The organism is Blautia sp. OM07-19 (assembly GCF_003481595.1).
Lineage (GTDB): Bacteria > Bacillota > Clostridia > Lachnospirales > Lachnospiraceae > Blautia_A > Blautia_A intestinihominis.
In genome coordinates this window covers 1-57,671 of record NZ_QULA01000003.1, presented here as the reverse complement: position 1 = coordinate 57,671, position 57,671 = coordinate 1, and the positions used below count along the sequence as shown (strand labels likewise).

Annotated in this window: 50 protein-coding genes (1 of these 50 running past the window's edge); 41 read left to right on the top strand and 9 right to left on the bottom strand. The window is 44.7% G+C overall.

Annotation, left to right across the window (positions count from 1 at the left end):
* A protein-coding gene (locus DXC01_RS03830) for a glycoside hydrolase family 95 protein (protein WP_118698308.1) crosses the window boundary here: on the top strand, window positions 1–1,674 show its 3' portion. Its footprint begins 576 nt before the window's first position; 1,674 of the gene's 2,250 nt are visible here — the last part of the coding sequence; the start codon falls outside the window, past its left edge; it ends in the stop codon at window positions 1,672–1,674.
* Here DXC01_RS03830 and DXC01_RS03825 read toward each other — a convergent pair.
* Window positions 1,662–2,495: a helix-turn-helix transcriptional regulator gene (locus DXC01_RS03825; RefSeq protein WP_118698307.1), complete on the bottom strand. Its 834-nt coding sequence runs from the start codon at window positions 2,493–2,495 to the stop codon at window positions 1,662–1,664. The two genes, DXC01_RS03830 and DXC01_RS03825, sit on opposite strands and share 13 nt — an antisense overlap.
* Window positions 2,496–2,687: 192 nt before the next feature.
* Here DXC01_RS03825 and gnpA point away from each other — a divergent pair, with 192 nt between their 5' ends.
* On the top strand, window positions 2,688–4,850 hold the full coding sequence (gnpA, locus tag DXC01_RS03820; RefSeq protein ID WP_118698306.1) for a 1,3-beta-galactosyl-N-acetylhexosamine phosphorylase: 2,163 nt from the start codon (window positions 2,688–2,690) through the stop codon (window positions 4,848–4,850).
* A 96-nt stretch (window positions 4,851–4,946) separates the two neighbouring features.
* Here the strand turns inward: gnpA and DXC01_RS03815 are convergent, their stop codons facing one another.
* Both DXC01_RS03815 and DXC01_RS03810 read right to left on the bottom strand, forming a co-directional pair.
* Entirely contained in the window at window positions 4,947–6,125 is a 1,179-nt protein-coding gene (locus DXC01_RS03815) for a response regulator transcription factor (RefSeq protein WP_118698305.1), read from the bottom strand.
* Between the two features lie 24 nt (window positions 6,126–6,149).
* Entirely contained in the window at window positions 6,150–7,934 is a 1,785-nt protein-coding gene (locus DXC01_RS03810; protein WP_118698304.1) for a sensor histidine kinase, read from the bottom strand.
* Between the two features lie 234 nt (window positions 7,935–8,168).
* Between DXC01_RS03810 and DXC01_RS03805 the strand changes: the two genes are divergently transcribed.
* From DXC01_RS03805 to DXC01_RS03790, 4 genes are all read left to right on the top strand, one after another.
* A complete protein-coding gene (locus DXC01_RS03805) occupies window positions 8,169–9,515 on the top strand; it encodes a carbohydrate ABC transporter substrate-binding protein (RefSeq protein ID WP_022215649.1) in 1,347 nt (448 codons plus the stop codon).
* A 122-nt stretch (window positions 9,516–9,637) separates the two neighbouring features.
* Window positions 9,638–10,519, top strand: a complete 882-nt coding sequence (locus DXC01_RS03800; protein WP_022215648.1) for a carbohydrate ABC transporter permease — start codon at window positions 9,638–9,640, stop codon at window positions 10,517–10,519.
* Window positions 10,520–10,530: 11 nt separating this feature from the next.
* Entirely contained in the window at window positions 10,531–11,358 is an 828-nt protein-coding gene (locus DXC01_RS03795; protein ID WP_022215647.1) for a carbohydrate ABC transporter permease, read from the top strand.
* Between the two features lie 31 nt (window positions 11,359–11,389).
* The gene (locus DXC01_RS03790) at window positions 11,390–12,724 is read left to right on the top strand and encodes an alpha-L-fucosidase (RefSeq protein ID WP_118698303.1); all 1,335 of its coding nucleotides are present in this window, start codon (window positions 11,390–11,392) and stop codon (window positions 12,722–12,724) included.
* A 420-nt stretch (window positions 12,725–13,144) separates the two neighbouring features.
* On the opposite strand, the gene DXC01_RS03785 is transcribed toward DXC01_RS03790, so the two are convergent.
* On the bottom strand, window positions 13,145–13,939 hold the full coding sequence (locus tag DXC01_RS03785) for an ABC transporter permease (RefSeq protein WP_118698302.1): 795 nt from the start codon (window positions 13,937–13,939) through the stop codon (window positions 13,145–13,147).
* Window positions 13,932–14,699, bottom strand: a complete 768-nt coding sequence (locus DXC01_RS03780) for an ABC transporter ATP-binding protein (RefSeq protein ID WP_118698301.1) — start codon at window positions 14,697–14,699, stop codon at window positions 13,932–13,934. Before DXC01_RS03780 ends, DXC01_RS03785 begins: the two co-directional genes overlap by 8 nt.
* A gap of 134 nt (window positions 14,700–14,833) precedes the next feature.
* Between DXC01_RS03780 and DXC01_RS03775 the strand changes: the two genes are divergently transcribed.
* From DXC01_RS03775 to DXC01_RS03745, 7 genes are all read left to right on the top strand, one after another.
* Window positions 14,834–15,493, top strand: coding sequence for an epoxyqueuosine reductase QueH (locus tag DXC01_RS03775; RefSeq protein ID WP_118698300.1), 660 nt, complete (start codon window positions 14,834–14,836; stop codon window positions 15,491–15,493).
* A gap of 100 nt (window positions 15,494–15,593) precedes the next feature.
* Window positions 15,594–16,973, top strand: a complete 1,380-nt coding sequence (argH, locus tag DXC01_RS03770; protein ID WP_118698299.1) for an argininosuccinate lyase — start codon at window positions 15,594–15,596, stop codon at window positions 16,971–16,973.
* A gap of 106 nt (window positions 16,974–17,079) precedes the next feature.
* A complete protein-coding gene (asd, locus tag DXC01_RS03765; RefSeq protein WP_022215641.1) occupies window positions 17,080–18,165 on the top strand; it encodes an aspartate-semialdehyde dehydrogenase in 1,086 nt (361 codons plus the stop codon).
* Between the two features lie 161 nt (window positions 18,166–18,326).
* Window positions 18,327–19,358 (top strand): selenide, water dikinase SelD, encoded by a 1,032-nt coding sequence (gene selD, locus DXC01_RS03760; protein ID WP_022215640.1) that lies wholly within the window; start codon window positions 18,327–18,329, stop codon window positions 19,356–19,358.
* A 163-nt stretch (window positions 19,359–19,521) separates the two neighbouring features.
* Entirely contained in the window at window positions 19,522–20,280 is a 759-nt protein-coding gene (locus tag DXC01_RS03755; RefSeq protein ID WP_022215639.1) for a formate/nitrite transporter family protein, read from the top strand.
* 1 nt (window position 20,281) lies between these two features.
* Window positions 20,282–22,324, top strand: a complete 2,043-nt coding sequence (locus tag DXC01_RS03750) for a DNA topoisomerase (RefSeq protein ID WP_118698298.1) — start codon at window positions 20,282–20,284, stop codon at window positions 22,322–22,324.
* Entirely contained in the window at window positions 22,325–22,993 is a 669-nt protein-coding gene (locus DXC01_RS03745; protein ID WP_118251388.1) for a UDP-N-acetylglucosamine pyrophosphorylase, read from the top strand. It begins immediately after the preceding gene.
* 3 nt (window positions 22,994–22,996) lie between these two features.
* On the opposite strand, the gene DXC01_RS03740 is transcribed toward DXC01_RS03745, so the two are convergent.
* On the bottom strand, window positions 22,997–23,749 hold the full coding sequence (locus tag DXC01_RS03740; RefSeq protein ID WP_022215637.1) for a TraX family protein: 753 nt from the start codon (window positions 23,747–23,749) through the stop codon (window positions 22,997–22,999).
* Between the two features lie 159 nt (window positions 23,750–23,908).
* Between DXC01_RS03740 and DXC01_RS03735 the strand changes: the two genes are divergently transcribed.
* From DXC01_RS03735 to DXC01_RS03705, 7 genes are all read left to right on the top strand, one after another.
* Window positions 23,909–24,673 carry an alpha/beta hydrolase gene (locus DXC01_RS03735; protein ID WP_118698297.1) on the top strand — a complete coding sequence of 255 codons (765 nt, stop codon included), beginning with the start codon at window positions 23,909–23,911 and terminating at the stop codon, window positions 24,671–24,673.
* 4 nt (window positions 24,674–24,677) lie between these two features.
* Window positions 24,678–25,436: an esterase family protein gene (locus tag DXC01_RS03730; RefSeq protein ID WP_118698296.1), complete on the top strand. Its 759-nt coding sequence runs from the start codon at window positions 24,678–24,680 to the stop codon at window positions 25,434–25,436.
* Window positions 25,437–25,463: 27 nt separating this feature from the next.
* Window positions 25,464–26,660, top strand: coding sequence for an ATP-grasp domain-containing protein (locus DXC01_RS03725; protein WP_118698295.1), 1,197 nt, complete (start codon window positions 25,464–25,466; stop codon window positions 26,658–26,660).
* Window positions 26,661–26,779: 119 nt separating this feature from the next.
* Entirely contained in the window at window positions 26,780–27,472 is a 693-nt protein-coding gene (locus tag DXC01_RS03720; RefSeq protein ID WP_005422272.1) for an iron-sulfur cluster assembly scaffold protein, read from the top strand.
* Between the two features lie 33 nt (window positions 27,473–27,505).
* On the top strand, window positions 27,506–28,516 hold the full coding sequence (locus tag DXC01_RS03715; RefSeq protein ID WP_118251392.1) for a GGGtGRT protein: 1,011 nt from the start codon (window positions 27,506–27,508) through the stop codon (window positions 28,514–28,516).
* A 244-nt stretch (window positions 28,517–28,760) separates the two neighbouring features.
* Complete coding sequence (locus DXC01_RS03710) at window positions 28,761–29,234, top strand: hypothetical protein (RefSeq protein ID WP_118251393.1); 474 nt, start codon at window positions 28,761–28,763, stop codon at window positions 29,232–29,234.
* 50 nt (window positions 29,235–29,284) lie between these two features.
* Window positions 29,285–30,379 (top strand): acyltransferase family protein, encoded by a 1,095-nt coding sequence (locus DXC01_RS03705; protein WP_158583614.1) that lies wholly within the window; start codon window positions 29,285–29,287, stop codon window positions 30,377–30,379.
* 60 nt (window positions 30,380–30,439) lie between these two features.
* Here the strand turns inward: DXC01_RS03705 and DXC01_RS03700 are convergent, their stop codons facing one another.
* Both DXC01_RS03700 and DXC01_RS03695 read right to left on the bottom strand, forming a co-directional pair.
* Window positions 30,440–31,921 carry a nucleotide sugar dehydrogenase gene (locus tag DXC01_RS03700; RefSeq protein WP_118251395.1) on the bottom strand — a complete coding sequence of 494 codons (1,482 nt, stop codon included), beginning with the start codon at window positions 31,919–31,921 and terminating at the stop codon, window positions 30,440–30,442.
* A 150-nt stretch (window positions 31,922–32,071) separates the two neighbouring features.
* Complete coding sequence (locus DXC01_RS03695) at window positions 32,072–33,550, bottom strand: glycosyltransferase family 2 protein (RefSeq protein ID WP_118698293.1); 1,479 nt, start codon at window positions 33,548–33,550, stop codon at window positions 32,072–32,074.
* A gap of 201 nt (window positions 33,551–33,751) precedes the next feature.
* Between DXC01_RS03695 and DXC01_RS03690 the strand changes: the two genes are divergently transcribed.
* The 7 genes from DXC01_RS03690 to tagD all read left to right on the top strand — a co-directional run bounded on the left by DXC01_RS03690 (window position 33,752) and on the right by tagD (window position 42,318).
* The gene (locus tag DXC01_RS03690) at window positions 33,752–34,888 is read left to right on the top strand and encodes a glycosyltransferase family 2 protein (protein ID WP_118698292.1); all 1,137 of its coding nucleotides are present in this window, start codon (window positions 33,752–33,754) and stop codon (window positions 34,886–34,888) included.
* 28 nt (window positions 34,889–34,916) lie between these two features.
* A complete protein-coding gene (locus tag DXC01_RS03685) occupies window positions 34,917–37,106 on the top strand; it encodes a glycosyltransferase (RefSeq protein ID WP_118698291.1) in 2,190 nt (729 codons plus the stop codon).
* Window positions 37,107–37,134: 28 nt separating this feature from the next.
* Window positions 37,135–38,244 (top strand): glycosyltransferase, encoded by a 1,110-nt coding sequence (locus DXC01_RS03680; RefSeq protein ID WP_022215557.1) that lies wholly within the window; start codon window positions 37,135–37,137, stop codon window positions 38,242–38,244.
* A 13-nt stretch (window positions 38,245–38,257) separates the two neighbouring features.
* Window positions 38,258–39,217 carry a glycosyltransferase family 2 protein gene (locus tag DXC01_RS03675; protein WP_118698290.1) on the top strand — a complete coding sequence of 320 codons (960 nt, stop codon included), beginning with the start codon at window positions 38,258–38,260 and terminating at the stop codon, window positions 39,215–39,217.
* A gap of 12 nt (window positions 39,218–39,229) precedes the next feature.
* Complete coding sequence (gene glf, locus DXC01_RS03670; protein ID WP_118698289.1) at window positions 39,230–40,351, top strand: UDP-galactopyranose mutase; 1,122 nt, start codon at window positions 39,230–39,232, stop codon at window positions 40,349–40,351.
* Between the two features lie 131 nt (window positions 40,352–40,482).
* On the top strand, window positions 40,483–41,874 hold the full coding sequence (locus tag DXC01_RS03665) for an InlB B-repeat-containing protein (RefSeq protein WP_118698288.1): 1,392 nt from the start codon (window positions 40,483–40,485) through the stop codon (window positions 41,872–41,874).
* A gap of 36 nt (window positions 41,875–41,910) precedes the next feature.
* On the top strand, window positions 41,911–42,318 hold the full coding sequence (tagD, locus tag DXC01_RS03660; protein ID WP_022215553.1) for a glycerol-3-phosphate cytidylyltransferase: 408 nt from the start codon (window positions 41,911–41,913) through the stop codon (window positions 42,316–42,318).
* 13 nt (window positions 42,319–42,331) lie between these two features.
* Here the strand turns inward: tagD and DXC01_RS03655 are convergent, their stop codons facing one another.
* Entirely contained in the window at window positions 42,332–43,174 is an 843-nt protein-coding gene (locus DXC01_RS03655) for a polysaccharide deacetylase family protein (RefSeq protein WP_199704958.1), read from the bottom strand.
* A 523-nt stretch (window positions 43,175–43,697) separates the two neighbouring features.
* Between DXC01_RS03655 and eno the strand changes: the two genes are divergently transcribed.
* From eno to DXC01_RS03585, 14 genes are all read left to right on the top strand, one after another.
* The gene (eno, locus tag DXC01_RS03650) at window positions 43,698–45,023 is read left to right on the top strand and encodes a phosphopyruvate hydratase (RefSeq protein WP_022215551.1); all 1,326 of its coding nucleotides are present in this window, start codon (window positions 43,698–43,700) and stop codon (window positions 45,021–45,023) included.
* A 312-nt stretch (window positions 45,024–45,335) separates the two neighbouring features.
* Window positions 45,336–45,575, top strand: a complete 240-nt coding sequence (gene secG / locus DXC01_RS03645) for a preprotein translocase subunit SecG (protein ID WP_022215550.1) — start codon at window positions 45,336–45,338, stop codon at window positions 45,573–45,575.
* Window positions 45,576–45,648: 73 nt separating this feature from the next.
* Entirely contained in the window at window positions 45,649–47,682 is a 2,034-nt protein-coding gene (gene rnr, locus DXC01_RS03640; protein ID WP_022215549.1) for a ribonuclease R, read from the top strand.
* A gap of 13 nt (window positions 47,683–47,695) precedes the next feature.
* Entirely contained in the window at window positions 47,696–48,163 is a 468-nt protein-coding gene (gene smpB, locus DXC01_RS03635) for an SsrA-binding protein SmpB (RefSeq protein WP_022215548.1), read from the top strand.
* Between the two features lie 122 nt (window positions 48,164–48,285).
* The gene (locus tag DXC01_RS03630) at window positions 48,286–49,257 is read left to right on the top strand and encodes a hypothetical protein (RefSeq protein WP_022215547.1); all 972 of its coding nucleotides are present in this window, start codon (window positions 48,286–48,288) and stop codon (window positions 49,255–49,257) included.
* A gap of 41 nt (window positions 49,258–49,298) precedes the next feature.
* Window positions 49,299–49,994: a UMP kinase gene (gene pyrH, locus DXC01_RS03625; protein WP_022215546.1), complete on the top strand. Its 696-nt coding sequence runs from the start codon at window positions 49,299–49,301 to the stop codon at window positions 49,992–49,994.
* A 28-nt stretch (window positions 49,995–50,022) separates the two neighbouring features.
* Complete coding sequence (gene frr, locus DXC01_RS03620; RefSeq protein WP_022215545.1) at window positions 50,023–50,574, top strand: ribosome recycling factor; 552 nt, start codon at window positions 50,023–50,025, stop codon at window positions 50,572–50,574.
* Between the two features lie 85 nt (window positions 50,575–50,659).
* Window positions 50,660–51,367 (top strand): isoprenyl transferase, encoded by a 708-nt coding sequence (locus DXC01_RS03615; RefSeq protein ID WP_118698287.1) that lies wholly within the window; start codon window positions 50,660–50,662, stop codon window positions 51,365–51,367.
* 6 nt (window positions 51,368–51,373) lie between these two features.
* Complete coding sequence (locus tag DXC01_RS03610; RefSeq protein WP_022215543.1) at window positions 51,374–52,168, top strand: phosphatidate cytidylyltransferase; 795 nt, start codon at window positions 51,374–51,376, stop codon at window positions 52,166–52,168.
* 30 nt (window positions 52,169–52,198) lie between these two features.
* The gene (gene dxr / locus DXC01_RS03605) at window positions 52,199–53,341 is read left to right on the top strand and encodes a 1-deoxy-D-xylulose-5-phosphate reductoisomerase (protein ID WP_118251405.1); all 1,143 of its coding nucleotides are present in this window, start codon (window positions 52,199–52,201) and stop codon (window positions 53,339–53,341) included.
* A 1-nt stretch (window position 53,342) separates the two neighbouring features.
* Window positions 53,343–54,632 (top strand): RIP metalloprotease RseP, encoded by a 1,290-nt coding sequence (rseP, locus tag DXC01_RS03600; RefSeq protein WP_118698286.1) that lies wholly within the window; start codon window positions 53,343–53,345, stop codon window positions 54,630–54,632.
* A 55-nt stretch (window positions 54,633–54,687) separates the two neighbouring features.
* Window positions 54,688–55,608, top strand: coding sequence for a phosphodiester glycosidase family protein (locus DXC01_RS03595; protein ID WP_118698285.1), 921 nt, complete (start codon window positions 54,688–54,690; stop codon window positions 55,606–55,608).
* A gap of 74 nt (window positions 55,609–55,682) precedes the next feature.
* A complete protein-coding gene (locus DXC01_RS03590) occupies window positions 55,683–56,405 on the top strand; it encodes a hypothetical protein (protein WP_330427626.1) in 723 nt (240 codons plus the stop codon).
* Window positions 56,406–56,548: 143 nt separating this feature from the next.
* Entirely contained in the window at window positions 56,549–57,226 is a 678-nt protein-coding gene (locus DXC01_RS03585) for a recombinase family protein (RefSeq protein ID WP_118698284.1), read from the top strand.
* The last annotated feature ends 445 nt before the right edge of the window (window positions 57,227–57,671 follow it).

Sequence of the window (57,671 nt, the reverse complement as noted above, 5' to 3'; positions counted from 1 at the left end):
TATGCGGCACCGTCGTATTATTCCTGTGAGCATCCGATCGTCTATGAAGAGGGAAAAGGAACACGGTTTGCGATCGCTATTTCCGTGCAGGCACCGAACGGCTGCATCCGTCAAAAAGACAACACGCTTCTCGTGACTGCAGATAATGATGTGTATATTTATCTGTCCGGGATAACGGACTTTCAGGCACAGGATTCTTATTTATCCAGAAAGAAACAGATGCTGGAACAGATCTGTGACCTTTCATATCCACAATTAAAGGAAGTTCACAAGAAGGCATATGCAGCCTATTTTGACCGGATGGATTTTACACTGACTCCCGGTGTGCAGAATGATCTTATAACAAAAATGTTTCACTATGCCCGTTATCTTATGATCTCTTCCTCTAAGCCTGGCACACAGTGTGCAAACCTTCAGGGAATCTGGAACCATGACTTAAGAGCTCCGTGGAGCAGCAACTATACGGTAAACATCAATACAGAAATGAATTACTGGATGGCAGAGAAGGCGAACTTAAGCGACTGCCATGAGCCGCTGTTTGATCTGATCGAACGGACTGCCTCGCGTGGAAAAAAGACGGCAAAAGAAGTCTATCATCTGGATGGATGGGTGAGCCATCATAATGTGGATATCTGGGGACATTCCAGCCCGGTCGGATATTTCGGGCAGGATGAAAATCCCTGTACCTACTCTATGTGGCCGATGAGTTCCGGGTGGCTCTGCAGTCATCTGTGGGAGCATTACCGCTACACACTGGACAGAGAGTTTCTGAGAGAAAAAGCCTTTCCGCTTATCCGGGGAGCAGTGGAATTTTATCTGGGATATCTGGTGCCTTATGACGGATACCTCGTCACAGCACCATCTACGTCGCCGGAAAATACATTTACAACCTCGGATCACAGTGTCCATAGTGTGACCTCTGGTTCGACAATGGATTGCAGTATCCTGAAGGAATTGTTTGGAAATTATCTGAAAGCCTGCGCTATCCTTGATATCACAGACCTTACGGATGAAGTAAAAACTGCACTCAAAAAACTGCCGCCATTTAAGATCGGGAAAGAAGGACAGCTTCAGGAGTGGTATCTGGATTATCCGGAAGTGGATGTGCACCACAGACATGTTTCGCAGCTATACGGGCTTTATCCGGGAAATTTGATCCACAGAGAGGACGAAGAACTTCTGGTTGCCTGCCGCGTGGCACTGGACAGAAGAGGAGACGAGGGAACCGGCTGGTGCATGGCATGGAAGGCATGTCTCTGGGCGCGGCTCGGAGATGGAGAGAGTGCGTTGAAGCTTTTGAAAAATCAGCTTCGCGTTACAAAAGAAGAAACTTGCAGTCTGGTCGGCGGCGGGATCTACCCGAATATGCTCTGTGCACATCCGCCATTTCAGATCGACGGGAATTTCGGGTTTGCGGCTGCTGTCCTGGAAATGCTGGTACAGTATCAGGATGACAGGATCTTCTTTCTTCCGGCACTTCCGACGGAGTGGAAGGATGGAAAGATAAGCGGCCTTAGGGCACCGGGCGGCATTACCATTGACTTTGTCTGGAAAGACAGATGCATTATCGAATGCAGTCTGCGATCACAGACAGATACGGTACGCACACTTTTGTACAATGGAACCGAGAAGAAAGTAATGCTGAAAGCAGATGTCATCTGTTATATCGTCTGATTCTTTTTGCTGCGGCGGTACTCCCCGGCAGTCATGCCGCAGTATTTCCGGAAACTCTGTGCCAGATAACTCTGCGAGGAAAATCCGGCAAGATGAGCAATATCAGAAATTTCATGGTCTGTATTCTCCAGGAGATTTTTGCATACTTCAATCCGGCGGCGAGTCAGATAGCTGATCGGGGAGATCCCGTAGTAGCGAGTAAATTCGTGGCTCAGATAATATTTATTCAGATGGCTTAAGCTGGCAAGCTGTTCCAGATTGATGTCATCACTGTAGTGGGAATCCAGATAACGCTTGACGAGGGCACATTCTTTGCTTGGATGAAAGGATGGAAACAACTGGAAATCAGAGACGGCAAAGCGGCGGAGCTGGGCGATCAGAATGGCAAGCGTATGTTTGCAGATCTCTTCATAACCATCGTTTTTTTCATCCAGTTCCTGAAAAAGGGAATGAAAATAAAACAAAAGGTCGGCATGTTTCTGGCGGCAGTGAAAGATCTGGAATTCTTTCTGATCCTGGAAGGAAAAACTGATCCCGTCCACACCGACCGTATAATAAGAAAGCGGCGAGGCACTTAGGGAAGTTTCCGTATGCTGGATATGAGGGTTGACGATGATCAGGTCATCTTTTTTAATAGAAAAACGCTGGTTTTCGATCAGGAATTCCCCGCTTCCCTCACTGACGTAAAAGAGTTCCGTGAATGCATGGGTATGTGGGATACTGGACCAGTCTTCCTCATAGTGGGAAGAAGAGGCGTTCACCAGGGCAGCTTCCGTTGAAAAAGGAGTATCGTCCGAAAAAGAAAAAAACCGTGTGCTCATGTGTACCTCCCGGGTCCGAAATATTTTTCAACTGTCAGAATAGCACAAAAGATAAAATACCGCAAGATTTCTAAAAAGCATAGCAAGAACAACGTTGAAAAACAGAGAAAAAGGACGTATTCTGATAGTATCTGAAAGAGAACAGAAACAGATGATAAACCAAATACATAAATATAAAACGGAGGTACACCTATGAGCCAGAACAAAGGCAGAGTTACGATCCCGACAAACCTGGATGTGGTAAAGGAAACACTGGATATCGTAGAGGAATGGGGCGCAGATGCGATCCGTGACTGCGATGGAACAGAGTTCCCGGCAGAACTCAAAGACACAGGCGCAAAGATCTACGCTACTTATTATACAACAAGAAAAGACAATGCATGGGCAAAGGCAAACCCGGATGAGATCCAGCAGATGTACATCATGAGTTCTTTCCATACAGCAACGGAGGAGAAGCTTGAGATCCACCTTATGGATCACCTTTACCCGGACATGCTGAAAGTAAATACCCGTGACGACATCACCAGATGGTGGGAAGTCATTGACCGTACCACAGGCGAAGTCGTTCCGACAGATCAGTGGTCTTATGACGAAGAGAGAGGAAATGTCGTGATCACACCGGCGAAGCTTTTTCATGAATATACGGTCAGCTTTCTGGCATATATCATGTGGGACCCGGTTCATATGTACAATGCTGTTGTAAACGACTGGAAGGACGTAGAGCCGCAGATCACTTTTGATGTGCGCCAGCCGAAGACAAGGGCACATTCTCTGGAGCGTCTCCGTCGTTTCCTTGATACGCATCAATATGTGGATGTAGTACGTTTTACGACATTTTTCCATCAGTTTACCCTGATCTTTGATGAGCTTGCGAGAGAAAAATATGTAGACTGGTTCGGCTACTCCGCATCTGTCAGCCCGTATATCCTTGAGCAGTTTGAAAAAGAAGTAGGATATGCATTCCGTCCGGAATACATTATCGACCAGGGCTACATGAATAATACATACCGTATTCCGTCCAAAGAATTTAAGGACTTCCAGGCTTTCCAGAGAAGAGAAGTTGCGAAGCTTGCCAAAGAGATGGTAGACATTGTCCATGAATATGGCAAGGAAGCCATGATGTTCATGGGCGATCACTGGATCGGCATGGAGCCGTTTATGGACGAGTTTGCCTCCATCGGACTGGATGCTGTCGTTGGAAGTGTCGGAAACGGTGCGACCTTACGTCTGTTCAGCGATATCAAGAACGTAAAATATACAGAAGGACGTTTCCTTCCGTACTTTTTCCCGGATACCTTCCATGAGGGCGGCGATCCGGTCAAGGAAGCCAAAGTAAACTGGGTAACAGCAAGACGTGCGATCCTTCGAAGCCCGATCCAGAGGATCGGTTACGGCGGATACCTGAAACTTGCTCTGGAATTCCCGGATTTTGTACAGTATATCAAAGAGGTATGTCAGGAATTCCGTACACTCTATGACAATATCCAGGGCGTGACCCCATACTGTGTGAAGCGTGTAGCTGTCCTGAACTGCTGGGGAAAAATGCGTTCCTGGGGCAACCACATGGTACATCACGCAATTTATTACAAACAGAATTATTCTTACTTTGGGATCATCGAGGCTTTGAGCGGTGCACCGTTTAATGTTTCTTTCATCAGTTTTGATGATATCCTGGAAAATAAGGATCTGCTGAAAAACTTTGATGTTGTGATCAACGTAGGCGATGCAGATACCGCACAGAGCGGCGGCGAGTACTGGGTAAACGAAACGATCATCACTGCCGTAAAAGAATTTGTCTACAACGGCGGCGGCTTCATCGGAGTCGGCGAACCGGCAGCCCATCAGTGGCAGGGACATTATTTCCAGCTTGACGATGTGCTTGGAGTAGAAGAAGAAAACGGCTTTAACCTGAACAAAGACAAATACAACTGGGAAGAACACAGAGATCACTTTATCCTGGCAGACAGTGACGGAGATGTTGATTTCGGTGAAGGAAAGAAAAATATCTATGCACTTGACGGAACTGAGATCCTGATCCAGAAAGACCAGGAAGTGCAGATGGCAGTCAGGACCTTCGGAAAAGGCCGCGGTGTCTATATCAGCGGACTTCCGTACAGCTTCAAGAACAGCCGTGTCCTCTACCGTGCAGTCCTCTGGTCCGCATCCGCAGAGGAAGAGCTGAACTGCTGGTATTCCACAAACTACAATGTAGAAGTCCATGCCTATGTAAAGAACGGCAAATACTGTGTCGTAAACAACACCTACGAGCCGCAGGACACCGTTGTATACAAAGGCGACGGAAGCAGCTTCGAACTTCACATGGAAGCAAATGAGATCAAGTGGTACCAGATCTGAGAAGCGAAAATATCTAAGAAATAGAAGAATGATGTGATAAGAAAAAAGGTATGAGACCATAGAAGTTAAATCTGTGGTTTCATACCTTTTTGAGATTTACTGATGAAATCGTTTCCCGTATTCTGAAGGGGAAATTCCCATACATTTCTTGAACAGCCTGCTGAAATAGAGCTGGTCATCGATCCCTACCATCGTGGAGATCTCTTTGAGCGAAAGCCGGTTGTCTTTGATCATGGTAGCGGCTTTACGTATCCGGAGATTGTTCAGATAACTGGTGATGCTTGTTCCTACCTCTGATTTAAAAACGCGGCACAGATAGCTGGAACTTAAGCTGACATTTGCGGAAATGGAGGACAGTGTGAGCCGGTGCATATAATTTTCTTCGATATATGTGAGGGTTTTGGCAATATCGTCTGTATAATGCCCTTCATTTATGGTAAAGGTCTGATAAGTATTTCTGGCTTCTTCATAGTCCGGAAGATTTTCCTGATATGGCATATCCGGGGCGAAGGACTGGTACATGGTGAATCGGTTGTATAGTTTTTTTACGAGCTGAGCGACTTTCATCTGGCCTGCATCCAGTTCTTTCTGGGAAAAGACTACCAGTGCACTGTAGTCGTTCAGTACAAGAATATATGGCTGCAGTACGCCCTGTACTGCGTCCAGGATCATATCACACAGAAGTTTCCCCGAGATAGAAAAGGCTTCATTGGACAGAAATTTTTCAAAGGTTACGTAGCAGACGGCGCATGGTTCCTGCATAAAGTGCAGGTCTGCGTCGGCGTTTTGGGCTGTAAAGGAGGAAAGGGAAGTCTCTCCCTCAAAAAAGGAGAGGAGCAGGCGGGTTCTGTTCTCGGATACGGTTTCTGTTGGAACAGGAACTTTCCTGTCGGCTTTTTCCTGCAGCTTTTCGGTCGTTTTGTTCAGGCAGGCAAGAAGAGTGTCCGGACTGATCTTGATCTTTAACAGATAGTCTGCCGCACCCAGAAGGAGCGCGCTCCGCACAGAATCAAAATCCTCATAATTGCTGAGGACGAGGATCTCTCCGGGATAATTTTTTTCTTTCAGGGTACGGATCAGTTCCAGTCCGTCCATTTCCGGCATTTTGAGGTCGGTGATGATCACATCCGGTTGATGTTTTTCGATGAGAGACATGGCTTCCAGACCGTTTGAGGCGGTCCCGCAGATGGAGAAACCGTGTTCTTCCCAGGGGAGGATCGAGCGGAGGGCGATTTTTACAATGGGTTCATCATCTATAATAAGTATACTGCACATTTGAGTCCTTTCTGAGCGGGTTGTCTATTCTTCTGGCTGCTGTGACAGGGTATCAGCATAAAGCTTTGGCAGTGTCAGGGTACAGGTGGTGCCTTTGCCCGGGTGACTGTCGATCTTTAATCCGTATTCCCGTCCGAAGTTAAGCTGGATCCGGTCATTTACATTTGCTACGCCGATTTTTTTGCGGTCTTTGTGCGGGTTCAGATCAGTCCGGGTCATCTCGAATCCTTTTCCGTTATCCTGAAGTTCCAGGATCATATGTCCGTCTTCCTCCCAGCAGGTAATATGGATCTTCATGACAGAACCATCATCGGAAGAACCATGCATCACGGAATTTTCGGCGAGCGGCTGCAGGATCAGCTTGGGAACGAGGCAGGAGAGCAGCTCTTCATCCTCCATATGGAAAGAATATTCGAAACTTCCTGCATACCGGATGCGGAGAATGGCAAAATAATTTTCCAGATTTTCCAGCTCTTCCTTCACGGTGATATATTCATTCTTATTTGTGAGCGTGTTCTGAAGAAGGCTGCTGAGTGCCTGGATTCCGTCGCTGACGATCTGATCATTGTGCATGGCTGCCACAAAGCGCAGACTGTTTAAGGTGTTAAAAAGAAAATGAGGATTGAGCTGATACTGGAGCATCTGAAGCTCCAGTTCTCTCTTTTTCTTTTCCTGTTCTTTTTGCTGTTCGAGCAGATTCTGGATGGTATCTGCCATGTGGTTCATGCTGCCGGACAGGTCCGAAAGTTCATCTTTGTGGTTATCCTGAATACGGACGTTCAGGTTTCCGTGGGATAATTCTTTACAGAAATCCAGCATGCTTCTGATCGGGGATGTGATTCCCGGATATACCATTGCGACGATCCCAATGCACATGAGGACCAGGATCACCGCCACGATCAGGATCCGGCGAAGCATGGTATAAACTTCGGAATTGATATAATGATAAGGCATGGTGTACACAAAAAGCTGGTTGAGATTTTTGTTGAAAATGTAAGTGACCAGCTGTTCTTCGCCATCTTTGTGGATGCTGAAGGAATCGGTCCTGGAAGGAAGCTTCTGCTGGATATTTTTGAGGAATTCGCTGTCAACCTTTTTGCCGAGTGCGATATTTCTGTCCCAGGACGAAAGAACCGAACCGTCCATGTTCATATACATAATATTAGAAGAATCTGCCAGCCCTACCGGTTCGAGCACGGTCTTGGAAAAAATCTTCTCATCGATGGAGATCAGGGTGTAACCGATCACACGGCTTTCGCTGTACTGCTCATAGATCCTTCTTCCAAGGACCAGGATATCTCTGTCGCGGTAGGTGTGCACATATGCCCATACATCCTGATTTTCCTGGCGCAGCCGATCGAGGAGCATATCCACATCATCCTGATAGAAACCGTCATAGCCAAGGTCATAAAAAATATTTCCGTCGGTATCATATACCGTGATATTTTTGGCCTGTGCCGGATAGATGATCTTGGTACGGATCATGCTCTGGATCTCATTGATCGCCTGATTTTTCTCTATATCTGACATATCTTTGTTCAGAAGCCCGTCCTTGATCTCTTCGCTGATGCAGATAGAGCCGCACAGATACTGATATTTTTCGATCTCACTTACCATATTCAGATTGATCATCGATAAAGTCTGGGAAATGGAAGCAGAAAGTTTTTCCCGAAGTGCTACGGAAAAGATATGAAAGGAATAGCCGCTGATCCCTGCCAATGGTATAATGGATATCAGCAAAAGGGCAATGACAAGTCTTGTTTTGATACTGAATTTACGAAATCCCTGATAACGTTGTTTTTTATTCATTTTTCCCCCACCTTTTTATCCATTATACTAAAAAAAGTCAGGATAATCCATCCAAAACACAAATAGAAAAAGATTGTACATATTTATCACAAGAAAATCCATATCGTATAATTTTTATAAGAGAAAGTTCCATAAGCAGGGATGTTTTGTTAATTTACTACAAAAATATTTTGCCGTATACTGTCATCATAAGGCGAACGTAAAAAAAGCCAGCATGAAGGAGGAAACAAACATATGAAGAAAAGATTTGCAGCTTCTGCTATGATCCTTGCGATGAGCGCGGCTACCGTACTCTCACCGCTCACTGCATTTGCAGACGCAGAAGAACAGGAACTGAACATCGCGATCTTCCAGGGTGGATATGGAGATGCTTACTGGAATCAGATGGTAGAACTTTTTGAGGAAAGCCATGAGGGCGTAAAAGTAAACATGACCATCAGCCCTACCATCGGTGATATCATCCGTCCGCAGATCGTTGCCGGAAATGTACCGGATTTTATCTGTCTGAATGATGGCGGTGAGGACGGCGTGATCCTTTCTCTGATCAAAGAACATGCACTTCTGAACCTGAACGATGTTTTTGATGGCGAAAACTATGCAGGAACCGGTACACTCCGTGATGATATCACAGATGGAATCCTTGCAAGCAGCAAATGTGCCCCATATGGAGATGGTGATATCTATCTCGCACCGTTCAACAGCGGTCCGCAGGGCCTGATCTACAACAAGACATTCTTCGATGAAAACAATCTGGAAGTTCCGAAGACCTGGGATGAGTTCTTTGCCCTTGGCGATACAGTCAAAGACATCGACGGACGTTCTCTCTTCACTTATCAGGGAATCTATCCGGGATACATGGAAGAAATGCTCTGGCCGGCAATCGCAAATGAGTGCGGCGAAGAAGCCCTCACAAAGATCGCAAATTATGAAGAAGGTTCTTTCAATAACGAAGGCGTGCTGAAAGCCCTCACCCATATCAAAGAGATCGCAGATAAGGGATATCTTCTGGAAGGTACGGTAGGTATGAACCATACAGAATCCCAGACAGAGATGATGCTTGGAAAAGCTGCTTTCATCACAAACGGAACCTGGATGGAAAATGAGATGCAGGATGCTCCGAGAGAAGACAGATTTGAGTTTGCCATGGCTCCGATCCCGACAGAGAATGCAGACGATGTCCACTATGTATTCGACAGCTGTGAGCAGTTTTCCATTCCGGCAGCTGCAAAGAATCAGGAACTCGCAAAAGAATTCCTTCGTTTCCTGTACAGCGATGAATCTGTATCTGCATTTGCAGAAGCTTCCGGTGCCCTTTATGCAACAAAGAGTGCCCGTGAAGTAGCAAAAGACAAACTTTCTACAGCAATCTACAATATGTATGGAATCTATGATGAAGCAAATGCATCTTCTCTGATCATGAGCTTCTCAGCAGTTCCGGCTGACTGTAAGATCAATCCAAAAGATGAGATCTTCAACCCGATCACTTCTGTTATGAACGACGAAATGACAGTAGAAGAGTGGGCACAGAACGTAGAAGACGCTTTTGCACAGATTCGTGCAGATCAGGAAGCTGCCAAATAAATATCTTTGTCATCTACAGGACGGACGTTGTCCGATTAAGCGAAAAGGCTGCTGCACAATGTATGCGGCAGCCTTTTTTTACCCCAAAATGATTTGAAATCTGAAAAAAGGAGTGACCAGACGTGGTAAAAAAGCCCAAATTATTCATAGCTTTGTGTACGCTTCCCGCGCTGATTCTTACGGTCGTTTTTATGATCGTACCGATGCTGAATGCCATCTACCTGTCGTTTACCAGTTCCACTGCGCTCAGTGTTGGATTCAACAGTAAATTTGTATTTCTGGATAATTATATTTATATGTTCAAAGACAAGGACTTTGTGCAGGCACTTTTTAATACATTTAAACTGATGCTTGTGATCCCGGCTCTGACGATCTTTCTGAGCCTGGTATTTGCTTTTATCCTTACACAGGGAGAACTCCGGGAGAAATCTTTTTATCGTACGGTATTCTTTTTCCCGAGTGTTGTCTCTATGACGGTTGTCGGGATCGTATGGTCTTTTGTATTTAATCCGACAAGAGGGATCCTCAATCATATGCTGGATCTGTTTAACCTTTCTTCCTGGAAGCATGCCTGGCTGGGAGAGGGAAAAACAGCGCTCTGGTGTATCGGTGCCGCACTGGTATGGCAGGCGATCGGTTATTATATGGTAATGCATGTGGCTTCGATCGACGGGATCTCTCAGGAAATCTATGAAGCTGCCTCGATCGACGGAGCGACCGGAGTCCAGAAGTTTTTCAGGATCACGATCCCGCTTCTCCGCAGGTCCATCGGAACAACTTATATCCTTGCCCTATCAGGAACGATCAATCTGAGTTTTACCCTGTCCAATGTTATGACAGGAGGAGGACCGAACGGTGCTTCCAGTGTCCTTCTGCAGTATATGTACACGCAGGGTATGCGGAATGCAAACTTTGGCTATGCGATGGCGATCGCCATGTTTACGCTTCTGCTTGCGATCGTGCTTGCGATGATTTCACGAAAACTGTCAGCCGAGAAAGAATAGGAGGGAGACTGATGAAAACTGTAAGAACCTGGTGTATCAGGATCCTGATGATTCTGTTTACGATTATTTTTCTTTATCCGCTTTTCTGGAACCTGATGTCTGCGTTCAAGACGAATGCGGAATATCTGACAGATCCTTATGCGCTGCCGGTATCATTGAACCTGGATAATTTTGTAGCTGCATGGCAGAAGGCAAATATTGCGGCATATTTTGGAAATTCTGTGTTTGTAACGGTGCTGTCTACGGCATTGCTTCTGCTGTTTGTCATACCGATTTCTTATGTACTGGCAAGATACCGCTTTGCCGGGAGCAAACTGATCTCAACGATCTATATGGCATGTATTTTCCTCCAGGCAACGTATATCATGATCCCGCTGTTCCTGGAATTACAGGCGATCAACGGACTGAATAATCTGCCGGTACTCTGCCTGGTCTATGCGGTCATGCAGTTTCCGTTCTGCATCTTTACTCTGCAGGGCTTTATGTCTGCTGTGCCAAAAGACTATGAAGAATCTGCCCGGATCGATGGTGCCACAAACCTTCAGCTTCTTCTGAAAGTTATGGTCCCGCTTGCAAAACCGGGAATTGCAACGATCACAATGTTGAGCGCGATGGGCTTCTGGAATGAATATCCGCTGGCACTGGTTCTTCTGACCGATGATGCCAAAAAGACCCTTCCGATCGGAATGGCAAATCTGTTTGAAGTACAGAAGTATGCGACAGACTGGGGTGCACTGTTTGCGGGACTTGTGATCATTATGATCCCGACCATGATCATTTATCTGATCGGACAGAGATATCTGCTGCAGGGAATCGGTGCAGGCGGTCTGAAAGGGTGAATTGGATTTTTTTTGAAGAAGGAGAAGAGATATGCCGACAGATCAGGAATTGATTAAGATTGTTCCGTCGAAGCGTCAGCTTAAGTATCAGGAAACGGAATTTTATGCATTTTTTCACTTTGGGATGAATACGTACACGAACCGGGAATGGGGAGACGGTACGGAAGATCCCGGGATTTTTGATCCGCAGGAATTTGATGCCGGTCAATGGGTATCGGCAGTGAAAGCGGCAGGAATGAAAGGCGTGATCCTTACCTGCAAGCATCATGACGGATTTTGTCTGTGGTCGACGAAATATACGCAGCACAGTGTCGCTTCCAGTCCATGGAGGGATGGGGTAGGGGATGTAGTGCGGGAAGTTTCGGATACCTGCCGCCGTTATGGATTGAAGTTTGGGATCTATCTTTCTCCGTGGGATCGGAATCAGCCATGTTATGGAAGTGGGAAGGAATATGACGATTATTATATTGCACAGTTGACAGAACTGCTGACCGGGTATGGGGAGATCTTCAGTGTCTGGCTGGACGGGGCCTGTGGGGAAGGTCCGAATGGAAAGAAGCAGGTTTATGACTGGGAGAGATATTATGCATGTGTACGGAACTATCAGCCAGATGCCTGCATCTGCGTCTGCGGACCGGATATCCGATGGTGCGGAAATGAAGCCGGCGATGTAAGAAACTCAGAGTGGAGTGTAGTTCCTGCACGGACGGCCCTGACAGAAAGTGTGCAGGAAAGAAGCCAGCAGTCGGACGATGAAGAATTCCGCCAGAGGAAGATCACCAGTGATATGGAAGACCTTGGAAGCCGTGCCGCTCTTGAGGGCGAACGTGACCTGATCTGGTATCCGGCAGAAGTAAATACCTCGATCCGGCCGGGATGGTTTTATCATCCGGAAGAGGATGACCAGGTAAAAAGCCTGGAAGAACTGGTCCATATCTATCTGGGGTCTGTTGGTGGAAATGCAACGTTTCTTCTGAATATCCCGCCGATGCCGAACGGGCTTCTGCATGAGAATGATGTGGAGCGCCTGAGGGAACTGGGAGAATGGCAGCAGAGAAGCTTTTCCCGTAATCTGCTGGAAGAATCCCACAGGCCGGTGGAACTTGTCTTCGCACTGGATGAAGCAGAAGATGCCGGGTATCTGGTCTTAAAAGAAGAGATCCGGCACAGTCAGAGAGTAGAGGCTTTTGAAGTATTTGTAAGGGATCAGGGAGAGTGGGAGAAAGTCTATACCGGAACCGTGATCGGCTACAAAAAAATCATCCCGCTTTTTAAAGAAAACGTGAGAGAGATCAGGATCGTACTGAACGATTACAGAGTTCTGCCACAGATTTCCTTTGTTGGAGTGTATCCTGGGAAGAAATGATGAATTGTGATACAGAAAGTTATGTCAGATGCATCTGGAGAGAATCTGGAAATTGATCTGATATGTATATAGCTGTATGAAAGTCATCCAAAAGGGATTGAAAATTACCCTGATATGCATATGGCAGAATTTAAACCATCCAAATTACAGGCAAACATTGACTTGATTACAAGAAATAAAGTATAGAGCCAACCAAAAAAGAGAAAACAGATGACCAAAATTCTACAAAGACAAAAATAAACCATCCAGGAGCACTGCAAATGGATGGTTTATTTTATGGAAAACAGAAAACAAGTCACTTAAGAAGTTTGAAATGGATGACTTGAATTTTCGAAAGTTGTGAAAGCTCCCATTGTCGTCCATAGAACAGATGACCTGAATTCTATTAAATGAGAAATGGGTCGGCAGAGGATGGCATGTTTACCATTTCTGGGCATGCTTCTCAATAAAATCCAGAATGGCATACAGCCCTATCGCAATGATACACAGGATCACGATGGACATCAGCACCCATGTCAGTTTGAAAGTCTGGGAGCCGTAGATGATCAGGTAGCCAAGTCCCTGGCGGGCGCCGATGAATTCTCCGATGATCACGCCGACAAGGCACAATCCAATATTGACTTTCATCACACTTAAGATGAGGGGCACAGAAGACGGAAGGACGATCTTTGTCAGTTCGTCTTTTTTTGTGCCTCCGAGGGTGCGGATGAGCTTGAGTTTTTCCGGGTCAGCTTCGCGGAAGCCAGTGTAGAGATTGATGACTGAGCCAAAGATCGCCACAGACATTCCGGCAACGATGATCGTCCGGACATTGGCACCGAGCCAGACGATCAGAAGCGGGGCGAGGGCAGATTTTGGCAGGCTGTTCAGGACGACGAGGTAAGGCTCCAGGATCCGCGAAAGCTTCGGACAGCACCACAGAAGAACCGCCGTGCCGATTCCAAGAAAAACAGTAAAAGCAAAGCTGACCAGAGTCTCCATCAGCGTGATGCCAATGTGTGTAAAAAGAGACTGATCCTGCACCATCCGAAGAAACGTCTGCCAGATCTCAGAAGGGCTGCTGAAGATAAAAGAGTCGATCCAGCCCCGTCTGGCAGACACTTCCCACAAAAGCAGAAAGCCCAGGAACAAAAAGATCCTGGACACATGGATCAGATATTTTTCACGCCGGACACGAAAGAGATACTGTTTCTGCGCAGGGGAAAGGTCAGGCATATTGGTTCAGCTCCTTCCAGATTAGATTGAAATAAGACTTAAATTCCGGTGCACTGCGCGAGGCAAGAGGGGTTCTCTCATCCAGCGACAGCCGGATTGTGACAATGCGGGCGACCTGAGCAGGGCGGGCAGAAAGGATGACCACGCGGTCTGCCATACTGATCGCCTCAGAAATATCATGTGTGACCAGGATTGCGGTTTTTTGCTCTTTCTTGAGGATGCGTCCAATGTCGTCACTGACATTTAACCGTGTCTGATAATCCAGCGCGGAAAAAGGTTCGTCAAGCAAAAGAAGCTCCGGTTTCAGGGCGAGTGTGCGGATGAGAGCTGCGCGCTGGCGCATGCCGCCGGATAACTGCGAAGGACGGGCTGTGCGGAATTTGTCGAGCCCGTAGGTATCAAGCATTTCTTCGATATAGGCAAGTTTTTCGGGCGTTTTTTCTCTGCGAATCTCGAGACCGAGGAGGACATTTCGATAGATATTTCTCCACTCCAGAAGATGATCTTTCTGGAGCATATATCCAATGCGCGGATCGCCAGGGGACGGAGGGATGCCGTTCATAAGGATCGTGCCTTCCTCTGCCGGGAGCATGCCGCAGATCAGGTTCAGAAGCGTGGATTTTCCACAGCCGGACGGACCGACAACAGCAAGGAATTCGCCGGGCATCAGGTCAAACGATATATTTGAAAGGGCTTTCGTCTCTCCGGATACGGTATGGTAAGAAAGAGAAACATTTCTGATCTCCAGAAGGGGGTTCATACAAAATACCTCGAAAGAGAATCTATATTTTAAGATATGCGGGAGAGAGCATCTGTGTTATGATAGGAAAAAGGATTCAAGAAACAGCCTGATATAGAAGAATCCGTATAGAATTTTATAAGAGGAATACCATCATGAACAAACGAAACTATCAGAAAGAACTTGATAAACTTATCGAGAATATAAAAAAAGAAGGCAGAGTCCCAAGGCTTTTTCTCCACAGCTGCTGTGCGCCGTGCAGCAGTTACGTGCTGGAATATCTGTCTCAGTATTTTGAAATCACGGTATTTTTTTATAATCCAAATATTTCATTAGAGGAGGAATACCGCAAGCGAGTTGCAGAGATCCGCCGTCTGGTGTCCGAGATGCCATTTACGCATCCGGTGCATATAGAAGAAGGAACTTACGATCCGCAGGTCTTTTATGAAATGGCAAAAGGCATGGAAAAAGTTCCGGAGGGCGGTGAACGCTGTTTTAAATGCTACCGTCTCCGCATGGAAGAAGCCGCAAAACTTGCCGAAGAAGGCGGTTATGACTACTTCACGACAACCCTCTCGATCAGCCCGCTCAAAAACGCAGAGAAGATCAATGAGATCGGCGAGGAACTGGCAGAGATCTACAAAGTACCCCATCTTCCATCCGATTTCAAGAAGAAAAATGGCTATAAACGTTCCATCGAACTGTCCCACGAATACGATCTTTACCGGCAGAATTACTGTGGCTGCGTCTTTTCGAAGCGCGAACAGGAAGAAAAATTGAAGCAAAAACAAATTTCAGAGGGTTCTGCCCTTTGATTTTCCACTGGAATGTGGTAAACTAATAACATATTATGCGCTGGTGGGACTTTGAAAAGAACCGGCAGCGGCAAAATCACCGTACAATAAGGAGGACATTATGGCACAGTTATGGGGAGGACGTTTCACAAAGGAGACGGACAAACTGGTATACAACTTTAATGCATCTATTTCATTTGACCAGAAATTATATAAACAGGACATCCGCGGAAGCAAAGCGCATGTCAGAATGCTTGCAAAGCAGGGAATCCTGACAGAAGAGGAGAGAGATCAGATTCTTGAAGGACTGGATGGCATCCTTGCAGACGTGGAATCCGGCAAGCTGGAGATCACATCCGAATATGAGGATATCCACAGCTTTGTTGAGGCAAATCTGATCGACCGCATCGGAGATCCTGGCAAGAAGCTTCACACAGGAAGAAGCCGTAACGACCAGGTTGCCCTTGACATGAAACTTTATGTCCGCGACGAGATCGAAGAGATCGACGCAGAACTCAAGAAACTTCTGGAAGCACTCCAGACCATTATGGAAAACAATGTGCACACCTACATGCCTGGATTCACACATCTTCAGAAAGCACAGCCTGTTACCCTGGCACACCATGTAGGTGCATATTTCGAGATGTTCCGCAGAGACAGAAGCCGTATGGCAGACATCCGCAAGCGTATGAACACCTGTCCGCTCGGTGCAGGCGCACTTGCAGGAACCACCTACCCGCTGGACAGATTTTATACCGCAGAGCTGCTTGGCTTTGATGAGCCGACAAGAAACAGCATGGATTCCGTATCTGACAGGGATTACGTGATCGAGCTTCTTTCTGCTATCTCCACTGTCATGATGCATCTGAGCCGTTTCTGCGAGGAGATCATCCTCTGGAACTCCAACGAGTACCGTTTCGTTGAGATTGACGATGCCTACAGCACAGGAAGCAGCATCATGCCGCAGAAGAAGAATCCGGATATCGCAGAGCTTGTAAGAGGAAAAACAGGCCGTGTCTATGGTGCGCTGACTTCCATCCTTACAACCATGAAAGGCATTCCGCTCGCCTACAACAAAGACATGCAGGAAGACAAGGAACTGACCTTTGACGCGATCGACACAGTAAAAGGCTGTATCGCTCTGTTCACAGGCATGGTTTCCACTATGGAATTCCGCAAGGATGTTATGGAAGCAAGTGCAAAGAACGGCTTTACCAATGCGACAGATGCCGCCGACTATCTCGTAAACCACGGGGTACCGTTCCGTGATGCACATGGTATCGTAGGCCGCCTTGTCCTGACCTGTATCGACAAAGGAATCTCTCTGGATGAGCTTCCGCTTGAAGAGTACAAAGAGATCTCTCCGGTCTTCGAGCAGGACATCTATGAAGCAATCAGCATGAAGACCTGCGTAGAAAAACGTGAGACTTACGGTGCACCTGGCCCGAAGGTCATGGAGCAGATCATCGCATTAAATCGCGAATATTTAAAAAATAATTAAAAAACCTCTTGCATTTTTATACAAAGTGGTATAGTATGTACAAAGAAAACAGATGTGTGCCACACAAAGACACATAAGAATAAATGAGTGAGGAGAAAATGTTATTATGAGCGAAAAACTGAGAGTCGGCATTTTAGGTGCTACTGGTATGGTAGGACAGAGATTTATCTCCCTTCTGGAGAATCATCCGTGGTTTGAGGTTGTTACCCTTGCTGCAAGCCCGAGAAGCGCAGGCAAGACCTACGAAGAAGCAGTAGGCGGAAGATGGAAAATGGACACTCCGATGCCAGAAGCAGTAAAGAAGATCGTTGTCATGAACGTAAACGAAGTAGAAAAAGTTGCTTCTACTGTAGATTTCGTATTTTCAGCAGTTGATATGTCCAAGGACGAGATCAAAGCGATCGAAGAAGAATACGCAAAGACAGAGACTCCTGTTGTATCCAACAACAGCGCACATCGCTGGACACCGGATGTACCAATGGTAGTGCCGGAGATCAACCCGGAACACTTCGATGTTATCAAATATCAGCAGAAACGTCTTGGAACAACAAGAGGATTCATCGCTGTTAAACCAAACTGCTCCATCCAGAGCTACGCACCGGTACTTACTGCATGGAAAGAATTCGAGCCATATGAAGTAGTTGCTACTACATACCAGGCAATCTCCGGAGCAGGAAAAACCTTCAAAGACTGGCCTGAAATGGAACACAACATCATTCCATACATCGGTGGAGAAGAAGAGAAGAGTGAGAAAGAGCCGCTGAGACTGTGGGGCAAGATCGAGGACGGTGTGATCGTACCGGCTACAGAGCCAGTCATCACCTGCCAGTGTCTGCGTGTTCCGGTACTGAACGGACATACAGCAGCAGTATTCGTTAAATTCCGCAAGAAACCTACCAAAGAGCAGCTGATCGAAGCCCTGAGAAACTTCAAGGGACTTCCACAGGAACTGGAACTTCCGAGCGCACCGAAGCACTTTATCCAGTACCTCGAAGAAGACAACCGTCCGCAGGTAAGCGAGGATGTCAACTACGAAAACGGAATGGGCGTATCTATCGGACGTCTCCGTGAGGACAAAGTTTATGATTACAAATTCGTAGGACTTTCCCACAACACCGTAAGAGGAGCAGCCGGCGGAGCTGTACTTTGTGCAGAGACACTTAAGGCAAAAGGATATATCACAAAGAAATAAATCCAAACATAAAAAACAGGAGAACCGTTCTGTCAGAAAGAAATCTGGCAGGGCGGTTTTTTTGCGGTGGAGAATCTGGAGAATTTGTGTTATGATAAAGTCTAAGACTGAAAAATGATTTTTCATAAAAACATATAATATAGAAGGGAGTATCAGACAAAATGGAAAAGGTGTATCTGACAAAACTTGCACCAAACTGTGGTTGTGCTGCCAAGGTAGGACCGGGCACGCTTGCGGGAGTGCTCTGCAAACTGCCGAAATTTCATGATGAACATCTTCTTGTGGGAACAGAAACCTCAGATGATGCGGCTGTCTACAAGATCTCAGACGAACTGGCAATGATCCAGACTCTGGATTTCTTTACGCCGGTGGCAGATGATCCTTATGATTTCGGACAGATCGCAGCGGCGAATGCCCTGAGTGATGTCTACGCGATGGGCGGCGAACCAAAGACCGCACTGAATATCGTAGCTTTTCCGAAGGAGATGGATACTGAGATCCTGGGCGAGATCCTTAAGGGAGGCGCGGACAAAGTACTGGAGGCAGGCGCAGTTCTTGCAGGCGGACATACGATCCAGGATGACACACCGAAATATGGTTTAAGTGTGACAGGCTTCGTCCATCCGGCGAAATTCTGGAAAAATTATGGTGCACAGACCGGCGATAAGCTGATCCTCACCAAACCACTCGGAACAGGTATCGTCAATACCGCGATCAAAGCAGACCTTGTATCGGAGGAGGCACGTGAGGCAGCCCTTAGATCCATGAAGACGCTGAATAAATATGCAGCAGAGATCCTGAAGAAGTATACGATCCATGCGTGTACGGATGTTACAGGCTTCGGCCTTGGCGGTCACGGAACAGAGATGGCAGAGGGAAGCCAGAAGACACTGGTGATCGACACGAGATCCCTGCCAATCCTTCCGGATGTAGAGGAATATGCATCTATGGGGCTCATTCCTGGCGGCGCATATCGCAACCGTGAATTCGCGGGCAAAGCAGGATATGAGAGCAGCGCAGAGCTCTGGAGAGAGGATCTTGTGTTTGACCCACAGACATCCGGAGGCCTTCTGGCAGCAGTCCCGGCAGAGGAAGCCGAGAAGCTTCTTGCCGAATTAAAAGGGCTTAATCTGCTCTGTGCAGTGATCGGTGAGGTCATTGACAGGAAAGATTACGCATTACTGATCCGATAGCTGAAAGTTATCAGTAAATGGAAAAGTTTATAGATAAAATACCGAACTTTAACCGATTTTTGTTGAGAAAAATTGTTCAAAATGCTATAATAAGTGAACACAATATGCGGAGGACACATTGAAGTACAAATACAATGTGTTCAGGGAAAGGGAGGTATTTTTTATGAATCACGAGGATGTACAGAAATTATCAAATGCAGCAAACGCGAAGATCACCCTTCTTCAGAACGATTTTCTGAAGTACTTTATGCGGGCGATCATGGCAGGATTCTTCATTGTGGTTGCGATGATTTTCTCTAATGTAGTCGGTAATGTTTTTGCCGGAGCAGAGGAGCCGGCGTGGGGCAAGTTCCTGGGAGCACTGGTGTTCTCGATCGCAGTCCTTCTGATCTCCATGGTCGGAGGAGAGCTTTTTACAGGAAATAACCTGGTCATGGCGTTTGGGGTCTATGACAAGCGAGTGACTCTGGGTGATGCCGGTAAGGTATGGCTTGTCAGCTACATAGGGAACTTTGTTGGATGCCTGATCCTGTCCCTGATCTTTGTATGGGCGGGCGCATCAGGAACCAAGGATTATTTTGCTGGTTTTATCGGAAACAAACTTGCGATCCCGGCAGGTCAGATGTTTTTCCGTGCAGTTCTGTGTAATTTCTTTGTATGTCTCGGAGTACTTTGCGGAATCAAATTAAAGAGTGAAGCCGCGAAGTTCCTGATGATCGTTATGTGTATCTCAGGATTCGTTGTCAGCGGATTTGAGCACTGCGTTGCAAACATGGGTATTTTTGTGACAGCAGCCTGCCTGGTACCAGGACTTTCCGTTGGCGCGATGATCAAGAGCATGGTGATCGTCACACTGGGAAATATGGTCGGTGGTGCAGTACTTCTTGCATGGCCGCTTAGAAAGATGAGTGCAGATCAATAATATGGGTAAGGCTTTATATATTGCAGAGAAACCGAGCGTCGCTCAGGAATTTGCAAAAGCATTAAAAATCAACGGACAGAGAAAAGACGGATACTTAGAATCTCAGGATTCCATAGTGACCTGGTGTGTAGGACACCTGGTCACTATGAGCTATCCCGAAAAATATGACATCAAATACAAAAGGTGGAGTTTTGATACCCTGCCTTTTTTGCCGCGCGAATTTAAATACGAGGTGATTCCGGGGGTTCAGAAACAGTTTGACATTGTGAAAGGGCTTCTGAACCGGCCGGATGTAGAGACCATCTATGTGTGTACCGACTCCGGGCGAGAGGGAGAATATATCTACCGTCTGGTCGCACAGATGGCAGGAGTGAAGGACAAGAAACAGAGACGAGTCTGGATCGATTCCCAGACGGAGGAGGAGATCCTCAGGGGGATCCGCGAAGCGAAGGACCTGTCATCCTATGACAATCTGGCGAATTCTGCCTACCTCCGCGCCAAGGAGGACTATCTCATGGGGATTAATTTTTCCAGAGTGCTCACACTGCGCTACGGAAACAGCGTTTCGAGCTACCTTAAGAGCAAATATCAGGCGATCGCGGTAGGCCGCGTTATGACCTGTGTCCTTGGCATGGTCGTGCGCAGGGAAAGAGAGATCCGCTCTTTCGTCAAGACACCATTCTACAGGGTGATCTCAGGAATCGCACTGGAAGGGGAGAAATTCGACGGTGAATGGAGAGCCGTGGAGGGAAGCCGTTATTTCCAGTCTCCTTATTTATACAAGGAAAATGGTTTCAAAGAAAAGAAACACGCACAGGAACTGATCGATTTTCTGAGCACGGAGCAGCCGCTCAGATGCAGCGTTGACAAGATTGAGCGCAAGAAAGAAAACAAGAACCCGCCGCTTCTTTTTAACCTGGCGGAGCTTCAGAATGTCTGCTCCAAGCTGTTCAAGATCAGCCCGGATGAGACTCTCCGTATCACGCAGGAACTCTATGAGAAGAAACTTGTCACTTATCCGCGAACGGACGCCAGAGTGCTTTCTACCGCAGTATCAAAGGAGATTTACAAGAATATCTCAGGACTTCGCAATTATCCTGCGATCGGAACTACCGCAGAAGAAGTCCTTCAGATGGGAAGCTACAAGACGATCGCGAAGACAAGATACGTCAATGACAAGCAGATCACAGATCACTATGCGATCATTCCGACCGGTCAGGACTTAAATGCACTGAACAGTCTGCCGGTCACTTCACAGAGAGTCTATGAGACGATCGTGCGTCGTTTTCTGTGCATTTTCTGTCCGTCGGCAGTCTATCAGAAAGTCAGCCTGGTGACAATGATGCAGGGGGAGAAGTTTTTTTCCAGCTTCAAGGTACTTCAGGAGGAAGGATACCTTAAATATGCGACGAATTCTTTCGCCCGCAGAGGCGCAAAAGCGCAGGACACGGAAAAAAGTGACAGTGAGGATGTCTCCTGTGATGCACAGCTTCTTGCTGCATTGCATAAGCTCAAAAAAGGTGATATACTGACGGTAGATTCGCTGGATATCAAGGAAGGCGAAACTTCACCGCCGAAACGCTACAATTCCGGTTCAATGATCCTTGCGATGGAAAATGCAGGACAGCTCATCGAGGACGAGGAACTGCGCGCGCAGATCAAGGGAAGCGGGATCGGAACGAGTGCGACCAGGGCAGAGATCCTGAAGAAACTTTTTTCTATCAAATATCTTGCTCTGAACAAGAAGACACAGGTGATCACGCCGACGCTTCTCGGGGAGATGATCTTTGATGTGGTCAACTGTTCCATTCGCCAGCTTCTGAACCCGGAACTGACTGCAAGCTGGGAAAAGGGCCTGAATTATGTCGCAGAGGGCAGTATCACGCCGCAGGAATATATGGACAAACTGGAACATTTTGTCAGGATCCGTACCGATCAGGTGGAACAGAGCAACTATCAGTATGCACTGCGGCAGTTTTTTGATGCGGCGGCGGTCAATTATCAGAAAAAACAGACAACGTCAAAACGAGGAGGAAAAGTATAAATGTTAAAGGATTTTACAATCGCAAATCTCTTGGATCTAAACGAGACGATCGCAGGTGAATTATTTGAGGGCAAAACCTATCCGTGGGAAGTCCTTCCGGAGATCGGAGCTTTTATCGTAAAGCTCGGTGAGACACTGGATCCGCAGGAATATGACTGTAAGGACGGCAACATCTGGATCGCAAAAAGCGCGAAAGTGGCACCGACTGCCTGCATCAACGGACCGGCGATCATCGGTAAGGAAGCAGAAGTGCGTCACTGTGCATTCATCCGTGGAAACGCCATCGTAGGTGAGGGCGCTGTCGTAGGAAACTCCACAGAGCTTAAGAATGCCGTATTATTCAACAAAGTACAGGTTCCGCATTACAACTATGTAGGGGATTCTGTCCTTGGATACAAATCCCATATGGGAGCCGGTTCCATCTGCTCTAACGTAAAATCCGACAAGAAGCTTGTCGTAGTCAAGGACGGCGATGAGAAGATCGAGACAGGTGTCAAGAAATTCGGAGCAATGCTCGGAGATCATGTAGAGGTTGGCTGTGGTTCTGTCCTGAATCCGGGAACTGTGATCGGAAGAAATTCCAATATCTACCCGCTTTCACCAGTAAGAGGCTGCATTCCTGCAGACAGTATCTACAAAAATGCAGCAGAGATCGTCAAAAAGAATTAATATTTAACTGAGAAAAAGAATCTGCCGGAGGATCACCAGGATTGTGAGATGCACCGGGTAAAACAGATAAAAGAAATATTTCGCGGCTTTTCCCTGGATAAAGCCGCGTTTTCCATTGTACATATTAATGGAGATAAAGGAAAAGCACATTTTCCATTCGTAATTCATCCAGAGTGTGCTGACAAGTGCCTGCAGGATCCGCCGCGTGCGGAACAGGTACATGATCATGATGAGCAGAAAACCATGCCAGCCATAATCAGCATGGAAAATATAAGAAAAGCCAAAAAGTCCCACGATACAGGATAATTGAAGGACCGGTTTTTCCCACAGAGCTTCCAGTGCACAGAGCCCGAGATATCCGAGGAACAGAGTAAAAAATACATTCTGCATCGGATGATGCCAGGTATTGCTGAATACGAAATTCCACGGGATCTCAGAGATCAGCGCGAAGAGAAGCAGGTTCTGTCCGTATTTGCGGCGGTTCCTCGTGTGAAGGAAGCCCTCGATCAGAAGGAAACAGAAGATCGGGAAGGCAGATCTGCCGATATCACGGACGATGCGGTACCAGGTGATCTCTGTGGAACCAATGGTAAAGAGTACCCGGAGGGCAGGTTTCCAGTTGGCGAGGATCAGAACGCCGGTGTGGTCGATCAGCATCAGGATACAGGCAAGAAGTTTCAGGGCACTGCCGCTTAAGATCTGAAATCTTGCCGGAAAAATACTGGGAGGCAGTGTCTGCTGTGTTTGCGTAGTCATAAAAATCTCCTTATGTAAAATAAAATTTTTCAAAATGAACAACATCATTTTAACACAAAACGATCTGCTTTACCAAGTTTCTTGTCTGGAAAAGCAGATTGTGCTATATTAAAGTAATAAAGTGAAACGGTAAAACAGCGCAGTTAGGAGGAAAAGATTATGGTAAACAGACATAAGATCCAGATTCCCGAGCTGACCGGGGAGGAAGAGAGGAATCTTTATATTTATCTTCCGGATTCCTATGACTGGGACCGGGAACGATATTATCCTGTTTTGTATATGTTTGACGGACATAATGTCTTTTTTGATTCTGATGCCACCTATGGGAAATGCTGGGGCATGAAGGAATACATGGATCATACCAATACACAGGTGATCATTGTGGCAGTCGAATGCAACCACAGCCCGGACAATGGACGGCTCAAGGAGTATGCTCCGTTCAGCTTTTATGACGCAAGATGCGGTAGCATCGCAGCAAAGGGTGCGATTACGATGGACTGGATGGTCCACACGCTGAAACCTCAGATCGACCGGGATCTTAGAACTCTCAGCGACCGGGAGCATACGTTTATCGCAGGAAGCTCCATGGGCGGACTGATGAGCCTGTATGCAGTGGCACAGTACAATTCTGTTTTTGGCAGAGCAGCGGCACTGTCTTCGTCTGTATGGACAAATGTCGACAAACTGGAACAGCTCATCCGCAGGACAAAGATCCGGCAGAATACAGTGATCTATATGGACTATGGTTCTATAGAACTGGAACAGCGCCCAAAGATCCGCAGAGATTTTGAGCGGATCGCGGCGGCATTTTTCCAGAAGAAAGTCCTTCTGGAGGCAAGGATCATCCCGGGTGGCACACACTGCGAGGCAAGCTGGGAGAGACAGATCCCGTTTTTTATGAATACACTTTTGTACGAGGAATAAAGAGATGGAAGTACAATACAGAAAAGAATACAGTCCTGCCCTGGGGCGGGACATGGAATGCAAAATCTATGGACACAAGGGCAGACCGGTGCTCTTTATCCCGTGTCAGGATGGACGTTTTTTTGATTTCGAAAATTTCCAGATGACAGATACCTGGAGCCCGTGGCTGGAATCCGGTGAAGTGATGGTGTTTTCCATAGATACGATCGATCAGGAGACCTGGTCAGATACGGCCGGGGATCCGTACTGGCGCATCCGTCGGTATGAACAGTGGCTTCAGTATATTACAGATGAGATGGTCCCTTTTATGCGGGAGATGGTCAACGAGAGGAATGGCTGGATGGGATATCCGGGGATCATGGTGTTTGGATGCAGCCTGGGTGCGACGCATGCGGCAAATCTTTATTTCAGAAGACCGGATCTGTTTGACCGGCTTCTGGCTTTGAGCGGTCTTTATTCAGCAGGATACGGCTTCGGTTCCTACACGGACGAGGTGGTGCGCCGGAATTCGCTGGTGGATTTCCTCGGTGATATGCCAAAGGATGATCCAAGGATCGCGCTGTATAATCTCAAGAAAGCAGTCATCTGCGTCGGTCAGGGACCATGGGAACTTCCGGACTCCACGAGGCAGCTCGCACAGATCCTTGCCCAGAAGGATATCCATGCCTGGGTGGATTTCTGGGGCTATGACTGTTCTCACGACTGGTACTGGTGGTATAAACAGGTAGAATATTTTGTTCCATATCTGTTAAAAAACGATTGATAAAATCTAAAAGGAAAGAGTGATATTATGAAAAATTTTCTGTTTATTTCTCCAAATTTTCCTGAAAATTACTGGATGTTCTGCCGGGAACTCAAGAAAAACGGGCTGAATCTCCTCGGGATCGGAGATCAGCCTTATGAGGAATTGAGCCAGGGACTGAAAGACAGCCTGGATGAATACTATAAGGTCAGCAGTCTCGAAAATGAGGAAGAAGTATACCGTGCGGTTGCATTCCTGATCTTCAAGCACGGACGCATCGACTGGCTGGAGTCCAACAACGAGTACTGGCTGGAGCGTGATGCCAGACTCCGTACCGCCTTCCATATCACAAGCGGTTTTCAGGAGGACGATATTCCGAGGATCAAATACAAATCTAAGATGAAAGCATACTATGCACAGGCGGGAATCCCGACAGCACGCTATCATCTGGTAGATACTCTGGAAGAATGTGAGAAATTTATCAAAGAAGTCGGCTATCCGGTGGTCGTAAAACCGGATAATGGAGTAGGGGCAAGCCATACTTACAAACTGGAAGATCAGGGGCAGCTCGAAGAATTTTTCCGAACGAAGGAACCGGAAGTTTCCTATATAATGGAGGAGTTCGTAGTCGCGGAGGTAAATTCCTACGATGCCATCATCGATTCCAACGGAGATCCGATCTTCGAAACAGGAAATGTGACACCGATCTCCATCATGGATATCGTGAACCACGAGGACAATGCGCTCTTTTATATCGTGAAGCAGCTTTCCAGTGATGTCAGGCTGGCAGGCCGTGCCACGGTCAAAAGTTTCAATGTACGGAGCCGCTTCGTACATTTTGAGTTTTTCCGCCTGCAGAAAGACCAGAAGGGTCTTGGAAGAAAGGGTGATATCGTCGGTCTTGAGGTAAATATGCGCCCATGTGGCGGATTTTCTCCGGATATGATGGATTTTGCATGCAAGACCGATGTTTATAAGATCTGGGCAGACATGATTGCCTTTAACCGGACGCAGATGCAGCCGGGAGACAGAGAGTACTGTGCATTTGTGGGACGAAGGGACGGTAAGAAATTTATCCTGGGTCATGAAGACATCATGACAAAATACAGCAAAAATATCCGTATGGCAGACCGTCTGCCGGATGTTCTGGCGGCCGCGATGGGCAACCAGATCTACATTGCGACGTTCCAGAGCAAGCGTGAAATGGATAATTTTTTTCAAGATGCACTGAAATATGAGTTTTAATGACAAAAACACTCAAGTTTGACTGGACTAACAAGGGGTTTTATGAGAAAATACTGTCAGGTTGTTAGTTTATCTTTTAACAACATTATAGTAAATCTATACTTGAAAGGAGTTTTAACATGATTTATTCACGCGAAGTAGAAGAAATGTGCCCAGTTGCACAGGGTGTGCATCACGGAGCTGCTCCGATTCCGGAAGAAGCAAAATGGGTTCAGGCTAAGGAAGTAAAGGACATTTCCGGTTTCACACATGGTGTAGGCTGGTGTGCTCCGCAGCAGGGTGCCTGTAAGTTGTCCCTGAACGTAAAAGAAGGTATCATCCAGGAAGCTCTGGTTGAGACAATCGGATGTTCAGGTATGACTCATTCCGCAGCTATGGCATCTGAGATCCTTCCAGGACTTACTGTTATGGAAGCTCTGAACACAGACCTTGTATGTGATGCTATCAACACAGCTATGAGAGAACTGTTCCTTCAGATCGTTTACGGACGTTCTCAGTCTGCTTTCTCTGAAGACGGACTTGCAGTAGGTGCAGGACTTGAGGATCTTGGTAAAGGACTTCGTTCTCAGGTTGGTACAATGTACGGAACACTCAAGAAAGGTCCTCGTTACCTGGAAATGGCAGAAGGCTATGTTACAGGTATCGCTCTTGACGAAGATAATGAAATTATCGGTTATCAGTTTGTAAGCCTTGGCAAAATGACTGACTTCATCAAAAAAGGTGATGACCCGAACACTGCATGGGAAAAAGCAAAAGGTCAGTACGGCCGTGTTGCAGATGCTGTTAAGATCATCGACCCACGTAAAGAATAATTATACCGATTATAATTTCAGGAGGATAAGTAAATGGCTTTATTTGAATCATATGAGAGACGAATTGACAAAATCAATTCAGTTTTAAACAGCTATGGAATCGCTTCTATCGAAGAAGCAGAGAAAATCACCAAAGATGCAGGCCTTGACGTATACAACCAGATCAAAGGCATCCAGCCGATCTGCTTCGAGAACGCTTGCTGGGCATACATCGTAGGTGCAGCTATCGCAATCAAAAAAGACTGCAGAAGAGCAGCAGACGCTGCAGCAGCTATCGGTGAAGGACTTCAGGCTTTCTGTATTCCTGGATCCGTTGCTGACACACGTAAAGTAGGTCTTGGACATGGTAACCTTGGTAAAATGCTTCTGGAAGAAGAAACAGACTGCTTCTGCTTCCTGGCTGGACATGAGTCCTTCGCAGCAGCTGAGGGTGCTATCGGTATCGCTGAGAAAGCAAACAAAGTTCGTCAGAAACCTCTTCGTGTTATCCTGAACGGTCTTGGAAAAGACGCTGCTCAGATCATCTCCCGTATCAACGGATTTACATATGTAGAGACTGAGTATGATCCATACAAGAACGAAGTTAAAGAAGTATTCCGCAAATCCTACTCTGAGGGACTTCGTGCAAAAGTTAACTGCTACGGCGCTAACAGCGTTCCGGAAGGTGTTGCTATCATGTGGAAAGAAGGCGTTGACGTTTCTATCACAGGTAACTCCACAAACCCGACACGTTTCCAGCATCCGGTTGCAGGTACTTACAAGAAAGAATGCAACGAAAAAGGAAAGAAATACTTCTCCGTTGCATCCGGCGGTGGTACAGGACGTACACTTCACCCAGACAACATGGCAGCAGGTCCTGCTTCCTACGGTATGACCGATACACTTGGACGTATGCATTCTGACGCTCAGTTCGCAGGATCCTCTTCCGTACCGGCTCACGTAGAAATGATGGGTCTCATCGGCGCAGGTAACAACCCGATGGTTGGTATGACTGTTGCTGTAGCAGTTGCCGTACAGGAAGCTGCTGACGCTGGCAAGTTCTAAAGAATATTTCATGTAACAACTGAATTTCTAACAAATAGAGTTAGATACGTCATTTTGAGCAAAATGCCCATGACGTGTCTAACTTTTTTATATTTTGTCATTTTTTCAATGGCTTATATACGTCTTTTAATAATAGCCATAAACAACCAATGAACCTTGGCAATTTATAATAGACTTCACATTCTGGACGTGATACAATAACTTTAACGGGATCAAGCAGATTGGCAGGATAAGGAGAGATTGAATGACAGAACATGAAATGTTGGAACTGATTTTACAAAAGATAACAGGTCTAGAAGATAAAGTAACAGGTCTAGAAGACAAAGTGACAGGCCTAGAGAATAAAGTAACAGGTCTTGAAGACAGGATGACAGGCTTTGAGGACAGGATGACAGGTCTTGAGAACAAAGTAACAGGTCTAGAAGATGGACAACAGAATATTCTTCAGCAGATAGATGAAAAGATAACAGCATCAGAAGAAAGAATGATGCAGAAAATGGACGAGAAACTCACTCATTCTGAAAATCTTATCCTTCATGAACTGGACAGAGTACAGGAGCATCTGGAAACAGATGTTCAGAAAGTAGAGAGAAATCTGGAAGAGTTACAGCAGTACTACAGAATCACAAAACTTGAGAACGACAACACTTCATTACTTCTTAAAATGTACAATAACATGCAGAAAGAGATTGAAGAACTCAAAGCGAAAATAGCATAAATATGAAAGTCTCTCAGAGAGCTGATCTGGGAGACTTTTTGAGGTACAGGATGAATACAGAAAAAAGATATTACAACATAGAATTTCTCCGCTTCGCGTTTGCCATATGCATCGTATATTTCCATCTGCTCCATTCTTTTATGATGGACTATACAGGCAACGCGGATCTTTATATCCGGCTGGCGGAGCAGTCGAAGTATGCGAAGTATATTGTGGAGTGTTTCTTTATCATATCGGGATATTTTCTTTATCATACGATACAGAGACATCCGGAGATGACCACGCAGGGATTTATCATGCGAAGGATAATCCGTCTGTGGCCGGTGCTGGCGTGTTCGATCATGATCTCGGCGGTGTTTTTTGGAAAATCGATCTATGCGTCCTTTGTGGATTTGTTGTTTTTGCAGTCCAGCGGGCTGGCGACGGACTGGCAGGGACTGAACTGGTATGTGTCGGCATTTTTTGTGGTGGAGATTTTTTATTTTGTGCTGTATAAATGCTTTCGGAACTCGGCAAAGATGAAGCTTCTGATCTGCATGCTGATCTATTTTGGTTATGAGATCAACATCAATGCCATGGACGGCGGTTTCGGACGTAAGATGTTCCATGGAATCATCAACCTTGGCATGGCACGCGCAGTCGCCGGGATCGGCCTTGGATATCTGTTTGCGATAGAGTGGGCAAATTTTACAGCGACATGGAAAAAACAAAAACAGGTACAGGAAAGGACAGGCGGTATAGAAGTCTGGCTGATCAGAGTATTGGAGATTCTGACGTTGTCGATGCTTCTGATAGACTTTTTTTGCAGTTCAAAAGCATATGATAATCAGTTTATTGTGATAATTCTGTTTCCGGTATTTTTCGCCTGTCTGCTGACAAGAAGAGGCGTTTTTTCGAAGCTGACAGATCACAAAATGATAGGTCTTCCTGGAAGATATGCTTATTCCATTTATGTTATGCAGGAAGCTGTATTCGCAGTATTAAAAAGGACACTCTGGAAAAATACGGTATTTCTTCATGATTATCCTGTGCCGGCGCTTACAGTCTCAATTCTGGTGACAATAATGGCAGGTATAGGGACTTATCATCTGGTAGAACGACCGGCTACGAAGGTACTGAAGAAAAGATTACAGGTTTATATATAAAAATCCTGTCATCTCAGAAGCTTGAAGCTTTAGAGATGACAGGATTTGTTTTGTTTTTTATCAGTCTCTCTGGAAAAGATCCCGGCTGTAGACTTTGTCCTTTACTTCGTCCAGGCAGGAATTATAACGGTTGGCGATGATACAGTCGCACTGCTGTTTGAATTCATCCAGATCGTTTACGATTTTGCTTCCGAAAAATGTAGAACCATTTTCGAGAGTTGGTTCATAAATGATCACGGTTGCTCCTTTCGCCTTAATTCTCTTCATGACACCCTGGATAGAGGACTGACGGAAGTTATCAGAATTGGATTTCATAGTCAGACGGTAAACACCGATGGTAACAGGCTTTTCCATGGAGGAATTGAAAGTATTTCCCTCATCATAGGCGTAATAACCGGCTTTCTGGAGGACACGGTCAGCGATGAAGTCTTTACGGGTACGATTACTTTCGACAATAGCGCTCATCATATTCTGTGGAACATTATTGTAATTGGCGAGAAGCTGCTTCGTATCCTTCGGCAGACAATAACCGCCGTAACCAAAGGAAGGGTTATTGTAGTGAGTACCGATACGTGGGTCAAGGCAGACACCCTGGATGATATCTTGTGTGTTGAGTCCCTTCATTTCAGCGTAAGTGTCAAGTTCGTTGAAATAAGATACACGGAGCGCAAGATAAGTATTGGCAAACAGCTTGACAGCCTCAGCTTCTGTAAATCCCATAAATAAGGTATCGATATTTTCCTTGAGAGCACCCTCCTGCAGAAGTGCTGCAAAGTTCTGAGAAGCCTGTACAAGAGCCGGATCTTCTGGATCGGTGGATACAATGATACGACTTGGATACAGGTTGTCGTATAAAGCCTTGGATTCACGAAGAAATTCCGGGCTGAAGATGATTTTTGAGGTGTGATATTTTTTGCGGACAGATTCCGTATAGCCGACAGGGATGGTGGATTTGATAACCATGATGGCGTCAGGATTAACTTTGAGCACCAGTTCGATCACGGCTTCTACGGCAGAAGTGTCAAAATAGTTTTTCTGGCTGTCATAGTTGGTAGGTGCGGCAATTACGACATAGTCCGCATTTTTGTAGGCAGAAATTCCATCCAGCGTAGCGGTAAGATCCAGGTCTTTTTCTGCAAGGTATTTCTCAATATATTCATCCTGAATAGGAGATTTGCGCTGATTGATCAGATCCACTTTTTCCGGGATGATGTCAACGGCTGTTACATGGTTATGCTGGGCAAGAAGAGTGGCAATGGAAAGACCTACATATCCGGTACCTGCAACTGCGATGTTGAGTGGAGATGGAGAGCCAAGTCTGGTTGAAGAAGCTTCTGTAAATACATCAGAAGGTTCAAATCCAAGTACCTCGGCCAGATTTTCCAGCTGACTGATAGATGGAACAAAATCCTTCTTTTCAAGGCGGGAGATTAATGCGCGGTTGATACCGGTAGCAAGAGAAAGATCCTGCTGAGTCATATTTTTCTGCTGGCGTTTATCGGATACCAGAGTTGAAAGTAAAGTCATTGATAATTTTTTCATGAAAATGCTCCTTAGAATGTTCGCTTAAATAACAATAATATGTTGACAAGATGATAATATCATAGAAAAAACAGGAAATCAAGAAAAAATATAGCACAAAATGTTATTTTAAATAACACTTTGTGCCGGGCGATAATTATGATATTGCAATCAGAAGAAGCTCCTGCGTTTCTTTAAAGATAATGTGTGCGAAACGATGGACAACTGGCAGGATGTTCCGAATGAAGAAGTAACAGCCGGAAAAGATGACTCCGCACGGAGACTTTTGAATCTGACAGGCTGACTGTCACAGACCATATAGAACAGCAGAGTACTTTGTCCATGAAGAAAGCGCAGAGGAATTTTTACTTCGAAATCCAAAAACTGTGACAGAAGTGTTCCGTCAAATACAAAATCAGAAGATGTATTTGCTGACCAGTCACAGTAAAAAATACGGGCTTTCAGCATGTGGCGCTGCAACTGTACATAAAGTGCAGACGGATATGGAAATCTGCTGTTGAATTTTACAGATCCTGTAATCCTCAGATCTTTTCCTGAAATTTCAGCATGAAATAATTTCAGAAGATAGGATGAGGCAGGATAAAGCTTCAAATTCCCATACTGAAAAAAAAGATCTTCTGGTGCATGCGTCAGGGTGCCATTTCCTTTTTTGAAAGAGATGATATAGTCTTTCTGTTCGCGGGAAAGATTTTTCTGTTCCAGAATGATCTTATCGTCGATGGATTGCAGCAGTTCCTTAAGGAGTGTCCGGAATTCCAGATGTTCAGCCGTAGTCAGGACAGATTCCGGTATTTCAGGCAAGCCGAACCGGCTCTGGAGATCATACATGACATTATACTGGACAAAAAATGGAATTTTACCATATTTTTGGCGGGCAGAGTGAAGTGCCCACTGAAGATAATTTTTCAGACAGTCAAGATACCATTCTCTGTGTAGTTTTGTGCCATTCAGAGCAGAATTCTGTGTGTTTCGAAAACGATAATAATAGCAGCCGGAAGGGACAATTCCATAGTATGGGTGATCGAGCAGAAGCTGCATGATCACTTTTGCATCTTCTGCATAGCGCAGAGAAGTATCAAAAGAATGATCGTTAAGTACATTATGCTTTATAAAGGAAGAAGCAATAGACATCTGTACATAGGAGTACTGGACATTCAGATCAATGATCTGATCTTTGCCGTCCCGGTATTTATAGTTGAGCCGATGGGCGTTTTCCTTTTTTTCAAAAAACTGTATCGGAACAGATACAAGACTGATCTGATCATCAACAGTGGAAAAAAAGTTGTATACAGCAGAAAGCGTATTTGGAGAAAGTTTGTCGTCTCCGTCCAGGAAATTCAGGTACTTTCCGGATGCAAGTGCAATTCCGGCATTCCTGGCAGAAGCAGCACCTCCGTTTGGTTTGTGCAGCACTTTAATATTATATGGATATAAAGCCTGGTAATGATCACAGATTTCGCCGGAAGAATCTGTAGAGCCATCATCTACAAGAATCAATTCGACCGATTCTCTGAAACCGATATCCTGACAGAGAATACTCTCAATGGCCTCAGAGAGATAGGGTGCTATATTATATACAGCAGTAATGATAGAAAATTTAAACGGATATATATCTGGTTCGTGATTCATGGTATGATCTCCTTGCCTAAGAATATGTGTATCATATCATAAAATGTCGAGTCTGGTCAGGAAATTATAAAAACATAAAATATATTTAATATTGTTGATATATTTATAAATAAATTGTAATATGAGAAATGAATTTGCTAAAAGCATACAGACTATGTTATACTATGCGTATCATGTACAGTAAAAGCGAGGAAACAATCTATGAAAGATGTGGGCGGAAGGGATAAGGGAACGGAGATATCCGTTATTATTCCTGTTTATAATGTCGAAAAATATATAGACCAGTGTCTGGACAGCCTGCAGTCGCAGACATTTGATAACTTTGAGGTACTCTGTGTAGATGATGGTTCGGATGATCAGACTAGGGAAAGAATCCGGGAGCATGGGAAAGCAGATTCAAGGATCCGTCTGATCGAAATGCCGCATTGCGGTCTGGCAGGAGTTATGCGAAATGAAGGAATCCGACAGGCGAAGGGAGAATACTGCCTGTTTCTTGATGGAGATGATTTCTTTGAACCGGAAATGCTGGAGCACAGCCTGAGGAAAGCAAGAGAGGATGATGCAGATATCTGTATGTTTGATGCGCGCATGTACTATGAGGCAACAAAAACATACAAAAAAAGCAATGTTATTCTCAAGACGGAGTATATCCCGGAGCAGATACCTTTTGAGGGGAAATCTTTTCCGTATATTTTCAATATAGGAACGGGATGTCCATGGACAAAGCTGATCAGAAAAAGTCTGATCGATGAAAATTATATAGAGTTTATGGCTCTGCCGAGATTTAATGATGTATACTTTGTATTTCTGACACTGGCACTTGCGAAGCGTGTTACCATTCTTCAGGAGGTACTGGTAAATTACAGACAGATTCCGACCAGTCTTCAGGCGAATAACACAAAGACTCCGTGGGACTGGTACGATTCCCTTAAGACGTTGAGAGAGAAACTGCTGGAACTTGGAATTTACAGTGAAGTAGAAACCAGTTTCCGAAACCTTGCGTTTGGTGTAAGTATCTATAATCTGTGTTCGTTGAAATCAGGAGAATCTTTCTGTCAGGTATATGACCGTATGAAGGCAGAATTTTTTGAGGAATTTGACCTGGCAGATTTCAGGGAAGAAGAGTGTTATTCCTATAATGCCCAGAAATATCAGATTTATCAGAATATGATGAAGTGTACAGCGGGAGAGTATCTGTTTCTGGAAGTACAGAAATTAAAACAGGAAAAGTCCTATTGGGTGACCAGAGCCAAAAATGCAGAGAAAGAAAATAAAAAGTATTCTCTGAAAAAACTGGCCATCAGGGTGGCGCATAAAATCAGAAAACAGCTAGGGTAGAGGACTTGAAGACTTGGAGGAAGATGATATGTGTACGAAAATTTCGATAATTGTTCCTGTGTATGATTCTATGTCTGATATGGAAACAATTCTGGAATCTATAGATAAACAGAGTTTTAAAGAAAGAGAAGTTATTCTTGTTAATCTGGGAAACTCAAAGAGAGCGCTGGATAAAACAAAGCAGCATTCAGATATCACACTGAAACAGCATATTGAAGAAACAGATAATTTCTTCGAAGAAATTCAGGGCAAATTTATAATATTCTGGAACTCATCTCTTTCATATGAAGAGCAGTTCTTAGAGACAATGATGCGTGCTGCGGCGAAATATGAAAAAGCGGGTGCCATTGTCTGCAACAGAAATCAGGAAGTCCAGTTTTCTGTGTCAGAACAGTCGAGTCAGATTCTGGAACTGGCAGGGATTTCTCTGTATGATATCCTGTTAAGGAAAGATACAGCCATAAAGATGATGTGGCACCATGGATTATCGGAACAGGCAATGGCAGGACTGGCGCTGGCAGTTGCTGAAACAGTAGTTCTTCTCGACAGTAAACTGATCGCAGACAGGAGTGAAAAACAGGATGCTGCGATAGCTGAATCAGTAAATTCCCTGATGGAAAATGCGTTTGCGCTGAGAGAAGAATTGAAGCGCAGAGAATTATTTCAGGATTTGGAAAGAAATTTTGTTAATATAACACTTCGAAACTATTTTAGTATGTTAGAGAGAATTTCTGATAAAGAAATTTTTGTCAGGAGCTGCTGCAAGACTGAGTTATATGAACTGGGTATCGGAGGACATACACGGCAGTATTTTTATGCTCCGGAGGATTTTGATAAACTTCTGGAACTCCTGGAAAAGCCATCAGAGGAACTTTGGGAAAGACGGGCTCTCAAAAAAGCAGAAAAACAGAAACAGGTTTTAGTTGATCTGAAAGACTGGAGTCCCTCAGGAAATGCTGTAGAGAATGTCAAAGTTACAGTAATCATTCCGTTTTACAATGTAGAAAACTATCTGAGAGAATGCCTGGAATCAGTTACAACACAGACATTTCAAAATCTTGAGATCTTGTGTGTGGATAATGCATCCACAGACAGATCTCTGGATATCGCAGAGAAATTTGCGCAAAAAGATCCGCGTATCTGTATATTGAGAGAGGAAGCTCCGGGCGCATCTGCTGCCAGAAACAGGGCACTGGAGAAAGCATCCGGAAAATACATTTATTTTCTGGACAGCGATGACATTTTAAAACAGAAGACACTTGAATTCTGTGTAGCCATGGCTGAACAGGAAGAATTGGATATGGTTCTTTTCAGTGCAGAAGAATTTTATGAAAATGAATCGTTACAGCGGGATCAGAAGCAGTTTTCCGGTTATTATAATCGCTACGGAGATTACAGTGGCTGCATGACAGGAAAAGAGTTTTTTGCAAAAGCAGTATCTTATGGAGAATATAAACCTGCGGTTTACCTGTGCCTGATGAGAAGAGATATTCTGGAAAAAAAGGGTATCCGATTTATTGAGGGAATTGTATGTGAAGATAATATTTTTACAATTCAATGTCTTACAGAAGCAAAGAAAGTACGCTATGTAAATGGGAATTTTTACAGACGCCGCTTAAGGGAAAAATCTGTTATGACAGGAAGCAGCGGTCTGCGTCTGGCATATTCGTATTATGTGGTTTTGAAATCACTGGGACATTATATCGAAGAGGAGAAATTTGACAGGGAGTACTGCGATGTTCTGCTGAGACAGATGGACAGAATGAGAGACAATGCATGCAGAGCAATCTGGCAAATGGACTTTTGTGAAATCGAACAGGAAATTTCAGAAAATCTGACGGCAGAGTGGATAGATTTTTATTTCTATGTATACAGTATAAAAAATATAAAGGCGTTAAATGAAAAGAACTACAGGAAATTAAAGAAAATCAGCGAAAACGAAAAAGTAATAAAATTAAAAGCGCTGTATCAGAGAGATAAACAGGATAATAAAAATAAAGAACTCAGAGCTGAAATCAAAGAGCTTAAATGTGAGATTGAAGATTTCCAGAAAGAAATGAAAAAATACCAGTTACTGAAAGCTGAACATAATACTCTGAAAGAACAGCATGAAACTCTGAAAAGCAGAATGTCAGGTGTGTTAACCAGCTGGTCATATAAACTTGGAAGGGGAATCACTGCAATCCCGAGAAAAATAAGATGTATCATAAAAAAATAATATAAAGATAAGGAATGGAGAAAAAGAAATGGCAAAAGTATCAATTATTGTTCCAACCTATAATGTGGAAATGTATCTGGATGAATGTCTGGAGAGTCTTCAGAGACAGACGCTGAAAGACATTGAAATTATCTGTGTTAATGATGGCTCAAAAGACAGTTCTCTTGAGATTATAAAGAGATATGCAGCAGGAGATTCAAGGTTTGTTGTGATTGACAAGGAAAACGGTGGTTATGGAAAAGCCATGAACGTTGGACTGGATAAGGCAACAGGGGAATATATTGGAATTGTTGAGCCAGATGATTTTGTTCCGCTTTATATGTATGAAGATCTGTATAATGTGGCGGCAAAGAACGAACTTGATTTTGTAAAAGCTGATTTTTACAGATTTACCAGAAACGATGAAAATGGAAATATGAATCTGGTATATAATCATCTGGACAAAACAGCAGAATGGTATAATAAAGTATTTAATCCAAGCCAGGAACCGGAAACACTTCGTTTTATTATGAATACATGGAGCGGCATTTATCGAAGAGATTTCCTGGAACAGCATCATATCAGACATAATGAGACACCAGGTGCTTCTTTCCAGGATAATGGATTTTATTTTCAGACATTCATTTATGCCCAGCGTGCGATGATTCTGGATAAACCATATTATATGAACCGTCGTGACAACCCGAATTCATCTGTAAACAATAAAGAAAAAGTTTATTGTACCAATATAGAATATGATTATATCAAGGATATCCTCATGAGGGATCCGGAAATCTGGAATCGCTTTAAATATATGTATTCACTCAAAAAACTTCATAACTATAATTTTACATTGGGACGAATCGGTGATGAGTTCAAGAGGGAATATATACAGCGGATCAGCAGGGAATTTCGCAGAGCCAGAGACAATGGTGAACTTAAAGAAAGTGTGTTTGGAGTAAGAGAATGGGAAAACCTGCAGTTTATGATCAAGGATCCGGACGGATTTTATGAGAAATTTTATCTGCAGAGTAAAAAAGAGCGTATTTTAGAAAAAAGAGTAAAGGAACTTGAAAACTCCACAACACTGCGTGTTGGAAGAATAGTTATGTATGTTCCGATTAAAATAAAAAGAATGTTAAAAAAACTCAGAAAATAAGCAGGTGATAATAATGGAGAATATAAAAGTTTCTGTTATACTTCCGGTATACAATGTGGAAAAGTATCTGAAACAATGTCTTGACACGATTGTCGGTCAGACATTAAAAGAAATTGAAATTCTGTGTGTGGACGATGGCTCTACAGATGACTCTGTTCAGATATTGAAAGAATATGAACAAAAAGATCATCGGATAAAAGTTCTGTCTCAGAAAAATGCAGGAGCCGGTGCGGCCAGGAATCTTGGCCTTCGTCATGCATCCGGGAAATATCTTTCTTTCCTGGACAGTGATGATTTCTTTGAACCGGATATGCTGGAAACAGCGTATGAACAGGCGGAACGGTATCAGGCGGAAATGGTGGTTTTCCGTTCTAACCAGTATCTGACAGAAAAGGACGAATATAAAGAAACACCATGGACACTGCGTATGCAGGAGCTTCCACCATATGCACCGTTTGGACGCAGACAGATGACAGACAATATTTTTAAGGTTTTTGTAGGATGGGCATGGGATAAGCTGTTTTTGAAATCTTTTGTAGATGAAAAAAATCTTACGTTCCAGGAGCAACGCACCAGCAATGATCTGTTATTTGTGTTCAGTGCAGTAGCACTTGCAAAGAAAATTGCAGTGACAGATAAAATTCTGGCACATCAGAGAAGAGATGCAAAGGATTCTCTTTCCAAGACAAGAGAAAAATCATGGGATTGTTTTTATAAGGCATTAACGGCACTTCGGGAAAGAATGAAGCAGGAGGGGATTTTTGAGGAAGTTGAGAAAGACTTTATCAACTATGCACTTCATTTCAGTCTCTGGAACCTGAATACTCTGGCGGAGCCGACCCAGACAATACTTAGAAACAAACTACTGGAAGAGTGGTTTGCGGATCTGGGAATTTCCGGAAAAAACAAAGAATATTTTTATAACAAATCTGAATATGAACAATATGCAAAGCTTATTGAAAGCGGAAAGTAGAGGACTGGTTTTATGAATAAACATTACGATTATCTGGTAGTTGGTGCAGGTCTTTACGGAGCTGTTTTTGCGCATGAGGCCAAAAAGGCAGGAAAGTCTGTTCTTGTTATTGATAAACGCCCGAACATTGCCGGAAATGTATATACAGAAGACATGGAAAAAATCCATGTACATAAATATGGAGCACACATTTTCCATACAAACAACAAAAAGGTCTGGGATTATATCACACAGTTTGCAGAATTTAACCGTTTTACCAACAGCCCGGTTGCCAATTATCACGGAGAGCTTTATTCGCTTCCGTTTAATATGTACACATTCAACAAGATGTGGGGTGTGGTAACACCGGAAGAAGCAGCAGCCAAGATTGAAGAGCAGAAACGTGAAGCAGGTATCACAGAGCCAAAGAATCTGGAAGAACAGGCTATTTCCCTGGTCGGAAGAGATATTTTTGAAAAACTGATCAAAGGATATACAGAGAAACAGTGGGGAAGAAGCTGTAAGGAACTTCCTGCCTTTATTATCAAGAGACTTCCGGTTCGCCTGACTTTTGATAATAATTATTTTAATGCATTATATCAGGGAATTCCGATGGGCGGATACACAAAGATGGTTGCAAACATGCTGGATGGCATAGAAGTCCGCCTGGAGGAAGATTATCTTGACAAAAAAGAGGAATGGGATGCTATTGCAGACAAGGTAATCTATACAGGTCCGATCGATGCATATTTTGGTTATCAGATGGGATATCTGGAATATCGTTCTGTACGTTTTGAGACAGAACTGCTTGATAAACCGAATTTCCAGGGAAATGCGGCTGTCAATTATACAGATGTGGAAACACCGTGGACCAGAATCATTGAACACAAATGGTTTGAGTTTGGCAAGGATGATGACGGACAGGAGATTCCAAAGACTGTGATCAGCCGTGAGTACAGTTCTGAATGGAAACCTGGAGATGAACCATATTATCCGGTTAACGATGAGAAAAACGGAGCACTTTACGAGAAATACAGACTTCTTGCGCAGAAGGAAGAGAACGTGATCTTTGGTGGTCGACTGGGTGAATATAAGTATTATGATATGGATGCGGTAATCGCGTCTGCACTTTCCATGTGCGAAAATGAACTCTAAAATATGACAAAAATATGAAGTTACAATGAAAATTGTATTGCAACAACTCTGAAAAGCTGTTATAGTAAGTCTCGTAAACAAAAAGCAAACGATGATCTTTGATAAAAGAAACATAAGTAAGGAGTTTTTTTATGAAAAAAGCCACAGTGAACAGGTGGAAGGGAATTGTTTTTTTGACGTTGTTGTTTGGATTTCTGTTTCTGGCGCTAAGCAGACCGATTTCGGCTGAGGCAGCCACTACAGAGAAGTGTAAAGTTGTTTTTGCGAATTCCAATGGCGTAGTTTCTAATGATACATTTCGTAAGTGGGCCAGGACTGTAACTAAGGGGAGTTATATTCAGCTTCCGACAGTAAACCGTTCCGGTTATAAATGCGTATGGGTAGAGAAGAGAGGGACCAAAGAGCTGAAATATGCTACAGGAAGGAATGTGAGAATTACAAAAAACACGAAATTCTGTCTGCGTTATTATAAGCTCTATACGGTAAGATACTATACCATGAATGGAAGCAAAGAATATACCAGCCTGCGGGAACAGGGATATCAGGGTCAGGTGCTGACATTTCCTCTGCATCCGACGGCGACGGGGTATAAGTTCCTCGGATGGAGTACTTCTATAAATGGTAAAACAGTCAAAAAAGAGGGCGACAGTCTGCGTGTTACCGGTAATATGAAGTTTTATATTGTCGGAAAGAAAATTACAGGAGTCAATCTCCGTAAATACGACGGAACGGTATGGAAAGTTGTGGATACCAGTTCCGGAAGTGCAACATTTCCGGCAGTAAACCTGAACAGTGCAAATATGTGTCTGGGCTGGTCACGTACCAAGGGAAAAACAACCAATCCTGAATATAAGGCAGGCGATAAAATTCCTACCAGAACAGGAAACTATTATATGGTTGTATTTTTCTCAAAACAGGATCGTGCACCGGCATCAATTATAAAACCTACGAAACATCAGATGGTTTATTTTGTAGGAGATTCCAGAACGGTTGGGCTTCAGCTTGCCCTTGGAAATTCTGCTCCTTCAAATGTAGATTTTGTATGTAAAGGAAATCAGGGACTTGACTGGTTCCGACAGACTGGTTACAGGGAACTGCTCCGGAAACTGTCGAAGCAGTCACGTAAGACAAAGAAAGCGGTTATTATTAATCTCGGTGTAAATGATATGAGTAACATCAATACATATGTTGTTTACATGAGAAAAGTGTCCGAAAATCTCAAACAGAATTATAATTGTGATATGTATTATCTTTCTGTAAATCCGGTGAACAGTGCCATGATTCGAAGCTATGGTGCCGGAACGAGAACAGAAGCACAGGTGGCAGCTTTTAATAAGACAATTTATCAGAAATTATGCAGTGGAAGTGATCGTGCGTTTATTTATATTAATACCTGTACGAACCTTCAGAAATATGGATGGAGCAGCAACCGTTATGATGCAGGAATCTATGATGGACTTCATTATTCGGTTGAAACGACTCTCCGTATTTATGGCTACTGTATCAGGAAGCTGAATGCCTGATCTATTATTGAAATCAGAGAGGAATCTTTATTAATTATGAAACGAGTAATCACATACGGAACTTTCGACCTGCTTCATTATGGGCATATCAATCTTTTGCGTCGTGCCAGACAGCTTGGAGATTATCTGATCGTAGGTCTTTCCACAGATGAGTTCAACTGGAATGAAAAGCAGAAGAAATGTTATTTCTCCTACGAAAAAAGAAAACAGCTTCTGGAGGCAATCCGTTATGTGGATCTTGTAATTCCGGAAGAAAACTGGGAACAGAAACGTTCCGACGTAAAAGAATATCATGTAGATACCTTTGTGATGGGAGATGACTGGAAAGGTAAGTTTGATTTCCTCAAAGAAGAAGGCTGCGAGGTGGTTTACCTGCCACGTACACCTGAGATCTCCAGTTCCCAGATCAAGGAAGATCTTCACACAAAAGAACAGCAGAAATAATGACTGACCGGGGTTACGCCTCGGTCAGTTCTTTTATGGAGTGGAACTGGTAGCCCATTTCTTCCCATTTGGTGAGAAGTTCATCCAGGATCGCGGCGTTCGTGGAGGAAGTGTTGTGGAGCAGAACGATCGCACCAGGGTGGATCCGGGGAATCAGTTTCTGGAAAGCTTCTTCCTTCGAGGGCTGCTGCTCCTGGATCCAGTCCACATAGGCAAGACTCCAGAAAAAGGTGGAATAGCCAAGTTCTTTTGCCATGGAAAGATTTTCTGTGCTGTAGACACCGCGGGGCGGCCGGTAAAATTTGGTCATGGGTTCGCCCGTTACGGAAGTATAGAGTTCTTCCACGCCTTCAAGTTCCTTCTGAAAGGATTCCATCGAAGAAATCTGAGACATATCCGGATGGGTCATCGTATGGTTTCCCACAATATGCCCCTCTGTGATCATGCGTTTGATAAGATCGGGATTATCTTTGATAAAATTTCCGACAGCAAAAAAGACAGCGGGAGCCTGGTGCTTTTTAAGTGCCTCCAGGATTGCAGGGGTGTTTCCATTCTCATATCCGGCATCAAAAGTCAGATAGAGGATTTTTTCGTCAGTATCGCTGGCATAATAGGCGTTGTACTGTTTCAGATCATCGATCGTGGCGTTTCCGGCAGGACGTTTTCCTTCTTCCTGAAAACTTAATCCCCAGCTTGCACTTTGGACAGAAGCAGAGGTTTCTTTTGTGGGAGAAAGCGTTCCGGTGAGGATCCCAAGCAGACTGCCGAGGGTAAAAGCACCGGCCAGCAGAAGGAGAGAACATAAAAAGCGGGATTTCTTTATGTAGTGAAAGACAAGAATAAAAAAAGATGTCATGGGAATCTCCATGTAGATGTTTGATTCAGTATATGTAAGAAGACAAAAAATTAGAGCCATCAGATGAATTATTTAATCTGGTGGCTCTTCTACTGTTCATTGTCCAATGGAACGTACCTCCTGTTTGGTTTATAAAACATTTGGAATAATTATGAGTTTACGTTTCTGGTGGTCCGTACCTCTCTTCCTGAAATTATGATGTGTTAAGATTTACGTTTCTGGTGGTCTGTACCTGCCTTTCTTAAAGTATTGGGGTTCGCTTAAGCTTTCGGTGGTCTCACGCCTTTCTGTTTGTTTTTTTGTTTTCGTTCCTTTGTTTTATGTACTTAATATAACAGATAAAATTACATTTGTCAACAATAAAAAATAAAAATTTCAAAATAAATATTTCGTATACAGCAAACAATATAATAAAAATAGAATTGTCTGAAAACAATACAGAAAATGAAATTGCGACGATCTCTGCATAGAAAGAAGCATCAGGGGAAAACTAAGTTTATCATTTGATGAAGGAGGTAATCTCATGTTGCGTTATCTACCTGTACGCAGGATCCACGCAAGACAGGTTCTGGACTCCAGAGGAACACCTACTGTTGAGGTGGAAGCTACCGTAGGCGAAGGGATCATTGGAATTGAGGGATATACAGCGAGGGCGATCGTGCCATCCGGAGCATCGACAGGAAGATTTGAGGCGGTGGAACTCCGGGATGGAGAAAAAGGATATTATGTCGGATTAAGTGTGCGAAAAGCAGTCGAAAATGTAAATATCAGACTGGCGGAAGCCATTCTTGGAGAAAATGCGCTGAATCAGGTGCGGATCGACGAGCTTCTGATAAAGGCAGATGGAACGGAAAACAAGAGCAGTGCCGGGGCAAATGCAACTCTGGGCGTTTCCATGGCGGTTGCCCGGGCAGCGGCGATGGCGCTTCGGATTCCGCTTTATCAGTATCTTGGCGGCTGCCATACAAGAAAAATGCCGGTTCCGATGATGAATATCCTGAATGGAGGAAAGCATGCGGACAACACTGTAGATCTGCAGGAATTCATGATCATGCCCTGCGGTGCCGGGAATTTTGAAGATGGGATCCGGATGTGTGTGGAGATCTATCAGTTTCTCAAGATCCTTCTCAGAGAGAAAGGCCTTTCGACAGCGGTAGGGGATGAAGGTGGTTTTGCGCCGGATCTCAAAGATTCCAGGGATGTCCTGCGGCTGATCCTTGAGGCAGTTGAAAAAGCAGGGTATGAACCGGGAAAAGATATTTTTATTGCGATCGATGCAGCAGCCAGTGAACTTTATGATGAAGAACAGGGTGTGTACCGTTTTCCGGGTGAGAGTAAGATGAAAGCCGAAGAAGTGCTCCGGGATGCGGCAGAAATGATCGATTATTATGAAGAACTTCTGGAAGAATTTCCAATCATTTCAATTGAGGATGGTCTTAATGAGGATGACTGGGAAGGCTGGAAAACAATGACAGAACGTCTCGGAGACAGGCTGCAGCTTGTGGGAGATGATCTTTTTGTCACAAATGTCAAAAGACTTTCCTGTGGAATCAGGCTTGAGGCGGCAAATGCGATCCTCGTCAAAGTAAACCAGATCGGTACCTTAAGCGAGGCGATGGATGCAGTGAAAATGGCGCAGCACGCAGGATACCGTGCGATCATCTCACATCGTTCGGGCGAGACAGAAGATGCTTTTATCGCAGATCTTGCAGTGGCGACAGGAGCCGGGCAGATCAAGACAGGAGCACCATGCCGCTCTGACCGGAATGCGAAATACAATCAGCTCATCCGGATCAGTGAATTGCTTGGAGAAGATGCTGTTTATGAAAATCCATTTCAAAAAGAGTGACGTCTGAATAAAAAATGCGGTGTACAGGATCCGATTCTGTCTGCACAGTGCAAAAAAAGCAGGGGGAATCGGATTTTTGCCCTGAAACTTATCCAAAAACGGTTGAAATCCAGAGGGTGGTATGGTACAATCTTATTACTGTCCACAGGTAATATTTCGCGAGGTGTTTTGCCATGAATATGGCAAAATCCCGAGACATACAGGGCAAAATGCCATCACCGAAGGTGATTTGAAATGCATTTTGACCAAGTTACTGTGAACGAAGTGAACAGTAACACAATATTTTGCAGTTGATTAGGAGGTGTAACCGAAGTGCAGATTTTGAGAACAATACTGACTATTATTTTTGCTATAGATTGTATTGCGCTGACTGTTGTTGTTCTGATGCAGGAAGGCAAGCAGCAGGGCCTGGGTGGAACGATTTCAGGTGCCTCAGATACATACTGGGGAAGAAACAAGGGACGTTCTATGGAAGGTGGCCTTGTAAGAGCAACTACGATCATGGCAGTGTTATTTTTTATACTGGCAGCTGTTTTAAATATGAATTTTTAGTCAAAGGAAACACTCTTGTATAAATTGCAAGAGTGCTTTTTTTACGTTGGATATCAATAAAGGAGAGCTTTAGGTGAGCAGAAAGAAAAACTGGGAAAAGAAAAAGAAATTTTCCAAGGGCAAACAGATAAAGAAAGATAAATTTAAATTAAAGAAAAGAGATCTCTGGGAGTTTGAGAAACAGGGTCTGATCAAAGAGGGTACCTTCATAGGCAACCAGAAGGGCTTTGGATTTGTGGAACTTGAGGACGAGGAAGATGATATCTTTATTCCGGCAAATTCTGTAGGAACTGCCATGCATCAGGACAAGGTGAGAGTCCTTGTGAAGAAGAAGTCCGGCAGCGGAAAGCGTCAGGAGGGCACGGTTGTCGAAATCCTTGAGCGTGGGACCACGGAGGTTGTGGGTACTTTTCAGAGAGAACGTGATTATGGATTTGTACTTTGTGACAATCAGAAGTATGCAAAGGATATCTATATCGCAGCTAAGAATTCCAAGGGAGTCCGCGATGGCGACAAGGTCGTGGCAGAGATCATTGATTATGGCGATGAGAGACATAAGCCGGAAGGCAGGATCAAGGAGGATATGGGAAGCATAAATGCACCTGGAACGGATATCCTGGCGATCGTGAAGAGTTTCAATATCCCGTCAGAGTTCCCGCCGAAGGTCATCACACAGGCAGGACGTGTTCCGGATCACGTGCTTGATGCCGACAGAGATGGCAGGATGGACCTCACACATCTTCAGACCGTGACGATTGACGGAGAGGATGCCAAGGACCTCGATGATGCGATCTCTCTTACAAAAGAAGGCGATATCTATCATCTTGGTGTGCATATCGCAGATGTGAGCAACTATGTTCAGGGAGGCAGCGCACTGGACAAAGAAGCACTAAAGAGAGGAACCAGTGTGTACCTTGCAGACCGTGTGATCCCGATGCTTCCGGAGCGGCTTTCAAATGGAATCTGTTCACTGAACCAGGGAGAGGATCGACTGACTTTAAGCTGTCTTATGGATATTGACAAGAACGGCCAGGTGATCGATCACAAGATCGCAGAGACGATCATCCGCGTGGATCGAAGAATGAGTTATACGCAGGTACGCTGCATCCTGGAAGACGGCGATACTGAGACAAGCCTTGAGTATGCGGATTTTGTGCCAATGTTTTTCCTGATGAAAGAACTTTCAGAGCTTCTTCGGAGCCGCAGGCACCACAGAGGATCGATCGACTTTGATTTTCCGGAGAGCAAGATCACCCTCAACGGCGCGGGAAGAGCGATCGATGTGCAGGCTTATGAGGCGAATGTGGCGACAGAGATCATTGAGGATTTCATGCTGATGGCAAATGAGACCGTTGCAAAGGAGTACTGTCAGGGTGAGTATCCGTTTGTATACCGTACTCACGAGACCCCGGATCCGGAACGTGTGGAGAGTCTTCTGACGCTTCTTCGAAACCAGGGGATCTCTGTGCAGAAGGCCGGTGAGGAGATCACCCCGAAGGAGATCCAGGAGATCATCGAAAGTATCCAGGGACTGCCGAATGAGACAATGATCAGCCGTCTGACCCTGCGTACGATGAAGCAGGCAAAATATACGACACAGTGCAGCGGTCACTTTGGTCTTGCAGCGAAATATTACTGTCATTTTACTTCTCCGATCAGGAGATATCCAGATTTACAGATCCACCGTATCATTCGTGATAATATAAGGGGGAGACTTCAGAGAGAAGGAAAGACAGAGCATTACAGAGAGATCCTCGAACATGTTGCACAGCAGTCCAGTGCATGTGAGAGAAGGGCACAGGAAGCAGAGAGAGAGTCAGACCGCTTAAAGAAAGCTGAATACATGTCTTATCATCTCGGTGAAGAATTTGAGGGCATCATTTCAGGCGTGACTGCTTATGGATTCTATGTGGAACTTCCGAATACCGTCGAGGGACTTGTTCATGTGACGAGCCTTCGGGACGATTATTATTCTTATAACGAAGAAACTTATGAGCTGAGCGGCGAACTGAGCCACAAAGTCTACCATCTCGGACAGAAAGTAAGAGTCAGGGTGGCAGATGCGGATGCTCTGAAGAGAACGGTAGATTTTACCGTTGTTGAGTAAAGGAGGGAATTTTATGGCGAAAGCAACAGGGATCAAACTGATCGCCAACAACAAAAAAGCCTTTCATGATTATTTTATAGAGGACACTTATGAAGCCGGTATTTCTCTGGCAGGAACAGAGGTAAAGTCCCTTCGTATGGGCAAGTGCAGTGTCAAGGAATCTTTTATCCGTGTAGAAAAAGGCGAAGTATATATCTATGGAATGCACATCAGCCCCTATGAGAAGGGAAATATCTTTAACAAGGATCCTCTGCGTGTCAGGAAGCTTCTTCTTCACAGACATGAGATCAACAAGATCGAGGGCAAACTTCAGGAAAAAGGTCTCACGCTGGTTCCTCTCAAGGTGTATTTCAAGGGCAGTCTGGTAAAGGTTGAAGTTGGTGTGGCGCGAGGCAAGAAGCTCTATGACAAGAGACAGGATATTGCAAAGAAAGACCAGCGAAGAGAAGCTGAGAGAGAGTTTAAGGTTAAAAATCTGTAACTTTAAAAATTGTATGAATTTTGGGACATTTAGTTGACAAGAATCTGAGACTCTGTATAATTAAGTTAAATAATAATGACATCATAGGACTATTACGTAATAGGAAACAGGAGGGAATAGATATGCTCAAAAAACGTTATTTGGCCATTGCAGGGCTTGCTGTGCTGGCAATAGCTGCATCAGGCTGTGGCAAGAAGAATACAACGGAACAGACACCAGTCCAGGTAACGCCTACTGAAACTCCTCAGGCGACACCTACGGTTACGATAGAACTTGTAAATATGGAAGAGACAACGGAGAAAAATGTAATCGGTGAAAAGACAGCAACAGCTTCCAAGGTTGCTATTGTAAACCGCACCGGTTCAGAGATTGCATCTATCTATATCAGAGAGACGCCATCTGATGATGCAGATGAGGACACTGCTGACGAATGGGGTGATGATCTTGTAAATGGTATGTTCACTCTTAAGAATGGAGAGAATGCAGTTTATTATTATGAGAAGCCATCTTCTTCAGGAAGCACATACGATATTCGTATCGCCTACACAGATGAAGATGCAAACGAATGTTTCTTCAGAAAACTGCCACTGGCATCTATGAAGCAGATTACTCTTCGAATGGACGGAGAGGGAGAAGATTCGATTCCTTATGCAACGTATTTTACAACAACTGGAAGTAAAGAAGTATCTACTCTGAATGAAGTGAAGAAGAGACTTGGTCTTGACACCGATAGCGAAGAAGATGTGACACCGACTCCGGATCCATCTGATTCAGCCGATCCGACGCAGGCACCGGATGATTCTGATAACACAGCCAATCCGACACAGGCACCAAATCCGGATGATAACAACAATAACAGTAATAACGGTGACGACGGAGATAATACAAGTCCGACAGATTCTACGATTCGGACAGCAGAGGGATATATTGGCAGATCATTGGATGATCTGGTTTCAGCGATTGGCGATTCCAATTCATCAGAATATGACGAAGACCCGGATAATGGCACAAGCGGTTATTATTATTACGGAAACTTCACGGTTTCAACAACTGTAGATGCCGATGGAAACGAAGTTGTTACAGGCGTATGGTAAGAATACTGATGCAGATGCATCGGAGGAAAGGATAAATAACTATGAAGAGGATTTTACTGAAATTAAGTGGAGAGGCTCTGGCAGGAGCAGAGAAGAAAGGATTTGATGAGGCTACAGTCATCGCTGTTGCAAAGCAGATCCGCACAATTGTAGAAGAGGGAACTCAGGTAGGTATTGTGATCGGAGGAGGAAACTTCTGGAGAGGACGTACCAGTGAGACCATCGACCGCAATAAGGCAGATCAGATCGGTATGCTGGCTACAGTCATGAACTGCATCTATGTATCTGATATCTGCAGATATCTGGGACTTCGCACAGAGATTTTTACACCGTTCGAATGCGGCGCATTTACAAGCCTCTATTCCAAAGATGCAGTAGAGGAAGGCTTTGCACAGGGCAAGGTTCTGTTCTTCGCAGGCGGTACAGGCCATCCGTATTTCTCTACAGATACAGCAACCGTACTTCGCGCTGTTGAGATCGAGGCAGAGGCGATCCTTCTTGCCAAAGCCGTAGATGGAATCTATGACAGCGATCCGAAGGTTAACCCGAACGCTGTGAAATACGATGAGATCAGCATTCAGGAAGTCGTTGACAAGAAACTGGCAGCTATGGACCTTACAGCATCTATCATGTGCCTGGAGCAAAAAATGCCAATGCTTGTTTTTGGCCTTGAGGAAGAGAACAGCATCATCAATACAGTTCATGGTAAATTCAACGGAACCAAGGTAACTGTATAAAATAAATTACAAGAGGGAGATTTGACAAATGGATGAAAGAGTTCAGAAATATGAGCAGAAAATGACCAAGACACTGAAAGGCTTCGAGGAGGAACTGACAACGATCCGTGCAGGACGTGCAAACCCGCATATTCTTGACAAGATCACCGTAGATTATTATGGAAGCCCGACACCGCTTCAGCAGGTGGCAAACATCACAGTGCCGGAGGCACGTATGATCCAGATCCAGCCATGGGAAGCAAGCCTGATCAAAGGAATCGAGAAAGCAATCCTTACATCTGATCTGGGACTGAACCCGAACAACGATGGTAAACTGATCCGTCTGGTACTTCCGGAGCTCACAGAGGAGCGTCGTAAAGAGCTGGTAAAGGATGTCAAGAAGAAAGGTGAGGCTGCCAAAGTTGCTGTCCGCAATGTCCGCCGTGATGCAAACGATGCATTCAAGAAACTTGGCAAGCAGGACGTTTCCGAGGATGAGATCAAAGACCTTGAGGATGCTGTACAGAAACTGACAGATAAATTTGTCAAAAAGATCGATGAAGCAGTAGATACCAAAGCAAAAGAAATCCTGACTGTATAATCCCGGTCAGGTGGGGAATGAGGAGAGGGAGAGCCGGAAACAGGCTCTCTTTCTGTTGCATAAAAAGAAATAAGAGGAGAAACATATGAGAGTACCAAATCATATAGCTATCATTCTTGACGGAAACGGCAGATGGGCGAAGGCAAAGGGGATGCCGAGAGGATACGGACATATCAAGGGATGTGCGAATCTGGAGACGATCTGTGATGATATCAAGGATCTTGGCGTAAAATACCTGACGGTCTATGCTTTTTCGACAGAGAACTGGAAACGATCCAGAGAAGAAGTAGAGGGCTTGATGAAGCTGTTCCGAAGCTATCTCAAAAAATGCATGAAAAGCGCAGAGAAAAACCATATGCGTGTCAAGGTCATCGGTGATCCATCCGCGTTTTCACCGGATATTCAGGAGAAGATCCGCCAGCTTGAGGAGTTTTCCAAGGATTACGATGAGCTTTATTTCCAGATTGCACTGAATTATGGAAGCCGTGACGAAATCGTGCGAGGTGTGCGTAAACTGGCTCAGGATGTGGCAGACGGCAAACTGGTTCCGGATGCGATCGATGAGTCATGCTTTGAGAATTATCTGGATACTGCCGGAGTTCCGGATCCGGATCTTATGATCCGCACAAGTGGAGAATTAAGACTTTCCAACTTTCTTATGTGGCAGCTGGCTTATACAGAATTTTATTTCACAGATGTTCCGTGGCCAGATTTCCATAAGGAAGAATTAATTAAGGCAATTGAGAAATATAATGAGAGAGACCGCAGATATGGCGGGGTCAAGGAGGAGTAAATAAAGATGTTTAAGACACGATTGATCAGTGGTATCTTTCTGGTGATTGCAGCACTTCTGACGATCATCAGTGGAGGATATGTACTTTTTGTAACTTTGCTCTGTGTTTCTCTTCTTGGAATCCAGGAACTTTATAAGGCAATGGGTGTTCATAAGGATGGCGTAGGACTTCTGGAACTCGCAGGATATCTGGGGACGATCCTGTATTATGCTTCTCTGCTCCTTGGATTTGAGAGATACGGAATGATGGCAGTCCTTCTGGGACTGGTGCTTCTGATGTTTGTATATGTGTTTACATATCCGAAATATGAAGCGGATCAGGTGATGTCAGCATTTTTTGGAATCGTTTATGTGGCAGTCATGCTTTCCTTTATTTTCCTTACGAGAAATCTTGAGGGAGGTAAATTCCTTGTATGGCTGATCTTCCTCTGCTCCTGGGGATGTGATACCTGTGCCTATTGCGTGGGAATGCTGATCGGTAAACACAAGATGGCACCTGTATTGAGCCCTAAGAAATCCGTCGAGGGAGCTGTCGGCGGTGTTGTGGGAGCAGCAGCACTTGGCGCGATCTATGCGGCTGTGACTCATGGACCGATAGTGGAATATGCAGTGATCTGTGCAGTCGGTGCACTGATCTCTATGGTAGGAGATCTTGCTGCATCTGCGATCAAGAGAAATCGCGGCATCAAGGATTACGGCAAGCTGATCCCGGGACATGGAGGCATCCTTGACCGTTTTGACAGTGTGATCTTTACTTCACCGATCATCTTTTATCTTGCGAAGATGATCCTTGGTTTATAAAATTCAGATGAATGGAGGAACTCTGTTTTTATGAAGAAAATTGCGATATTAGGTTCAACAGGTTCTATCGGAACACAGACACTGGATGTTGTGCGCGCAAACGGCGATATTGAAGTCCTTGGTATCAGCGCAGGACGGAATATTGCGAAGCTGGAAGAGCAGGTCAGGGAATTTTCTCCGCAGCTCGTGGCAGTCTGGGATGAAAATGCAGCCAGAGATCTGGCACAGAAGATCCAGGATACAGATACGAAGGTAGTGTCCGGTATGGACGGACTTTTGGAACTGGCAGCAATGCCGGAGACGGAAATCCTTGTTACCGCGATCGTGGGAATGCTTGGGATCCGTCCTACGATCGAGGCGATCCGTGCAGGTAAGGATATTGCGCTGGCAAACAAGGAAACTCTGGTAACTGCAGGACATCTGATCATGCCGATGGCAGAGGAATATGGTGTGAAGATCCTGCCAGTGGACAGTGAACACAGCGCGATCTTCCAGTCTCTGAACGGAGAACATAAGGAAGAAGTACATAAACTTCTGATCACAGCGTCCGGCGGACCTTTCCGTGGAAGAAAGAGAGCTGATCTGGAGCATGTGACCCTGGAGGATACCCTGAAACACCCGAACTGGGTAATGGGACAGAAGATCACTGTAGATTCCGCAACTCTTGTCAATAAAGGGCTTGAGGTCATGGAGGCGAAGTGGCTTTTTGGTATGGATCTGGATCATATCCAGGTTGTTGTACAGCCGCAGAGTGTGATCCATTCCATGGTAGAGTTCAAGGATGGAGGAATCATCGCCCAGCTTGGAACACCGGATATGCGCCTTCCGATCCAGTATGCGCTTTATTATCCTCATAGAAGATATCTTGCGGGAGACCGGCTTGATTTTGCGAAACTTGGACAGATCACATTTGAGGAACCGGATATGGAGACCTTCCTGGGACTTCCGATGGCAATCCAGGCATCCAGAGAGGGCGGTTCCATGCCGACCGTATTTAACGCGGCGAATGAACTGGCAGTAAAGAAATTCCTGCACCGTGAGATCCGGTTCCTGGATATTTATGATATTATCGGGCAGGCTATGGAAAGACATATAAAGATCGAGCATCCACAGCTTGAGGATATTTTGGCAGTAGAAAACGAGACTTATCAGTGGATTGAAAGCAGGTGGTAAATTGAAGATTCTGATTGCGATCATCATTTTCAGTGCAATCATTTTGATACATGAGCTGGGACATTTTCTCCTGGCGAAATTGAACGGGATCAGTGTGACGGAGTTTTCTCTTGGAATGGGACCGAGATTATTCAGTGTCCAAAAAGGAGAGACACGTTACTCTGTGAAATTACTTCCTCTTGGCGGTTCCTGTGCCATGGTTGGCGAGGATACGGCAGAGGAAGAACTTCCGGGATCTTTTAATGCGGCTCCGGTATGGGGCAGGATCTCTGTCGTGGCGGCAGGCCCGGTCTTTAACTTTATTCTGGCACTTATCCTGTCGGTGATCATTGTCGGTTTTGTCGGTTATGATCCGGCAGAGATCGTGGAAGTACAGCAGGATTCTGCCGCGTCAGAGGCAGGACTTGAGGCAGGCGATGTGATCACGGAATACAATGGATACCATGTGGATCTGGCGAAGGATCTGTATGTGTACAGTTATCTGAACTCACTCAATGAGGGAGATACAGTTACACTTAAAGTACGCCGCGATGGCGAAACGAAGGAAATCCAGTATACACCGGATGTTTCGGTGAGATATCTTCTTGGATTTAACCGTTCGGATGCATCTTCGATGACAGTAGAATCTCTGATCGAGGGAATGCCTCTTGAAGCGGCGGGGCTTCAGCCGGGAGATACGATCACGGCGATCAACGGAACAGAGGTTGCGGATGGAGAAGCATATGATGCTTACCTTCAGGAGCACCCGCTTTCAGATGAGCCGGTGGAGATTACTTATGTGCGTGACGGACTGGATTATACGGCAACGATCACGCCGCAGGAATACCGCACACCGGTACTTGGATTTTCCTATAATCTGGGATATCAGAAGGCGAACGGGCTTGAAGTGCTGAAATATGGTACCCTGGAAGTGAAATATATGATCCGTACTACACTTCTGAGTCTGAAACAGCTTGTTACAGGCGGCCTCGGCTTTAAGGATCTGAGCGGCCCGGTGGGGGTTGTGGATGCGATCGGAACCACTTATGAGGAAAGCAAGAGCGAGGGCGCGCTGATGCTCTGGATGAATATGCTCAACATGGCGGTCCTTTTGTCGGCAAACCTTGGTGTAATGAACCTTCTGCCTCTTCCGGCACTGGATGGTGGAAGACTGGTATTTCTGATCGTAGAGGCGATCCGCCGGAAACCGATCAACCGGGAAGTGGAAGGAATGGTGCATTTCGCAGGTCTGATGCTTCTGATGGCATTGATGGTTGTAGTTATGTATAATGATATCCTGAAGATTTTCTGATGTTTTGGGATAAAATGGATTTGACAGTTAAGAGATATGAAGTGAATTAAGAATTATGAAAAACAAAATTTTGGCATCGCTCGTGCTGGCGGGAATATTTATGAGCAGCAGTCTCTGTGATCCGGGAAGTGAGATCCTGGCGGCAGAACAACAGGAAAGTACGAATTTTACGAATGATGACCTGAATTATGAAACAGAAACTCTGAAAGTAAACGTGGAACAAAAGGATACAGGATATACCAAATACTGGGTGGCTCATGTGCAGACGTTCAGCACAGAACAGTTGAAATCTGCATTGTGTGGCGGAACCTATGGAAATCCGCGCAAAACAACATCCGAGGAGCTTGCCTCTCATGATGGAATCATTGGTATCAATGGCAGTGCATTTTCCTATGGTTCGGGAGAACCCGCCCCTGGCAAGACTATGATCAAAGGCGGTCGGATCTATAATGATGTGTATTCAAACGGAAATATTTTCTGTGTGACAGAGGATGGTGGAATGTTTACTGCAGCTGCGGGAATGACGACAAAGGATCTTCTGAACCGCGGTGTGCAGGATACTTACTGTTTTGGTCCGACGCTTGTAGAGAACGGCGAGGCCAGTGAGATTTCCGGGCAGTTCCATCAGACTTCCAGATACCAGAGAGCGGCGGTGGGAATGGTAAGTCCCGGTGACTATTATCTGGTGGTTGTGGATGGTAAAGGCTATGGTGGCTCTCAGGGAATGACTTCTCAGGAGCTGCAGCAGGTTTTTCTGGATCTGGGATGTGACTATGCGTACAATCTGGACGGTGGTGGCTCAGCAACGCTTGTATTTAAGGGCAGAGTACTGAATATGCTGACAGATAACGGCAAAGAAAGAGCCTGCGGAGACATTCTGTATTTTGTGGATGCAGGAAATGGTTCCGAAGGCAAAGATATTGTTGTACATGAGGACGAGGGAATGATTCGTTCTGCAGGAGACTCTATATGGTAGTCTCCTGATTTTTTTGTGCTGTTCCGAAGAATCCTGACATAAACTATCCTGAGAGGTTTTTTCGGGAGAGATTTATGGAATTCTATGAAAAAATTCGGGCGCAGCAGGAAAATGTTGACCAGGGTCAATTGAAAGTCACAGTAATGACGGCAGATGGAACGCGTCCGGTTGAAAATGCCCGGGTAAAAATATCCTATACCGGAGAGAGCGGACAGACGATCGAGGAAGTACGGACTGATTCCTCCGGACAGATACCGGTTCTGGATGTAAAAACGCCTCCGCTGGAATACAGCATGGAACCGTCAGAGCAGCAACCATATGCGGAATATACGGTTCAGGTCGAGGCGGAGGGTTTTGAGAACTCTGAAGTAGCGGGTACGCAGGTACTCCCGGGAGTTCTTGCCCAGCAGACAGTCAGTGTGAATTTCCAGGCAGGCGCTTCTTTTGAACGAATCGTGATCGGTCCGCATACTCTGTGGGGCGAGTATCCGCCAAAGATTGAGGAGGCAGAGATCAAGCCTGTAAATGAAAGTGGCGAGATTGTTCTGAGCCGGGTTGTTGTGCCGGAATATATTGTCGTTCATGACGGACCTGTAAATGATAATACAGCACAGGATTATTATGTTCGTTACAAAGATTATATTAAAAATGTGGCGAGCAGTGAAATTTACGCTACCTGGCCGGATGATACGATCCGGGCAAATGTTCTGGCAATCATGTCATTTACATTGAACAGAGTCTATACGGAATGGTACCGGAATAGATATAAATTCAGGGTTAGAGGAATGAACAAATGATGAAATGACAGAAAGTGTCATTTAAACCTGTTCGAAATTTGCTATATATAAAAGTGAAAAAATATACGGACAAAGGGTTATTTTGACGATATGACAACACTATCAAAATAACTAAAGTTTAAATGACGCCACGGAGGTTGCATATGGGTAGATTATTTGGCTATCTGCGAATAAGCACTAAGGAGGAACGTAGAAAGCAAAAGTTCACGAGGCAGGAGCATGCACTTAAAAGCTGGTGCGCTGAAAATAATGAAGAAATACCAGAGCGTCGAATATATCGTGATGATGCTAGTGGAAAAAACTTTAATCGCGCATCCTGGAAAGAAATGGAACAGGATGTACAGGCGGGTGACACTATTATATTTAAAGATATCTGTCGATTTACAAGGGAACGGGATAATGGGTACAAGAAGTATATGGAATTATTAAATAGAGGGATAGAGCTAATATTTCTGGATAATCCAACACTCAATACGGAATACATTAAGTCAATGCAGAATTCTGCTGAAAAGATGAAGAGAGAAAATATCGTCGGCGGAATGACTCTGGAATTCGTGATCCGACTGTTACTGGTAACGGAGTTGGACAAGGCCGAAAAGGAGCGAGAAACGACAGTAAAAAGAATTAAAGACGGTATTGCAGCAAGTGATAAGAAATCCGGACGCAAAATCGGACAACTGGACAAGCTATCTCCAGAGTTGGAAAATGATATTAGGGTATATCTGGTAAATCGCAGCGTAAAACAAATTGATTTGATAAACAGGTATAATATTAGCAGGAATACATTAAAAAAATACATTAAATATGTTGCGTCAAACTAATAGCAGAGAGGATCTTCCGGTCCTCTCATTTTTTTATCCAAAATCCTGTCCGAATTACATTATATATAGAAGAAAAATTTTAATAGTCCAATTTGGCGAAACTCTTCTTTTTTTGTGCGAGAAAGCGCATTGTAATAGGGACAAACTCTGTCAAAAAATATGGTTCACGAAAAATCGAAAAAGTCAACCTCATTCCTGTTAACAAATTATGAATAATAAAAATATAAAAAGTTGTAAAAAAAGTATTGACATTATAGAGGCGGGGTGGTATTATATAGTTACAAACAAGAGAGGTAGAAATAGTTCAAAAAATCTTGTTTATGCACTTTGAAAAAAGAATAATCCATATTATTATTTAAAAGAACATTATTATTATAGTAATCATCTAAATTAACCTATTGTGCTACTTCAAATAAATTATATGAAAACCTGTAAATGCGCAAAG

Bases quoted from the DNA above. Each gene is read 5' to 3' on its own strand.
- smpB (WP_022215548.1), top strand. From the start codon at position 47,696: ATGGCGAAAGCAACAGGGATCAAACTGATCGCCAACAACAAAAAAGCC.
- DXC01_RS03690 (WP_118698292.1), top strand. From the start codon at position 33,752: ATGAAAGATGTGGGCGGAAGGGATAAGGGAACGGAGATATCCGTTATT.
- DXC01_RS03590 (WP_330427626.1), top strand. From the start codon at position 55,683: ATGGAATTCTATGAAAAAATTCGGGCGCAGCAGGAAAATGTTGACCAG.
- DXC01_RS03630 (WP_022215547.1), top strand. From the start codon at position 48,286: ATGCTCAAAAAACGTTATTTGGCCATTGCAGGGCTTGCTGTGCTGGCA.
- DXC01_RS03585 (WP_118698284.1), top strand. From the start codon at position 56,549: ATGGGTAGATTATTTGGCTATCTGCGAATAAGCACTAAGGAGGAACGT.
- DXC01_RS03735 (WP_118698297.1), top strand. From the start codon at position 23,909: ATGGTAAACAGACATAAGATCCAGATTCCCGAGCTGACCGGGGAGGAA.
- DXC01_RS03720 (WP_005422272.1), top strand. From the start codon at position 26,780: ATGATTTATTCACGCGAAGTAGAAGAAATGTGCCCAGTTGCACAGGGT.
- gnpA (WP_118698306.1), top strand. From the start codon at position 2,688: ATGAGCCAGAACAAAGGCAGAGTTACGATCCCGACAAACCTGGATGTG.
- DXC01_RS03785 (WP_118698302.1), bottom strand. From the start codon at position 13,939: ATGCCTGACCTTTCCCCTGCGCAGAAACAGTATCTCTTTCGTGTCCGG.
- tagD (WP_022215553.1), top strand. From the start codon at position 41,911: ATGAAACGAGTAATCACATACGGAACTTTCGACCTGCTTCATTATGGG.
- DXC01_RS03615 (WP_118698287.1), top strand. From the start codon at position 50,660: ATGAGAGTACCAAATCATATAGCTATCATTCTTGACGGAAACGGCAGA.
- DXC01_RS03675 (WP_118698290.1), top strand. From the start codon at position 38,258: ATGGAGAATATAAAAGTTTCTGTTATACTTCCGGTATACAATGTGGAA.
- DXC01_RS03710 (WP_118251393.1), top strand. From the start codon at position 28,761: ATGACAGAACATGAAATGTTGGAACTGATTTTACAAAAGATAACAGGT.
- DXC01_RS03795 (WP_022215647.1), top strand. From the start codon at position 10,531: ATGAAAACTGTAAGAACCTGGTGTATCAGGATCCTGATGATTCTGTTT.
- DXC01_RS03595 (WP_118698285.1), top strand. From the start codon at position 54,688: ATGAAAAACAAAATTTTGGCATCGCTCGTGCTGGCGGGAATATTTATG.
- DXC01_RS03730 (WP_118698296.1), top strand. From the start codon at position 24,678: ATGGAAGTACAATACAGAAAAGAATACAGTCCTGCCCTGGGGCGGGAC.
- DXC01_RS03740 (WP_022215637.1), bottom strand. From the start codon at position 23,749: ATGACTACGCAAACACAGCAGACACTGCCTCCCAGTATTTTTCCGGCA.
- DXC01_RS03685 (WP_118698291.1), top strand. From the start codon at position 34,917: ATGTGTACGAAAATTTCGATAATTGTTCCTGTGTATGATTCTATGTCT.
- glf (WP_118698289.1), top strand. From the start codon at position 39,230: ATGAATAAACATTACGATTATCTGGTAGTTGGTGCAGGTCTTTACGGA.
- DXC01_RS03665 (WP_118698288.1), top strand. From the start codon at position 40,483: ATGAAAAAAGCCACAGTGAACAGGTGGAAGGGAATTGTTTTTTTGACG.
- DXC01_RS03610 (WP_022215543.1), top strand. From the start codon at position 51,374: ATGTTTAAGACACGATTGATCAGTGGTATCTTTCTGGTGATTGCAGCA.
- dxr (WP_118251405.1), top strand. From the start codon at position 52,199: ATGAAGAAAATTGCGATATTAGGTTCAACAGGTTCTATCGGAACACAG.
- DXC01_RS03755 (WP_022215639.1), top strand. From the start codon at position 19,522: ATGAATCACGAGGATGTACAGAAATTATCAAATGCAGCAAACGCGAAG.
- DXC01_RS03715 (WP_118251392.1), top strand. From the start codon at position 27,506: ATGGCTTTATTTGAATCATATGAGAGACGAATTGACAAAATCAATTCA.
- DXC01_RS03790 (WP_118698303.1), top strand. From the start codon at position 11,390: ATGCCGACAGATCAGGAATTGATTAAGATTGTTCCGTCGAAGCGTCAG.
- DXC01_RS03700 (WP_118251395.1), bottom strand. From the start codon at position 31,921: ATGAAAAAATTATCAATGACTTTACTTTCAACTCTGGTATCCGATAAA.
- DXC01_RS03805 (WP_022215649.1), top strand. From the start codon at position 8,169: ATGAAGAAAAGATTTGCAGCTTCTGCTATGATCCTTGCGATGAGCGCG.
- DXC01_RS03655 (WP_199704958.1), bottom strand. From the start codon at position 43,174: ATGACATCTTTTTTTATTCTTGTCTTTCACTACATAAAGAAATCCCGC.
- DXC01_RS03695 (WP_118698293.1), bottom strand. From the start codon at position 33,550: ATGAATCACGAACCAGATATATATCCGTTTAAATTTTCTATCATTACT.
- DXC01_RS03775 (WP_118698300.1), top strand. From the start codon at position 14,834: ATGAACAAACGAAACTATCAGAAAGAACTTGATAAACTTATCGAGAAT.
- DXC01_RS03750 (WP_118698298.1), top strand. From the start codon at position 20,282: ATGGGTAAGGCTTTATATATTGCAGAGAAACCGAGCGTCGCTCAGGAA.
- DXC01_RS03810 (WP_118698304.1), bottom strand. From the start codon at position 7,934: ATGAATAAAAAACAACGTTATCAGGGATTTCGTAAATTCAGTATCAAA.
- argH (WP_118698299.1), top strand. From the start codon at position 15,594: ATGGCACAGTTATGGGGAGGACGTTTCACAAAGGAGACGGACAAACTG.
- DXC01_RS03815 (WP_118698305.1), bottom strand. From the start codon at position 6,125: ATGTGCAGTATACTTATTATAGATGATGAACCCATTGTAAAAATCGCC.
- asd (WP_022215641.1), top strand. From the start codon at position 17,080: ATGAGCGAAAAACTGAGAGTCGGCATTTTAGGTGCTACTGGTATGGTA.
- frr (WP_022215545.1), top strand. From the start codon at position 50,023: ATGGATGAAAGAGTTCAGAAATATGAGCAGAAAATGACCAAGACACTG.
- selD (WP_022215640.1), top strand. From the start codon at position 18,327: ATGGAAAAGGTGTATCTGACAAAACTTGCACCAAACTGTGGTTGTGCT.
- pyrH (WP_022215546.1), top strand. From the start codon at position 49,299: ATGAAGAGGATTTTACTGAAATTAAGTGGAGAGGCTCTGGCAGGAGCA.
- DXC01_RS03780 (WP_118698301.1), bottom strand. From the start codon at position 14,699: ATGAACCCCCTTCTGGAGATCAGAAATGTTTCTCTTTCTTACCATACC.
- eno (WP_022215551.1), top strand. From the start codon at position 43,698: ATGTTGCGTTATCTACCTGTACGCAGGATCCACGCAAGACAGGTTCTG.
- DXC01_RS03745 (WP_118251388.1), top strand. From the start codon at position 22,325: ATGTTAAAGGATTTTACAATCGCAAATCTCTTGGATCTAAACGAGACG.
- DXC01_RS03680 (WP_022215557.1), top strand. From the start codon at position 37,135: ATGGCAAAAGTATCAATTATTGTTCCAACCTATAATGTGGAAATGTAT.
- DXC01_RS03725 (WP_118698295.1), top strand. From the start codon at position 25,464: ATGAAAAATTTTCTGTTTATTTCTCCAAATTTTCCTGAAAATTACTGG.
- DXC01_RS03825 (WP_118698307.1), bottom strand. From the start codon at position 2,495: ATGAGCACACGGTTTTTTTCTTTTTCGGACGATACTCCTTTTTCAACG.
- DXC01_RS03705 (WP_158583614.1), top strand. From the start codon at position 29,285: ATGAATACAGAAAAAAGATATTACAACATAGAATTTCTCCGCTTCGCG.